Annotated in this window: 48 protein-coding genes and 1 pseudogene (1 of these 49 running past the window's edge); 28 read left to right on the top strand and 21 right to left on the bottom strand. The window is 60.2% G+C overall.

Translation table 11 applies throughout. The annotated features are described in order from the left end of the window. A protein-coding gene (mprF, locus tag BSU04_RS07565; RefSeq protein ID WP_089160019.1) for a bifunctional lysylphosphatidylglycerol flippase/synthetase MprF crosses the window boundary here: on the top strand, window positions 1-1,594 show its 3' portion. 1,001 nt of this gene lie to the left of the window's left edge; 1,594 of the gene's 2,595 nt are visible here — the last part of the coding sequence; the start codon falls outside the window, past its left edge; it ends in the stop codon at window positions 1,592-1,594. Beyond that, window positions 1,582-2,853, top strand: coding sequence for a virulence factor family protein (locus BSU04_RS07560; protein ID WP_373452809.1), 1,272 nt, complete (start codon window positions 1,582-1,584; stop codon window positions 2,851-2,853). Before mprF ends, BSU04_RS07560 begins: the two co-directional genes overlap by 13 nt. Before the next feature lie 51 nt (window positions 2,854-2,904). Here BSU04_RS07560 and BSU04_RS07555 read toward each other — a convergent pair whose 3' ends face one another. Beyond that, window positions 2,905-3,420, bottom strand: coding sequence for a DUF1993 domain-containing protein (locus BSU04_RS07555; protein ID WP_089160018.1), 516 nt, complete (start codon window positions 3,418-3,420; stop codon window positions 2,905-2,907). Window positions 3,421-3,665: 245 nt separating this feature from the next. On the opposite strand from BSU04_RS07555, the gene BSU04_RS07550 reads away from it, so the two are divergent. Both BSU04_RS07550 and BSU04_RS07545 read left to right on the top strand, forming a co-directional pair. Continuing rightward, on the top strand, window positions 3,666-5,138 hold the full coding sequence (locus BSU04_RS07550; RefSeq protein ID WP_089160017.1) for a M20 family metallopeptidase: 1,473 nt from the start codon (window positions 3,666-3,668) through the stop codon (window positions 5,136-5,138). A gap of 133 nt (window positions 5,139-5,271) precedes the next feature. Continuing rightward, entirely contained in the window at window positions 5,272-6,366 is a 1,095-nt protein-coding gene (locus BSU04_RS07545) for a malate/lactate/ureidoglycolate dehydrogenase (RefSeq protein WP_089160016.1), read from the top strand. Window positions 6,367-6,511: 145 nt separating this feature from the next. On the opposite strand, the gene BSU04_RS07540 is transcribed toward BSU04_RS07545, so the two are convergent. Then, entirely contained in the window at window positions 6,512-7,414 is a 903-nt protein-coding gene (locus tag BSU04_RS07540) for an NAD-dependent epimerase/dehydratase family protein (RefSeq protein WP_089160015.1), read from the bottom strand. 109 nt (window positions 7,415-7,523) lie between these two features. On the opposite strand from BSU04_RS07540, the gene BSU04_RS07535 reads away from it, so the two are divergent. From BSU04_RS07535 to BSU04_RS07525, 3 genes are all read left to right on the top strand, one after another. After that, window positions 7,524-8,429: a LysR family transcriptional regulator gene (locus tag BSU04_RS07535; protein ID WP_089160014.1), complete on the top strand. Its 906-nt coding sequence runs from the start codon at window positions 7,524-7,526 to the stop codon at window positions 8,427-8,429. A 62-nt stretch (window positions 8,430-8,491) separates the two neighbouring features. Further along, on the top strand, window positions 8,492-8,881 hold the full coding sequence (locus tag BSU04_RS07530; RefSeq protein WP_089160157.1) for a RidA family protein: 390 nt from the start codon (window positions 8,492-8,494) through the stop codon (window positions 8,879-8,881). Window positions 8,882-9,000: 119 nt separating this feature from the next. Continuing rightward, window positions 9,001-10,455, top strand: a complete 1,455-nt coding sequence (locus BSU04_RS07525; protein WP_089160013.1) for an HdeD family acid-resistance protein — start codon at window positions 9,001-9,003, stop codon at window positions 10,453-10,455. Window positions 10,456-10,638: 183 nt separating this feature from the next. Here BSU04_RS07525 and BSU04_RS07520 read toward each other — a convergent pair whose 3' ends face one another. Continuing rightward, window positions 10,639-12,327 carry an acid phosphatase gene (locus BSU04_RS07520; protein ID WP_089160012.1) on the bottom strand — a complete coding sequence of 563 codons (1,689 nt, stop codon included), beginning with the start codon at window positions 12,325-12,327 and terminating at the stop codon, window positions 10,639-10,641. Window positions 12,328-12,697: 370 nt separating this feature from the next. Beyond that, on the bottom strand, window positions 12,698-13,519 hold the full coding sequence (locus BSU04_RS07515; protein ID WP_089160011.1) for a sulfite exporter TauE/SafE family protein: 822 nt from the start codon (window positions 13,517-13,519) through the stop codon (window positions 12,698-12,700). A gap of 252 nt (window positions 13,520-13,771) precedes the next feature. On the opposite strand from BSU04_RS07515, the gene BSU04_RS07510 reads away from it, so the two are divergent. Then, window positions 13,772-16,021, top strand: coding sequence for an amylo-alpha-1,6-glucosidase (locus BSU04_RS07510; RefSeq protein ID WP_089160156.1), 2,250 nt, complete (start codon window positions 13,772-13,774; stop codon window positions 16,019-16,021). 69 nt (window positions 16,022-16,090) lie between these two features. Here BSU04_RS07510 and BSU04_RS07505 read toward each other — a convergent pair whose 3' ends face one another. Beyond that, on the bottom strand, window positions 16,091-17,275 hold the full coding sequence (locus tag BSU04_RS07505) for a 4-hydroxybenzoate 3-monooxygenase (RefSeq protein ID WP_089160010.1): 1,185 nt from the start codon (window positions 17,273-17,275) through the stop codon (window positions 16,091-16,093). Between the two features lie 323 nt (window positions 17,276-17,598). On the opposite strand from BSU04_RS07505, the gene BSU04_RS07500 reads away from it, so the two are divergent. Both BSU04_RS07500 and BSU04_RS07495 read left to right on the top strand, forming a co-directional pair. Continuing rightward, the gene (locus BSU04_RS07500; protein WP_089160009.1) at window positions 17,599-18,465 is read left to right on the top strand and encodes a glucose 1-dehydrogenase; all 867 of its coding nucleotides are present in this window, start codon (window positions 17,599-17,601) and stop codon (window positions 18,463-18,465) included. 16 nt (window positions 18,466-18,481) lie between these two features. Continuing rightward, a complete protein-coding gene (locus BSU04_RS07495) occupies window positions 18,482-19,084 on the top strand; it encodes a GNAT family N-acetyltransferase (RefSeq protein ID WP_256982278.1) in 603 nt (200 codons plus the stop codon). A gap of 50 nt (window positions 19,085-19,134) precedes the next feature. On the opposite strand, the gene BSU04_RS07490 is transcribed toward BSU04_RS07495, so the two are convergent. Then, window positions 19,135-20,181, bottom strand: coding sequence for an aldo/keto reductase (locus tag BSU04_RS07490; RefSeq protein ID WP_089160008.1), 1,047 nt, complete (start codon window positions 20,179-20,181; stop codon window positions 19,135-19,137). A gap of 363 nt (window positions 20,182-20,544) precedes the next feature. Here BSU04_RS07490 and BSU04_RS07485 point away from each other — a divergent pair, with 363 nt between their 5' ends. Further along, window positions 20,545-21,546: an AraC family transcriptional regulator gene (locus BSU04_RS07485; protein WP_089160007.1), complete on the top strand. Its 1,002-nt coding sequence runs from the start codon at window positions 20,545-20,547 to the stop codon at window positions 21,544-21,546. A 90-nt stretch (window positions 21,547-21,636) separates the two neighbouring features. On the opposite strand, the gene BSU04_RS07480 is transcribed toward BSU04_RS07485, so the two are convergent. Both BSU04_RS07480 and BSU04_RS07470 read right to left on the bottom strand, forming a co-directional pair. Beyond that, window positions 21,637-21,873: a hypothetical protein gene (locus tag BSU04_RS07480; RefSeq protein ID WP_089160006.1), complete on the bottom strand. Its 237-nt coding sequence runs from the start codon at window positions 21,871-21,873 to the stop codon at window positions 21,637-21,639. A 307-nt stretch (window positions 21,874-22,180) separates the two neighbouring features. Continuing rightward, the gene (locus BSU04_RS07470; protein WP_089160004.1) at window positions 22,181-22,609 is read right to left on the bottom strand and encodes a BspC domain-containing protein; all 429 of its coding nucleotides are present in this window, start codon (window positions 22,607-22,609) and stop codon (window positions 22,181-22,183) included. Window positions 22,610-22,834: 225 nt separating this feature from the next. Here BSU04_RS07470 and selD point away from each other — a divergent pair, with 225 nt between their 5' ends. Both selD and BSU04_RS07460 read left to right on the top strand, forming a co-directional pair. Then, window positions 22,835-23,899, top strand: a complete 1,065-nt coding sequence (gene selD, locus BSU04_RS07465; protein WP_089160003.1) for a selenide, water dikinase SelD — start codon at window positions 22,835-22,837, stop codon at window positions 23,897-23,899. Between the two features lie 67 nt (window positions 23,900-23,966). Continuing rightward, a complete protein-coding gene (locus BSU04_RS07460) occupies window positions 23,967-24,887 on the top strand; it encodes a cation diffusion facilitator family transporter (protein ID WP_089160002.1) in 921 nt (306 codons plus the stop codon). Window positions 24,888-24,952: 65 nt separating this feature from the next. On the opposite strand, the gene BSU04_RS07455 is transcribed toward BSU04_RS07460, so the two are convergent. Then, entirely contained in the window at window positions 24,953-25,258 is a 306-nt protein-coding gene (locus BSU04_RS07455) for a hypothetical protein (protein ID WP_089160001.1), read from the bottom strand. 147 nt (window positions 25,259-25,405) lie between these two features. Here BSU04_RS07455 and BSU04_RS07450 point away from each other — a divergent pair, with 147 nt between their 5' ends. Beyond that, on the top strand, window positions 25,406-28,003 hold the full coding sequence (locus BSU04_RS07450; protein WP_089160000.1) for a mechanosensitive ion channel family protein: 2,598 nt from the start codon (window positions 25,406-25,408) through the stop codon (window positions 28,001-28,003). On the opposite strand, the gene BSU04_RS07445 is transcribed toward BSU04_RS07450, so the two are convergent. Continuing rightward, the gene (locus BSU04_RS07445; RefSeq protein ID WP_144021156.1) at window positions 27,928-28,308 is read right to left on the bottom strand and encodes a hypothetical protein; all 381 of its coding nucleotides are present in this window, start codon (window positions 28,306-28,308) and stop codon (window positions 27,928-27,930) included. The genes BSU04_RS07450 and BSU04_RS07445 overlap by 76 nt on opposite strands. Before the next feature lie 375 nt (window positions 28,309-28,683). Here BSU04_RS07445 and BSU04_RS07440 point away from each other — a divergent pair, with 375 nt between their 5' ends. From BSU04_RS07440 to flhC, 3 genes are all read left to right on the top strand, one after another. Then, a complete protein-coding gene (locus BSU04_RS07440; RefSeq protein WP_089160154.1) occupies window positions 28,684-29,718 on the top strand; it encodes a purine-nucleoside phosphorylase in 1,035 nt (344 codons plus the stop codon). Between the two features lie 677 nt (window positions 29,719-30,395). Further along, window positions 30,396-30,713 carry a flagellar transcriptional regulator FlhD gene (gene flhD, locus BSU04_RS07435; protein ID WP_031357172.1) on the top strand — a complete coding sequence of 106 codons (318 nt, stop codon included), beginning with the start codon at window positions 30,396-30,398 and terminating at the stop codon, window positions 30,711-30,713. A gap of 15 nt (window positions 30,714-30,728) precedes the next feature. Continuing rightward, window positions 30,729-31,388, top strand: a complete 660-nt coding sequence (gene flhC, locus BSU04_RS07430; RefSeq protein WP_089159998.1) for a flagellar transcriptional regulator FlhC — start codon at window positions 30,729-30,731, stop codon at window positions 31,386-31,388. A gap of 189 nt (window positions 31,389-31,577) precedes the next feature. Here the strand turns inward: flhC and BSU04_RS07425 are convergent, their stop codons facing one another. From BSU04_RS07425 to BSU04_RS07410, 4 genes are all read right to left on the bottom strand, one after another. Next, the gene (locus tag BSU04_RS07425; protein ID WP_089159997.1) at window positions 31,578-32,693 is read right to left on the bottom strand and encodes a succinylglutamate desuccinylase/aspartoacylase family protein; all 1,116 of its coding nucleotides are present in this window, start codon (window positions 32,691-32,693) and stop codon (window positions 31,578-31,580) included. A 311-nt stretch (window positions 32,694-33,004) separates the two neighbouring features. Beyond that, a complete protein-coding gene (locus BSU04_RS07420) occupies window positions 33,005-33,796 on the bottom strand; it encodes an ABC transporter substrate-binding protein (RefSeq protein WP_089159996.1) in 792 nt (263 codons plus the stop codon). 385 nt (window positions 33,797-34,181) lie between these two features. Then, on the bottom strand, window positions 34,182-35,279 hold the full coding sequence (locus BSU04_RS07415; RefSeq protein ID WP_089159995.1) for a TIGR03118 family protein: 1,098 nt from the start codon (window positions 35,277-35,279) through the stop codon (window positions 34,182-34,184). A 577-nt stretch (window positions 35,280-35,856) separates the two neighbouring features. Next, window positions 35,857-36,786, bottom strand: coding sequence for a LysR family transcriptional regulator (locus tag BSU04_RS07410; protein ID WP_089160153.1), 930 nt, complete (start codon window positions 36,784-36,786; stop codon window positions 35,857-35,859). 214 nt (window positions 36,787-37,000) lie between these two features. Between BSU04_RS07410 and BSU04_RS07405 the strand changes: the two genes are divergently transcribed. Further along, on the top strand, window positions 37,001-37,624 hold the full coding sequence (locus tag BSU04_RS07405; protein ID WP_089159994.1) for a LysE family translocator: 624 nt from the start codon (window positions 37,001-37,003) through the stop codon (window positions 37,622-37,624). A gap of 49 nt (window positions 37,625-37,673) precedes the next feature. Here the strand turns inward: BSU04_RS07405 and BSU04_RS07400 are convergent, their stop codons facing one another. After that, window positions 37,674-37,880: a hypothetical protein gene (locus BSU04_RS07400; RefSeq protein WP_089159993.1), complete on the bottom strand. Its 207-nt coding sequence runs from the start codon at window positions 37,878-37,880 to the stop codon at window positions 37,674-37,676. A 71-nt stretch (window positions 37,881-37,951) separates the two neighbouring features. Next, window positions 37,952-39,457 (bottom strand): MDR family MFS transporter, encoded by a 1,506-nt coding sequence (locus BSU04_RS07395; RefSeq protein ID WP_089159992.1) that lies wholly within the window; start codon window positions 39,455-39,457, stop codon window positions 37,952-37,954. A gap of 73 nt (window positions 39,458-39,530) precedes the next feature. Here BSU04_RS07395 and BSU04_RS07390 point away from each other — a divergent pair, with 73 nt between their 5' ends. After that, the gene (locus BSU04_RS07390) at window positions 39,531-40,226 is read left to right on the top strand and encodes a TetR/AcrR family transcriptional regulator (RefSeq protein WP_089159991.1); all 696 of its coding nucleotides are present in this window, start codon (window positions 39,531-39,533) and stop codon (window positions 40,224-40,226) included. Between the two features lie 139 nt (window positions 40,227-40,365). Beyond that, a complete protein-coding gene (locus tag BSU04_RS07385) occupies window positions 40,366-41,823 on the top strand; it encodes an MFS transporter (protein WP_089159990.1) in 1,458 nt (485 codons plus the stop codon). Between the two features lie 177 nt (window positions 41,824-42,000). Here BSU04_RS07385 and BSU04_RS07380 read toward each other — a convergent pair whose 3' ends face one another. Beyond that, window positions 42,001-42,726, bottom strand: a complete 726-nt coding sequence (locus tag BSU04_RS07380) for a TetR/AcrR family transcriptional regulator (RefSeq protein ID WP_089159989.1) — start codon at window positions 42,724-42,726, stop codon at window positions 42,001-42,003. 194 nt (window positions 42,727-42,920) lie between these two features. Here BSU04_RS07380 and BSU04_RS07375 point away from each other — a divergent pair, with 194 nt between their 5' ends. The 3 genes from BSU04_RS07375 to BSU04_RS07365 are packed head-to-tail and all read left to right on the top strand — an operon-like array spanning window position 42,921 to window position 47,769. Then, on the top strand, window positions 42,921-44,102 hold the full coding sequence (locus BSU04_RS07375) for an isovaleryl-CoA dehydrogenase (RefSeq protein ID WP_089159988.1): 1,182 nt from the start codon (window positions 42,921-42,923) through the stop codon (window positions 44,100-44,102). A gap of 16 nt (window positions 44,103-44,118) precedes the next feature. Further along, entirely contained in the window at window positions 44,119-45,726 is a 1,608-nt protein-coding gene (locus BSU04_RS07370) for a carboxyl transferase domain-containing protein (protein ID WP_089159987.1), read from the top strand. A gap of 21 nt (window positions 45,727-45,747) precedes the next feature. Beyond that, window positions 45,748-47,769 carry an acetyl/propionyl/methylcrotonyl-CoA carboxylase subunit alpha gene (locus tag BSU04_RS07365; protein ID WP_089159986.1) on the top strand — a complete coding sequence of 674 codons (2,022 nt, stop codon included), beginning with the start codon at window positions 45,748-45,750 and terminating at the stop codon, window positions 47,767-47,769. Window positions 47,770-47,778: 9 nt separating this feature from the next. Here BSU04_RS07365 and BSU04_RS07360 read toward each other — a convergent pair whose 3' ends face one another. Continuing rightward, a complete protein-coding gene (locus BSU04_RS07360; RefSeq protein WP_373452805.1) occupies window positions 47,779-48,294 on the bottom strand; it encodes an OmpA family protein in 516 nt (171 codons plus the stop codon). 239 nt (window positions 48,295-48,533) lie between these two features. On the opposite strand from BSU04_RS07360, the gene BSU04_RS07355 reads away from it, so the two are divergent. Further along, window positions 48,534-49,607 carry an AI-2E family transporter gene (locus BSU04_RS07355; RefSeq protein ID WP_089159985.1) on the top strand — a complete coding sequence of 358 codons (1,074 nt, stop codon included), beginning with the start codon at window positions 48,534-48,536 and terminating at the stop codon, window positions 49,605-49,607. Window positions 49,608-49,672: 65 nt separating this feature from the next. Here BSU04_RS07355 and tssE read toward each other — a convergent pair whose 3' ends face one another. The 3 genes from tssE to tssK are packed head-to-tail and all read right to left on the bottom strand — an operon-like array spanning window position 49,673 to window position 52,124. After that, a complete protein-coding gene (tssE, locus tag BSU04_RS07350; protein ID WP_089159984.1) occupies window positions 49,673-50,104 on the bottom strand; it encodes a type VI secretion system baseplate subunit TssE in 432 nt (143 codons plus the stop codon). Further along, entirely contained in the window at window positions 50,101-50,778 is a 678-nt protein-coding gene (locus BSU04_RS07345; RefSeq protein WP_256982274.1) for a DotU family type IV/VI secretion system protein, read from the bottom strand. The genes tssE and BSU04_RS07345 overlap by 4 nt, the downstream gene beginning before the upstream one ends. Then, window positions 50,775-52,124: a type VI secretion system baseplate subunit TssK gene (gene tssK / locus BSU04_RS07340; protein ID WP_089159983.1), complete on the bottom strand. Its 1,350-nt coding sequence runs from the start codon at window positions 52,122-52,124 to the stop codon at window positions 50,775-50,777. Before tssK ends, BSU04_RS07345 begins: the two co-directional genes overlap by 4 nt. Window positions 52,125-52,578: 454 nt before the next feature. Between tssK and tssB the strand changes: the two genes are divergently transcribed. The 4 genes and pseudogenes from tssB to BSU04_RS46290 all read left to right on the top strand — a co-directional run. Next, window positions 52,579-53,079, top strand: coding sequence for a type VI secretion system contractile sheath small subunit (gene tssB, locus BSU04_RS07335; RefSeq protein WP_089159982.1), 501 nt, complete (start codon window positions 52,579-52,581; stop codon window positions 53,077-53,079). A gap of 65 nt (window positions 53,080-53,144) precedes the next feature. Then, on the top strand, window positions 53,145-54,626 hold the full coding sequence (tssC, locus tag BSU04_RS07330; RefSeq protein WP_256982313.1) for a type VI secretion system contractile sheath large subunit: 1,482 nt from the start codon (window positions 53,145-53,147) through the stop codon (window positions 54,624-54,626). 72 nt (window positions 54,627-54,698) lie between these two features. Further along, the gene (locus BSU04_RS07325; RefSeq protein ID WP_179258237.1) at window positions 54,699-57,017 is read left to right on the top strand and encodes a type VI secretion system Vgr family protein; all 2,319 of its coding nucleotides are present in this window, start codon (window positions 54,699-54,701) and stop codon (window positions 57,015-57,017) included. Between the two features lie 16 nt (window positions 57,018-57,033). After that, a pseudogene (locus tag BSU04_RS46290) lies at window positions 57,034-57,503 on the top strand (M23 family metallopeptidase); the annotation flags it as partial.

Below are 57,503 nucleotides of genomic sequence, written 5' to 3'. Positions count from 1 at the left end.
TCTGAATCCATCGAATGTGTCGCAGCTTGCTCCGGTGTTCCTCAGCGTGGTGACCTTCGTGGTCGGCGGCATGCTTGTGATTTCCGGTGCAACGCCCGCGTTCGGCAAACGCATCGCGGTGCTGCAAGCCGTACTGCCGCTGTGGGTGCTCGAAAGCTCGCAACTGCTGGGTAGCGTGCTGGGCGTGGTTCTGCTGTTCGTTGCGCGCGGTTTGCTGCGCCGGCTTGACGCCGCCTGGTGGCTCGCCATCGCGCTCGCGGTGGCCAACCTGGCGCTGTCGATGGCCAAAGGCCTGGCGTTTGTCGAAACGGGCGTGCTCGCGCTGCTGATCGCGTTGCTGCTGGCGACCCGCGACCGCTTTAACCGGCGCTCGTCGCTGCTCGCCGAGCAGTTCACGGTGAGTTGGCTGGTGTCGGTTGCGATCGTGATCGGGCTGGCGGTCTGGATCATGTTGTTCGCTTTTCGCGATGTCAATTACAGCCGCGACCTCTGGTGGCAATTCGCCTTCGACGAACGCGCGCCGCGCGCATTGCGCGCGACGCTTGCGGCGGGCTTGTCCGCCGCGCTGTTCGCCGTGTGGCAGTTGCTGCGCCCGGCGGCCGGCCGGTTCGAAAAGCCCGCGCCGCAAGATCTGCTCGATGCCGCGCGCATTTTCCGCGCGCAGGAGCGCAGCGACGCCGGCCTCGCGATGATGGGCGACAAGAGTTTCCTGTTCTCGACCTCGCGCGAGGCGTTCCTGATGTACGCGAAACACGGCCGCACCTGGGCGGCGCTGCACGATCCGGTCGGGCCGCGCCGCGAATGGGCGGAACTGATCCGCCGGTTCGTGGAAATGGCGCATGCGCACAATGGCCGCGCCGCGTTCTACCAGGTTCGCGCCGACGCGTTGCCGCTGTACCTCGATGCTGGTCTTACGCTGATGAAACTCGGCGAGGAAGCCCACGTCGTTCTGGAGGATTTCGACCTGAAGGGCTCGCATCGCGCCCATTTGCGCTACGCGCTGAAGCGTGGCGAACGCGACGGTTTCGACGTGGAAGTCATCGATTCCCCACGCGTTCCTGAATGCATGCCGATCCTGCGCGAGATTTCCGATGCCTGGCTTGGAAGCCGCGAGGCGCGCGAAAAGAGCTTCTCGGTCGCGGCGTTCACCGACGATTACCTCGCCGCGCAGTCCGTGTTGCTGGTGCGCCAGGAAGGCAAGCCGGTGGCGTTCGTCACTTTCATGACGACCGATCTGAACACCGAGGCCACGGTCGGCGTGATGCGGCATCAGCCTGACGCGTCGCCGTACGCAATGGAGTATTTGTTCACGAAGCTCGCGCTCCATTTGAAGCAGGCCGGGTTCCAGACCTTGAGCCTGGGCATTGCGCCCTTGTCCGGCATGCAGCCGACACCGCTTGCTTCTCCGTGGCATCGGCTGGCTGGGTTGGTCTGGCGGTTCGGCGGGCGTTTCTATAATTTCCGGGGCTTGCGCGGTTTCAAGAGCAAGTTCCAGCCGCGTTGGGAGCCGCGCTATCTGGCGGCATCCGGCTCGGTCGGCGTGTTTTTCACGCTCGCAGATCTCTCGTTGCTGGCGGGAGGCTGGCGGTCATGACATTTTTCAGGAAGTTCGCGGTTGTTTCTTTGTTGTCTTTGCTATCGGTTTCAATGGCCCAAGCCGGCACCTTGCCGGGCGGCCGGTATGGCGACGTGACGTTCACGAAACCCGCCGGACCGATGCGCGGTTTCGTCGTGCTTTTCTCCGATAAAAACTGGACTGCTGCCGATACCCAGACCGCCGATGCATTGGCCAAAAACGGCGCAATGGTGGTGGGCGTGGACACGGCGCACTACGCGGCGAAGTTGCCGTTGCTGAAGGAGACTTGCCATAACCTGGTCGGCGATGCCGAATCGGTGAGCCATCAACTCGAACGCGAAGTGCAATCCAGCCGTTATTTCGCGCCCATCCTGATGGGCACGGGGCAGGGCGGCGTGCTGGCCACGGCGATCCTCGCCCAGGCGCCGGACAACACGGTGGCGGGCGCGCTCGCGTTGAATCCCGATTCTCAATTGGACGCGCGTTTCAACCTGTGCCCGCCCGATCCGACCATCACACATGCGAAGGGCCTCCCCGGTTTCTTCGATAAAACCACGCAGCCCGCCAGTGGCTCGCAGGCTGATGCGCTGCTCGCGCTCGCCATGCCGCATCTGAAGGCTGAGCAAATGCGCGACGAAGACGTATCGGATTTGCCGCTCATAGAATTGCCCGCCGCGCGCCCGACAAACCTGCTCGCCATCGTGATTTCCGGCGACGGTGGCTGGCGCGATCTCGACAAAACCGTCGCGGAGTCGTTGCAGAAGGATGGGGTGTCGGTGATCGGTATCGACAGCCTGCGTTATTTCTGGAGTGCGAAGACGCCCGAGCAGACAAGCCACGACCTTGCTCGTGTGATCCAGGCTTATAGCGCTCGCTGGCACTCGGAGCACGTCGCGCTGATCGGCTATTCGTTTGGCGCGGACGTGATGCCGTTCGCCTATAACCGGCTGCCGGATTCGGTGCGCGCGAAGGTGTCGTTTGTATCGTTGATGGGTTTTGCACCCGACGCCGATTTCCAGATTCGCGTCACGGGCTGGCTCGGCATGCCGGCGAGCAAGAATGCGTTGAAGGTACAGCCGGAACTGGCGAAACTGCCGCCGTCGATCGTTCAATGCATCTACGGCGCGGCCGAGCAAGATACGCTGTGTCCCGCGCTGACGCAGACCGGAATAGAAGTGGTGAAGACCACGGGGGATCACCACTTCGGCGGCGATTACAACGTGCTCGCACGTCGCATCCTGACTAGCTGGCAGAAACAGATCGCCGCGCGGACCTGAACCGGACGGCGGTCGCCTTTAATCGCTCGGCGCAAGCCAGGCGTCGACCGGTTACGCCGGTTGAAGTGGCCCGAGAAAATCGAGCTTTCCTACCGGTACGCCGAGGTGCCGGAGGATGTCGTAAGCCGTGACAATATGGAAGTAGAAGTTCGGCAGCCCGAACTGGAACAGATACTCTGCGCCGCTGAATTTCAGCTCGAAATCCTTTTGCTTGATGGTGACGACACGCGTGTCAGCCCCGCCAAACGTCGCGGCATCAATCCCTTTCAGATACGCCGTGGTCTTCACTATGCGCTCCCGCAGTTCCGCGAAGGTCGTTTCGGTATCGTCGAAACTGGGCGCGGCGACGCCTGACAGACGTAACGCCGATGCCTTCGATGTATCGCTTGCGCGCTGGATCTGAGCCGAGAACGGCAGCATGTCGTCGGCTAGCCTGGCGCTCGTTACGTCGATGTCGCTCAAGCCTTTTTCTTTCGCATGAGCGGCGGCTTTATCGAGCAGGGAAGCAAGCACGTCGAGGCTACGGATAAAAACGGGAACGGTCGCGCGATACATTGAAACGGACATGGTGAGGCTCCTGATTGATCGGGCCACAAGCATACCGGGGCGTCGCTCATAGCGCTTTTTCCGCCGCCCGGGCGCCGCGTTCGTCTCGCACGCACGTGCCTTTTTTCAAGCTCGCGAAATGGCTGCCGCGCTCGCTGCTAAAGGCGAAAAGGCGTGCGGCCGATATTCGGCTCATGAGAAACTGCGCATTCGAGTTAGCGCTAAACACGGCTATCATTGACATTTAAACGGCCGGGACGCCCGTCATGATCTCAGACGATCTTACTCAAGAAAAACAGCGCATCGACCAAATCGACCGTCAAGCACTGCGCGAATTCGTCGACCGGAAGTGGGACGACGAAATTCTCCCCGCACTCACGGACTACATCGCGGTGCCCGCCAAAAGCCCGATGTTCGATCTCGACTGGGTGCGCAACGGATTCATCGAACGCGTCATTACGGATGCCGCGCAATGGGCCGAGCGCCAACCCGTTCGCGGCCTCAAAGTGGAAATCATCCGCTTGCCCAATCGCACGCCCGTGATCTTTTTCGAAGCACCGGCTACGCGTTCGAACAGCAGCGACACCATCGTGCTTTATGGCCATCTCGACAAACAGCCCGAGTTCGACGGCTGGCGTCGTGACCTCGGGCCGTGGTCGCCGAAATACGAAGACGGCAAGCTCTACGGACGCGGCGGCGCGGACGACGGATATGCCACGTACGCGTCGATCAGCGCGATCGCCGCGCTGGACGCGCAAGGCGTTGAACGGCCGCGCTGTGTCGGCATTATCGAAACATGTGAAGAATCGGGCAGCTTTGACTTGCTGCCCTATATAGATGCGTTGCGTGAACGGCTCGGCAACGTAAGCCTGGTGATCTGCCTCGATTCCGGGGCGGGCAACTACGATCAGCTCTGGCTGACAACGTCGCTGCGTGGCCTGGTGGCGGGCGACCTGGAAGTCCAGGTGCTCGACGAAGGCATTCACTCGGGTACGAATGGCGGCATTGCGCCATCCACGTTTCGGATCATGCGCAGGCTGCTGGAACGGCTGGAAGATTCGAGCACGGGCAACCTGCTGCCGAAGGGTTTTCACTGCGATATCCCACCGCGCCGTTTGAGCGAAGCGGAAGCAACGGCACGCATTCTCGGCGAGGACGTATGGAAAAAGCTGCCGTGGACCTGCGGCCAGAATGGCGGCACGGTGTTGCCCGTCACGACGGACCCGCGTCAAGCGCTGCTCGATTCCACCTGGCGGCCGTCGTTGGCCGTGACTGGGGCGGAAGGGTTGCCGTCCCTGATCAATGCGGGCAACGTGCTGCGCCCGCGTACCGCGTTCAAGTTGTCGCTGCGCCTGCCGCCGCTCGTCGAAGCCACGAAGGCGCTTGCGGAACTCAAGGCCATGCTCGAAGCCGATCCGCCCTACAACGCGAAGGTCACGTTCAAGCCCGAGCGGGGCGAAGCGACGGGCTGGAGCGCGCCCGAACTATCGCCGTGGCTGGGTGATGCGCTGAACGACGCGTCGCGCCGGCATTTCGGCGCGGATGTCGCGTTCCTCGGCCAGGGCGGTACCATTCCATTGATGAGTACGTTGCAAGAAGGCTTTCCGCGTTCGCAGTTCATGGTATGCGGCGTGCTGGGACCGAGGTCGAACGCGCACGGGCCGAATGAGTTCCTGCATGTGCCCTTCGCGAAGAAACTCACCGCGACAGTAGCCGAGGTGATCGCGGCGACGCCTTGATGGCGGGGGACCCGACCCTGACTTTCAGACGGCGCGCAACTTTTGCGCGCCGTTTTATTTGGACGGTACGGTGATGAACCGGCCTGCCGTGAACATCAAGTGCAGTCCTTTTCTTATCAGGAGACGCAGTCGCATGAGCACTGAAACCACGCGTGAATCGCGCATCGCCCCGGATACCTTGCACGCCTTCGTCAGCGCGATATGGACCCACGCCGGCAGCACGCCGCGTGAAGCTGAACTCGTCGCCGATCATCTGGTGATGGCGAATCTGTCGGGGCACGATTCGCACGGCGTCGGTATGATTCCGCGATATATGGCGTCGCTCGCGGACAACGAATTGCAGCTCAATACGCATGCTGAAATTGTCCGCGATGTCGGCGCGGTGCTGACTATCGACGGTCGTAAGGGTTTCGGCCAGGTCGTGGCGTACGAGGCGATGGAGCACGGCATCGCGCGGGCGAAAAAGCTCGGCGTGTGTGCGGTTGGCTTGCGCAATGCGCATCACATTGGACGCATCGGGCATTGGGCCGAACAGTGCGCGGCGGCGGGTCTCGTGTCGTTTCACTTCGTCAATGTGGCGGGTGATCCACTGGTTGCGCCGTTTGGCGGGATCGACCGGCGCTTCGGCACGAACCCCTTTTGCGCCGCGTTTCCGCGCGAAGGCAATACGCCGCTGGTGCTCGACTTCGCGACGGCGGGGATTGCCTACGGCAAGACGCGCGTGGCTTATAACAAGGGTGTGAAGGTCGCGCCGGGTTACCTGATCGACCACGCGGGCGTGCCGACTATCGAACCGAAGGTGATGCACGAAGCACCGTTCGGTTCGCTGACGGCGATGGGCGCGCACAAAGGATACGGCCTCGCCGCCATGTGCGAGATTTTCGGCGGTGCGCTGTCGGGCGGTTTCACCACCCATGCAGACACGCTGGGCACGACCAACGCGATCATCAATTGCATGACATCGGTGATCGTGGACCCGAATGCCTTCGATGCCCCCAACGCGCAGGCCGAAGCCGATGCGTTCGTCGAGTGGGTGAAGGCGTCGCCACTCGCGGCCGGTACGGACAGGATCATGGTGCCGGGCGAGCCGGAACAGGCGCGGCGGGCCGATCTCAACGCGAACGGTATTCCCGTCGATCCCACCACGTGGCAGCAAATCCGCGCTGCCGCCGTGCAATCAGGCATGCCGACGGGCAAGGTCGACGAGTTCGTGCAAGCGTTGAAGTGAGACTGGAGCGTTGTTTCGCGCAAGCTGCATGGCTTCAGAATGGCCGCGCGAGCGAGGGTTGCATGGCCACTGCCGCCAGCACGATGTAACGCGCGCGGGCTGGACGTTGGCGTCCAGCCTCGCACATGCAGCGTAGAAACGCGGGTCAGTTCGTTTGCATCATCTCGTTGCTGATCCAGTCGGTCACCGACGTCCGCTTCGGCGTCCATCCCAGCAATTCCCGCGCATGCTTGCCACGTACCCGGCTATTCGATCCCAGCCCGTACGATGCCATTTCGTAGCCCCATTCCTTCTTGGCTTCTTCGAGCGGCCAGTCTTGCGGCGCGCCGAGGCCGAGCACCTTGGCCATTGCCGTCGTCATATCGCGGAAGGCCGCTTCGCCGCTTTCGACGAAATAGAACGTACCAGCAGGCGACTTTTCAAGCGCACGAGCGTATAGGTCAGCCACATCGTCGATATGCACGTTCGACCAGATATTGCGCCCCGGTCCCACATGCCGCACGATGCCGCTCTTTTTCGCCTGCGCCAGCAAACGCGGCAACTGCACGCTTTTCGCGTTGGCCATCGCGCCGTGGCCGTAAATCAGCGTATTGCACAGCACGGAGGCGCGCACGCCGCGTTTGGCTGCGTCGAGCACGAGGTTGTCGATGGCGACTCGCGCGGCTTTATCGGCGGTGGGTTCGGGCAGCTTGTCCTCGTAGTAGATCGCGTCCGATCCTTCACCGCCGGATGCATCGCCGACAATGCTGGAGCCGCTCGTGTGAAGCAGCGGTTTGTTCGAGCCCGCAAGCCCTTCGATCAGCGCCTCGGCCGCGCCGCGATGGTCGCTGCTGGCGGCATTGATGACGCCATCGGCTGCTTTCGCCTGCGCGATCAGTAACGCCCGATCGTCCAGGCTGCCGATCACGGGTTCAATTCCCAGCGCCTTGAGTTCGTCCGCCTGTTCCGGGCGACGGATGAGGCCGTTGACCTGATGGCCGTCGCGAACCAGACGCGCCGCAATTGAACCACCGATAAATCCGCCTGCGCCAGTTACAAAAATCTTCATTTTCGTTCTCCTTCCCATTGAGTCGATGCATGCAGTATCCCCGTCTTCGACTTTCGCAAAAACAGTGTTAGTCTCAAATAAATATTGACTAAAAATCAACAATGGTTAGATGAAAACGACGACTGAGGAACTGCTGGCGTTCGTGACAGTGATCGATAGCGGCTCGATCACGGCGGCCGCCGAGGCATTGCAGCAAACCGTCTCCGGCGTGAGCCGGGCGTTGACGCGGCTGGAGCGCAAGCTCGACGCTACGCTGGTGCGGCGTACTACGCGCCGTTTGCAACTCACCGACGAAGGCGAGCTTTTCCTCGCGCGAGCCCGCGTCATCCTCGCCGCAATGGAAGATGCGGAGGAGTCGATTGCTCGCCAACGTGAGCGGCCGGCGGGGCGTCTGCGGGTGGATGCGGCGTCGCCGTTCGTGCTGCATTGCATCGTGCCGCACGTGCAGGCGTTCGCCGCTGCGTATCCGGAGATCGTGCTGGAACTGAGCAGCAATGAGCGGATTGTCGACTTGATGGAACAACGCGTGGATATCGCGATCCGGATTGGCGCGCTGCAGGATTCCACGTTGCACGCGCGCTCGCTCGGCAGCAGCCGGCTGCGAATTCTGGCGAGTCCCGCGTATCTCGCGGAACGCGGGGAGCCGCGCACGGTGGCGCAATTGCGGCGGCATCGGCTGATCGGTTTTACGGCGCCCGAGAGTTTGAATGACTGGCCGTTGATCGATGACGATTCCGAAAACCGGGACGCGGGCGCGCGCTTTAGGATCGTGCCGGAAATCGCCGCATCGAGTGGCGAGACCATGCGGCAACTTGCGCTGGCGGGCGGCGGAGTCGTGTGCCTCGCCGCGTACATGACCAGCGCTGACGTGGCCAGCGGACGCCTGCAAACCGTGATGGACCCGGTTTTGCTCGATGTTCGGCAACCGATCAGCGCGGTGTTCTACCAGAGCGCGTCAATGGCGGGACGGGCGAAAGCCTTCCTCGATTTCATCGCCGCACGGTTGGTGCTTTGAAGCGCGCGACGTATGCTGCCGGTTGCGCTTTTCCGATTCTTGAACCATTCGTGAACACTTATATGCCCATCGAACTCATCAACGCTCCGGGTCTTCCGGTTCCCGCAGGGCATTACAGCCACGCAACCCGCGCGGGTAATCTCGTTTGCGTGTCGGGCCAGCTGCCGATGCGTCCAGACGGCACGCATACCGGCGACTTGCCGTTCGAAAAACAGGCCCAGCAGGCGCTGGACAATGTCGGCACGGTGCTGGCGGGGGCTGGCGCGGGGTTGAAGGACGTGATCGAAGTGACGGTCTACCTGGTTGGCGTGGATCACTGGAAAACTTTCAACGAGATCTACGCGCGCCATTTCGGCGACTGGAAACCCGCGCGGGCGGTTGTTCCCGTAGGCGCGCTGCATTATGGTTATCTGCTGGAAATCGCGGCGCGGGCCTGGGTGGAATCGGCTTGAGTGGTTTTTTGCGTGAGTGGTCAGTGTCGACAGGGGCGAGCGCACAGGCGTTCTAATCCCGTTGGCGTAAAGCGGCAGCGCTTTTATCATGGCGAGGTCGCGTCCTCACAGGTGACGTCATGATCCAACTCGTGCTGTTTCTGCTGGGCGTGGACTACTTGCGCCGCCGTTGGCTTACGCTGGCCGTGGCGGGCGGCATTTGGCTCGTGATCGGGGTGTCGGTGTTTATCGATGCCCTCGATGGCGTTTTGTATTTTCCTATCCACGTCTTCGCCTGGCTGCTGCTCATCGAGGGTCTCGCGACCCTCGCTGTTGCCCGGATGGGTGTGGGCGGCCAGCGCACGCTTCGTTACGTGAAAGGTGGCGCGTTCACGCTCGCCGCGCTGCTGATCATGGCGGGCAATCATCACGGCAACTTCGTGCTTTCGATGATTTTCGGCACGCTTTTTCTCGCCGATGGCTTGCTGCAGAGCGTGTCGGCTGTTGTGGTGCGTTATAGCCGATGGAGGATCGTGCTGGCGCTCGCGATTGTCGAAATCCTGCTCGCGATCTTTTTCTTCGAACCGTACCCGACCCACTATGTAGGCACGGCGCCTTACGCAATCGGGCTTGGACTCGCGTTCGGCGGTTGGAACATGCTGTGGATCGCCTTTCGCGTACGCCGCATGGAAAGCCTGCCGCCTGAAAACGAGAAGGCGCTGGCGCTGTCCGACGACGTAATCGCCGATCCTACCCTGGCTGATAAGTCCGCAACGGCAAAGGCCGCTGCGGGCGCGGTGGCAACCGAGGCCGACAGCCCGTTCGAGTGGGACGGACCTCCGGCCGCGGATGAAAAAGCGCTCACCGTGCATGTGTGGACGCCTGTCGGGTCCGCGCGGGCGCAGGCCAACCGGCGGCTGATCGTGGACCGCTACATTGCCGCCGTCGATGCGAACGGTGTCATCTCGACGGGCCACGCGGCGCTTGAGTCACCCGAGGGTATTTACATCAGCCTGTATCCGGGCGTGGAACTCGACCGTTCGCCGGACGAATTCGGGCGCATCTTGCGTGCGACTCGCGAGAACAATGTGCCGGGCACATTCCAGCCAGACTACGCGACGGAATCGAAGGCATGGTGCGAATCCACGACCCGCGTGCGTATTCGCAATTACCGTCCGGATCGGTTGAAGGCGTTTTGGGAGAAATATCGGCAGGATCCGACCTATAACCTCACTTACCGGAATTGTTCGAGCACTGTTTCCAAGGCGCTGGAAGCGGCACTCGAAGGGTCGGTGGGCACCTTTCACGGCCGTGATACGGGTTGGCGCGCGTTCCTGCGCCTGATCGTTACGCCGGAGCTGTGGGTCGCCGCGCAGATCCGCAAGCGAGCGGCCACCATGGCCTGGACCCCGGGCCTGACGCTCGACTACGCGCGGGCGCTGAGCATGCTGGCCGATCCCCGGCCGTTTGGCTATCTCAAGATGGCGCGGCTCGCGGTGCGCAAGATGCTGCGCTCGCGGCGCGAATGGCGGCAGGAAGCGTCCGATGCCGCCGACGCCCGCGCGGGCCGGATGGACAGCTCGAGTGCTTCGTAGGTCCTGTTCGCCGTCGCTGTGCAACTTCCCGGTGCACCGCCGGCATTAATTGGCGGGAGCGCCCGTTCGCTAGTTGTTGTTGCGGCGGCCCAACTTATTGCTGCGGGGGGAGTGTGGTGCTGCTCAGGCGTTTGCAGCTCAGGCAATTTCTGCTCAGGCGTTTGCAACTCCAGCGTTTGCGGCTTAGGCGAGATCGAGCGTGGCCGTCATGTCCCCTAACGGCGCTTCTCCGTTTGCCGCGAATGCCCGGTCGCGCGAGACAACGCCGTCAAGTGGCACCAGGTCGTGGACGCGCGTGATGAAGCGCAGGATGGAGTTCGTGTCGTAGACCGTATGGTCGACGAGCCCCTTCTTCGCGAACGGCGCAATCATCAAGGCGGGAATGCGCGACCCCGGTCCCCATCGATCCCCTTTCGGCGGCGGCACGTGATCCCACCAGCCGCCGTTCTCGTCGTGGGTGATGATGACGACCGTGCTCTCCCATTGCGGTCCACGCTGGATTCGCTCGACGACGTTGGCGAGATGCCGGTCACCGGATTCGACATCGGCGTAACCCGCATGCATGTTCAGATTGCCTTGTGGCTTGTAGAAAGTCACAGCCGGCAGCCGCCCTGCGTCAATATCCGCAATGAGTTTGTTGGTCGACGGATCGTCGCCCAGACCGGCGTCGCGCAGGTGTTGCGTGCGAGCTTGCGTGCCAGGAGCAAAGCTGCGGAAGTAATTGAACGGTTGGTGGTGATACTGGAAATCGGGAACCATGCCGGTGTCGCGATGCGTGAGCGCATAGTCCCAGCCGCCGCTATACCACGCCCAGTCCACACCTTTGTCCGATAACCGGTCGCCGATGGTCGCGTAACTCTGCGGCGGCAGCACGCGATAATTCGACGGGTCCGCCAGCGCCGGATCGCCGCCTTCCGCCGCGCGGACGTTGCTCGGCTGATAGGGAGGCGCCATTGTGTTGACCGCGTAGCCATCGGCTGTGAGTGCGCCGTCGTTAACGTAGGACGGAGGGCCATCCAGCGCCGATGCCGGTGAATCGGCCGCGAGTTTCAGGCGCGTGCCCAGCGGATCGTCGGCGTCCAGCACGGACAGGAGTTTTTTCGCGGGGCCGTTGTGCGCGTCCGGATAAAAGGGGGCCTGTGCCGAAATCAGATAAATATGATTGAGCCAGGAACCGCCGAATGCGGCCATGAAGAAGTTGTCGCACAGTACGTTTTGCCGGGCGATGTTCCAGAGCTTCAGCGAATCAGCCGAATTGCGGTAATGCCCCATGACCAGACCGCCGGAATCGCCCCATGCGGCGAACTGGTTGTTGCGGCCGGCGTTGATCTGCATCTGGTTTTGATAGAAACGGTGTACGAGGTCGCGCGTGATGACGCCGTTCGGCAGTGGCTGCCCCTGTGCGTCGACAAGATGGAACGGGCCGTTCGGCACGCCGTCGATCTGTTTTTCCGAAATCATGTAGCGCTTGCCGTCCACTTCCTGTGCTTGCGGTACGAGGCCACCCCAGATTTTCGGCAGCACAGGCATGGGCGTGCGCCCGTCGCGGTCCAGCTGGACGTAGCGGGACGCAGGGACGGCTTCCAACGGATATTGCACGCCTGGATAGTTACCCCAGAGGTTGCTGAAGCTGCGATTTTCCGCGTAGATCACAACAATATGACGGACCTGTGCCTGCAGCGTTTTGTCTAGCGCGATGTCGGCGGCCGTCTTGGGGGTAGCAGGGCGCGAGTCAAAGAGATTGCAGCCGCTCAGCGACAATCCAGTGAGGCCTGCCAGGCTGACCCCAGCCGCAAGCAGGCGACGGCGTACTGGGTCGTGGGGCAGGTCGGACGCGGGTTGTTCGTCGCGGGGATCATCAGTGTGGCTCATCGCAGCTCCTGGATGTCTGGCGGTTCATCAATGTGCTTATTGATGTAACTAAATAATTTGACTCAACAATGTGTCTTAAATCTTGCGGCTGACTATTTTGAACCAAACCGGTGACTTAAAGCATTGAACGAAACCCGCGAATCAGAGCAATACCCGAACACGAGTGCTACCCGATCTCCTATGGCGACGCGCGCCAGTGCGTTGCTTCAGGCCCTTCGTCTACCTGGATCTTGGCCGGAAACGCGTAGTTCCCGATAGCTGACCGAACGGCCTATGGGCTCAAATACAGGTGTGCCCTGACGTCGTATGCCGTTCGATCGACTGGAAAGCGTCACGCTGGGCGACTACTATCGTTCGAACTGTCCGAGAATCAACTGAGTACCAGTTTCACGCCGACTATCACCAGCGTGGCGGCCAGCACGTTGCGCAGCAGCACCTCCGGCGCCCGGGTGGAAAGCATGCTGCCCAGCACGATCCCTGGCAACGAACCCACGAGCAGGGACACCAGAAGGTCCCAGTTGACGGAACCGAGCAGCCAGTGGCCGGTCCCCGCAAGCAGCGTAAGCGGAACCGCGTGCGCTATATCCGACCCGACTATTCGCGCAGTCGGCAAACGCGGGTACAGGAGCAACAGCACGGTCACGCCAATGGCGCCCGCGCCAACTGAGGTGATTGAGACGAGCACGCCCAGGATTGCGCCGGTGAGCACGGTCCAGGCCACTGTGCGGCTGTCACGGCTCGCTGCCGCGCCTGGTTTTCCGCTTGCCTCACGGGCCATCCCGGTCTTGTAGGCCAGTCGCGCGAGCTGTGGGCGGAACACGAGCGAGACAGCGGTAACAAGCAGCGCGGAGCCCAGCACGAGCTGGATCACCCGGGCGGCGGCGGGTGTGTTCAAACCGTACCGGTTGAGCAGGACCAGGGTGATTGCCGCCGCAGGGATGCTGCCCGCCGCAAGCCGTCCGGTGATACGCCAGTCCACGGACCCCTTGATGCCGTGGACCAGCGTGCCGGTTGCCTTGGTCGCGGCCGCGTAGAGCAGATCCGTGCCGACCGCGGTGGCCGGGTGGATGCCGAACAGGAGCACCAGCAGCGGGGTCATCAGGGAGCCGCCGCCTACGCCGGTCAGGCCCACGAGGAAGCCGACGGCCAGGCCGGATGCTGAATACAGTAAGTCGATGTGCGGAAAAGACATGCGGCGAGGAGAACCGGTTAGATGAGCGTCGGTCGAAAAACGGTCGATGATAGCGGGTCCGCGGTGCGCTTGCCTCCGGACCGCAAAAATTGATTCGCAGGCTCTGGCCGTACAATCGGCCGGGTGTCCAGGCAACTCTTTCAGGAAGGTGTAATGGAAACGAAGGAACAACAGCAAGCAAAGCAGGCGCTAAGCGACCGACAGGCCCGTGATATCGCTCGCGACCCTGCCCATGGCCTCGCTCATGACGACATGCCCGACCCGATCCGCAGTACGGCCGGCGTTCGCGAGGTTCCTCCGTCGACGCCCGCCGCGAACACGGACGGCGCGTTTATCGCAACCGAGCATACGAGCTACGCGAACGAGCGCCAGTTCGTGCTCAAGGCCGGCAATACCTTCGTGGTCAACGACGCGAATGGCGACATACGCGGCAATGACGACGGTCTTTTCGTGAACGACACCCGAGTGTTGTCGCAGCTGCGCCTGACTTTCGGCGGACGCTCGCCGTCGCTCCTGTCTGGCAGCGTGTCGAGCGACAACGCCGTCTTTACCGCGCATCTGACCAACCGGCCGCTGCCGCTCATCGGCGGGGCGACCACGCCCGAGGGCGTGATCCACGTCGAGCGCCGCCGGGTGTTGTCGCGGCACGTGCTGCACGAAGCCATTGTGTTGACCAACTACGGCACGGAACCGGCCACCGTGCCGCTTTCGATCAACTTCGCCGCCGACTTCCACGACATGTTCGAGGTGCGCGGGTCCACACGCAAGAAACGCGGGTCAATGCGCGAGCCGTGCATCGAAGATGGCGAAGTCGTATTGCGCTATACGGGTCTGGATGAAGTCGAGCGGACCGCTCGCATCCAGTTTTCGCCCGCGCCGCACTCGCTCTCGGTGAATCGTGCGGATTACGTACTGCGGATCCAGTCGGAAACGGCCATGTCGATCTACTTGTCGATCACGGCCGTCACGCATGCATTGAGCGACGCCAGTGCGGAGAGCAAGAAGATCGCCGAGGAAGGCGCCGAATGTGCGCCGGAATCGGGGCGGCCGGCGATTCGCGAGGCACTTGTCGATGCCCATCGGCGCATGCGCGAGCGGCGTCGTTCGGTAGCGCGCGTGCGCTCGAGCAACCCGTTGTTTAGCGAATGGATCGATCGTTCGCTCGCCGATCTCGGTTTGCTGACGACTGATCTCGAAACGGGACCGTATCCGTACGCGGGCATTCCGTGGTTTTCCACGGCTTTCGGCCGCGACGCCATCATTACTTCGCTGCAGATGTTGTGGATTGATCCGTCGCTTGCGCGTGGCGTACTGCGTTTTCTCGCGGCGCATCAAGCGCGCGAGGACTCCGCATTTCGCGACGCTGAAGTGGGCAAGATCATGCACGAGACCCGCAATAGCGAAATGGCCGCTACGGGGGAAGTGCCGTTTGCGATGTACTACGGCGGGGTCGACAGCACGCCGCTGTTCGTCGCGCTGGCCGGCGCATATGCCGAGCGAACGGGCGACACGGCACTGATCGACGAATTGTGGCCTTCCCTGCAACTGGCCGCGCAATGGATCGCACGTCATTGCGACAAGAACGAATTCGGCTTGTTGAGCTATCAGCGCGCCACGGAAGCGGGGCTCGCCAACCAGGGCTGGAAAGACAGCGGCGACTCCGTGTTTCACGCCGACGGCAGTTTCCCGGTCGGACCGATCTCGCTGGTTGAAGTCCAGGCTTATGCATCCACCGCGTTTGCCACCATGGCCCGCTTCGCGAGGCAACGCAACGCGCCGGAGCAAGCATCGGACTTCGAGCAGCGCGCGCAAAAGATTCGCGAATGCGTGGAGACAATGTTCTGGATGCCCGAGTCGGAGTTCTACGGTATCGCGCTCGACGGTAAGGGCGAACTGTGCAAGGTGTTGGCGTCGAATGCGGGACACTTGCTGGCCTTTGACCTGGTCGAGCGCGGCCGCGGTGAAGCAGTCGCGCGTCAGCTCGAGTCGACCTTGTTCAACACCGGCTGGGGCGTTCGCACGCTGGCAGCGGGCCAGCCACGCTTCAATCCCATGTCGTACCACAACGGCTCCGTGTGGCCGCACGATAGCGCCATGTGCGCCCGCGGACTTGCACGCTACGGAGACCGCGGCGGTGCAGTGCGCCTGTTGCAGGCACTGTTCGAAGCGGCCGTTACTTTCGATATGCGTCTGCCCGAGTTGTTCTGCGGCTTCACCCGGCAACGTGGCGAGCGGCCGATCGGCTATCCGGTTGCGTGCTTACCGCAAGCCTGGGCGGCCGGATCACCGTTCATGATCCTCGAGGCATGTCTAGGGGTCACGATCGACGCCGAGCGCCAGGAAGTGCGGATCGACCGGCCGCAGTTGCCGGATGGTATCGACTGGCTCGAGATTGGTGAACTGCGGGTTGGCGACAAGACCGTGTCTATAACCTTTCGGCGCGTGGGCGGGCAGGTCGTGCCGTCTATCGAAGGTGATATCCGAGTGGTGGCGGTCCTTTAATCGCACCGCGAACCTGGCCACCATCGCTCAGCTGCTTGGGCATTTAAACCGCGTAGTTAAACCGCGTAGTTAAACCGCGACGCTGCCGACGTAGTTTTCGGCCAGCGCCGTGGCAGCGGCGCGCGATGTGGTCACGTGTTCGAGCTCGGCCACTTGCAGGCGTTGTTCGAACGGCGAGGTGTCGTCGAGCTTGTGCAGCATCCGGGTCATCCACCACGAAAAATGCTCGGCGCGCCAGACGCGCTTCAGTGCGGTTTCGGTATAGCGATCCAGTTTGTCGCTCGCGCCTTCTTCGTAGAACGCCTGTAAGGCGGCGGTCAGGATGCGAACGTCGGAGACCGCCAGGTTCATGCCTTTTGCGCCGGTGGGCGGGACAATGTGCGCGGCGTCGCCGGCGAGGAAAAGCTTGCCGGATTGCATCGGCGTGGAGACGAAACTGCGCATGCCGACAATGTTTTTCTGGAAGATCCGCCCTTCGGTGATCTGCCAGCCGTCCAGCGTGTCCACGCGTGCATGGAGTTCGGACCAGATGCGGTCGTCGGACCAGGCATCGACTGAGTCCTTCGGGTCGCATTGGAAGTACATACGCTGCACGTTCGGTGAACGGGTGCTGATAAGCGCAAAACCGCGATCGTGGCGAGCGTAAATCAGCTCGTGCGCCGAAGGCGGCGCTTCGACCAGGATCCCGAACCAGCCGAACGGATAGATGCGCTGATAGTCATGCCTCAGTGCCTGGGGCATCGACCCACGTGCGACGCCTTGCGAGCCGTCGCAACCCATGATGAAGTCGCACTCCAGCTCGTGCTCGAACCCTTCGTGCTTGTAACGGATGCGTGGCCGGGTAGTCCCAGGGGTATCGTCGAAGTCGTGTAGCGACACATCGCTCACGCCGAACTTCAACGCACCATCCGCCGCTATGCGCGCGGCCACCAGATCCTTGATGACTTCGTGCTGTGCGTAGACGGTGATCGAGTGGCCGGTGAGTTCGGTCAGTGCAATGCGCTTGCGTTGCCCTTCAAACGCGAGTTCGAAACCGTGATGCACCGCACCTTCGGCCAGCATCCGCGCGCCGAGGCCCGCCTCGTTCAGCAGGTCCATCGTGCCCTGTTCAAGAACGCCTGCACGAATGGTGGATTCGATATCGTCTCGGCTGCGTGCCTCGAGCACAACCGATTCAATACCGCGAAGATGGAGAAGATGGGAGAGCAGAAGGCCCGCAGGGCCCGCACCAATGATGCCGACTTGTGTACGCATGAATGTCTCCGTAATGCGTGTTGATTTTGTGGACACAGTCTTGCGCATTGGCGGGCTATCGCGCAACGCGATAACGCAGATAGGCTATATCTGGAATGGGGATAAAGGTCTCGCCCACCTTTCGGTCTTTAAGCGAGATCGTCCGACCAACGAACGCAGTCATGCCTGTTGGATGCCATTGGTAGAACCGCCTTAAGGCCACCATCAACCAACGGCCACCATCAACCAACAAGCGTCAACAGCCGAACTCGGCCACTCCATAGATCTGGGTCCGCTGCTTGCTGAAACCCGGTCTTCCATCACAGTTTTCAGGGAGACCGCACATGGCCCAGATTTCCTACCCCAAACCACCGTTCTCTGACCAGCAGCAAGACCGGCAACCCGGCCAAAGCGCGCCAATGAATCCACCGCCCGATCACGGCGAGAAAACCTATAAGGGCTCGGGCAAGCTTGCCGGCAAAATCGCATTGATCACCGGCGCGGACAGCGGCATTGGCCGCGCGGTGGCGATTGCGTTCGCCCGGGAAGGCGCGGACGTCGCGATTGCCTACCTGAACGAGCACGAGGACGCGAAGGAAACTGCCCGCTGGGTCGAGGAAGCGGGCCGGAAAACGCTGCTGCTGCCAGGTGATATCACCGACCGCGCGTTTTGCCGCGAACTGGTCGCCAAGACGGTCGAGTTATTCGGGCGCGTCGATGTGCTCGTCAACAATGCCGCCTACCAGATGGTCTACGACAGCCTCGAGGACATCAGCGACGAAGAGTGGGACAAGACCTTTTCGACGAACATCGGCGCGATTTTCCGGATCACGAAGGCCGCCGTGCCGTACATGAAACCGGGCAGCGCGATCGTCAACACGACGTCGGTGAACGCGGACAGCCCGAATCCCGGACTGATCGCGTACGCGAGCACGAAAGGCGCCATCCAGAACTTCACGGGCGGCCTCGCGCAGTTGCTGGCGGAGAAGGGCATTCGCGCAAACGGGGTGGCGCCGGGGCCGATCTGGACCCCGCTGATTCCATCGACGATGAAACCCGAACAGGTCAGGACCTTCGGCTCGCAAGTGCCGATGAAACGCCCCGGGCAGCCGGCCGAACTGGCGGCGGCGTATGTGATGCTCGCGTCGGATGAAGCGAGTTATATCTCCGGCGCGACCATTGCGGTGACGGGCGGCAAGCCGATCATCTAGTCGTGAAACCTGGGCATTGCGGTTTGGAGCCGGCACGTCGGGCGTGCGAAACTGGCGCTTTCACGCCAGCAATCACTGCACGTCGCTCAAGGTACCCACGCTCATGCCCATGCCATTCACCATCCGCCGTCTTACTGCCGCCGACGCCGGTGCCTATCGCGATATCAGGCTTGAAGGTCTTGCCCGACATCCCGATGGATTTGGGTCGGCGTGGGAAGACGAAGCTGAACAGCCGCTCGCGTTGTTCGAACAACGGATCGTTACTGCTGCGGTATTCGGTGGGTTTTTGAGCGACGAAAGCGAGCTGGCTGGCGTCGCCGGCCTGTTGGTGCCGCAAGGCGCGAAACTGCGGCACAAGGGCGTGCTGATGGGCATGTACGTGCGCCCGGCCGCTCGCGGGACGGGAATGGCGCTGGCTCTCGTGCAAGCCGTTCTGAGCCACGCACGTACCGTGGTGGAAGAGGTCCAACTGACGGTTGCGCCGCATAACGAAGCGGCGCAGAGGCTGTATCGCTCGGTCGGATTCGTTGAGTACGCGCGTGAACCGCGTTCGTTGAAAATAGACGGCAAGTATCAGGAGGCCGTACTCATGACCTTGCCGTTCGACCCCATTGCTTAGCTAACCGGGTCACCGAGCAACCGACTAGCCGAGCTGACTAGCCGGACTGACTAGCCGCCGCTCGATTCCCGCAGCTGATTCAAGCGATACTCACCTTGGCGTGCGAACATCCAGCCCGGATATTCCTGGGCGAGCTGGCTGACTTCATCGAGTGCGGCGAGTTCGTCGTCGTTCAGCTTCACTTGGGTTGCCGCGATGTTGTCGTCGAGTTGCCCGACCCGCTTCGCCCCGATAATCACGCTCGTCACCGCCTTCTGATGCAGCAGCCACGCCAGCGCGATTTGCGCCACGGTCACGCCCTTGGATTCGGCCATCTGGGTCATGGCGTCGATGCAGTCAAACGCGCGATCCATGTTCACCGGCGGAAACGAGAAATTGGTGCGCCGGCCCGGCTCCGTTGAAGTGCCGTCGCGCTTGTATTTGCCGCTCAGCAAACCGCCCGCGAGCGGACTCCAGACCATCAGGCCGAGGTTTTCGCTCTGCAGCATCGGCACGATTTCACGTTCGAGGTCGCGCCCGGCAATCGTGTAATACGCCTGTAGCGACTCGAAACGCGCGAGGCCGAGGCGCTCCGAAATCCCAAGCGCCTTGGCGATCTGCCACGCCGCCCAGTTCGATACACCGATATACCTGACATGGCCGTGCTGCACGAGGTTGTCGAGTGCGCGCAGCGCTTCTTCGATTGGCGTGGCGGTATCGAAGCCATGTAGCTGATACAAATCGATGTGATCGAGTTGCAGGCGTTTCAAGCTCGCTTTCACGCCGTCAATGATGTGGTAGCGCGACGCGCCACGGGAATTGACGCCTTTAGTGCCGGTTTCGCCGTGGATCTTGCTGGCCACCACCACGTTTTCGCGAGGCACTTTCAGGTTCTTGAGCGCCTGGCCGGTCATGATCTCCGACGCGCCGTCGGCGTAGATGTCGGCGGTATCGATGAAGTTGATGCCCGCATCCAGTGCGCGGCCGACGAGTTTGTCCGCATCCGCCTGTTGCAGGCCGCCAATATTGGTCCAGATGCCGCCCTCGCCGAAGGTCATGGTGCCGAGGCATAATTCCGAAACGAACAAGCCGGTATTGCCGAATTTTCTGTTACGCATGCTGGGTTCCTTAGATTTCGTCCTTGAACTAGCGGGCTGAAGAGTTCACCGTTGACCGCTTCACGGCGCAACGACCGAACGCCCGTTCGGTGTTTCAGCAACGCCGCGATGAAGCAGTATCTGCCTGTGCCGCCGTGCCCGGCTAGCCTGATCCTGTCAGATCCTTGCCCGATCCTGCAAAGGCCGCGCGTAGCGCTGGGCGAAAACGCGCAGGCGCGAGTAAGCTGAGTGCCATTCGCCGGCAGTGCGTGATTCATCGTGATTGATCGCGATCGGCATCTGACTGACGGCAATCCTCCTCCATCCTTGCAAGACTGTGGCCGTTTCCGGGCAGCAGCCGCGCAAACTCACTATCTGCGAATCATGGCCCTGAATGAGACGGCGGATTCCGCCATCGACCCATCGAATCACGCTGACCACGCTGTCAACGGCGGCGCCGGCAGTGCATCAACGCCATTTGATCCGGGCCTCGATCACGCCCGGCTGGATCTTGTCGCGTTATTGGACCGGTTCACGGCAGATACCACCGGCACGTGCCAGACGGCGGTGCACGGTTTGTTCCTGCACCGTGTCGTGCATTGCTGCGGCCCAAGCCATGGCATCCAGACGCCGGCGCTTGGCGTGATCGCACAAGGCTCGAAGCGGATCATGGTAGGCGACGAACTGTATGTGTACGACCCCATGCACTATCTGGTTTCATCGGTGGATTTGCCGGTAATGGGGCAGGTGACCGGCGCGACCGAGGACACACCGTATCTCGGCATGCGACTTGACCTCGACGTGGAGGAAATCACCAAATTGATCGGCGATGAAAGCCTGCCGCCGTCGACGCCCGCGGACGCCTCGCGCGGCCTCTATGTCAACCGGCTCGGCACGTCCATGCTCGACGCGGTATTGCGCTTGCTGCGCCTGCTCGATACACCCGAGGACATTCCGATTCTCGCGCCGCTGGTCAAGCGCGAGATCCTGTATCGGTTGTTGATGAACGGGCCCGGGGCGCGCTTGCGTCAGATCGCGCTGCAGGACAGCCAGACACAGCGCATTGCGAAGGCGATCATGATGTTGCGCCAGCACTTCGACCAGCCGTTACGCGTGGAGTCGATCGCCCGCGACGTGCATATGAGCGTCTCCTCGTTGCACCATCATTTCAAGGCCGTCACGGCGATGAGCCCACTGCAATACCAGAAGCAGTTGCGGCTTCAGGAAGCGCGCCGCCTGATGCTGATCGACATGACCGACGCAGCGACAGCGGCGCACCGCGTGGGTTATGAGAGCGCATCGCAATTCAGCCGCGAGTACAGCCGCCTGTTTGGTGCGCCGCCGTTACGCGACACCCGCAAATGGCGCGAAACTGCTGGCGCGTGATCCAGGTTCGATGTGCCGCATTGAAGCAGCCGAAAACGAAAAAGCCAGGGGCGTCCCTGGCTTTTTCGTTTTCAACACATGCGCAACCGATCAATAGTAGCGATGCGGAGGGCCGTAATAACGAGGTGCGTGATGGCGTTCCCACTCGCGCCGTTCCCAGTAGCGATGGCCGTCGTAATACCGGTCGCCGTGCCAGCCGCGGCTGTCCACATGAACGTAGCCGGGGTGGAAGTGGTCGTCCGCGGATGCGGTGGTGGTGAAGCCGAGACTCGTTGCTGCCGCCACCGCGAGCGATGCGGCTGCCAAGCCTTTTTTGACTGTCAACATGTTGGTTTCCTTCGCGCTTGTTGTTCGGTTTTGTCGCTTTATCCCGCTAAGCCAAGCTTAGTATCGGCCGTAGTAGTCGTGATGGTGGTATCCACCGCCATCCGGCACGACGATGCAGCCACCCAGGGTGCTGCCGAGGAGTACTGCGAGCGTGACTAGAATCGTTAATCGTTTCATCGGTTTCTCCAAGTGAAATCCGTGAAATCAATTTAGCGATTAGCTAAATGACAAGCCGTTTGCGTTTGTAAGGAAAAGTGTGGCTGGAAATATTCGCGAGAGGCAGCGAAGGCTTGGCGCCCTGGCACTGTTACCGAACGATCGCGGGCCTTACATTTGGGGTGAGCGAAACACCGACCACATGGCCGTCGCGCACGCCGCAGCGGCTGTCAACGCGGGTCCAGTGCGGCTTTCCGCGAACTTTGGCGAACGCGCGCATGGCGATGACTTCGTCAACAGGAATGGGATTTCCCGCGCTGAAGATCGTGGTGTCGCTATCGATCTTTGCACGCAGGACACGCCGGTCGGGGACGATGAACGTGTCGTACTTGGGCGTCAACGCCACCCATCGATCGAATGCGGCCACGCAGCGGATCACCGGTTCAGGGACGTGCATGCGACTCAGGTAAGCGTAGTCTTCCTGCGAGGGGGCAGGCGATTCCTGAGCGTGACCGAGTTGACTGAATTGACAGAGCGAAGCGCAGAGGATCAAGCCGAAAACAAGAGGTAAAGATTTCATGCGGGCAGAGGTTCGGGGCACAGGGCGGTTGATGGGTAATGTTGAAAGACGGCATCGGAGCGTGACTCGAAGTGTAGCGCGTGAGCGCTCGCATGACGCCTTTCAATGTCGACGCGGACTCCGCGCCGCAGTCACCAGGATGGCGGGTCAGACTCGCAATTGCAGCGTCTGGACGTCACAACCACCATAATATCGGTCACACGCAACTTTGCCGGATAACCGCGAATGACTGACATCAAGCTGAACGCATCCCCGTCGCCCCGACTGACCAGCCTGTCCCACGGTGGCGGCTGTGGCTGCAAGATCGCGCCGGGCGTCCTCGCTGAGCTGTTGAAACGCAGCGTGCCGTTGCCGTTCTTTCCCGACTTGCTGGTGGGCAACGACACCGCCGACGACGCGGCGGTTTATCGTTTGAACGACGAGCAGGCGATTGTTGCAACCACCGACTTCTTCATGCCGATCGTCGATGACCCGTTCGACTTCGGTCGGATCGCCGCAACCAACGCACTCTCCGATGTCTACGCCATGGGCGGCAAACCGATCCTCGCGCTTGCGCTCGTCGGCATGCCGATCAACGTGTTGCCGCACGAGGTGATCGCAGCCGTGCTGAAGGGCGGCGAGTCGATCTGCGCCGAAGCAGGCATCCCTCTCGCGGGTGGTCATTCCATTGATTCCGTCGAGCCTATCTATGGCCTGGCGGCAATCGGCATCGTGCATCCGAAGCGCGTGAAGCGTAACGCCTCGGCTCGCGCGGGCGACGTGCTGATCCTCGGCAAGCCGCTTGGCGTGGGCGTGTTGTCGGCGGCGCTGAAGAAGGATCAACTCGATGCCGCCGGCTACGCCGCGATGATCGCCGCCACGACCAAGCTGAACCGCCCGGGTGCGGATCTGGCCGCGCTCGACGCCGTGCACGCGCTCACCGACGTAACCGGCTTCGGCCTGTTGGGCCACACGCTGGAGCTCAGCCGCGGTGCTGGACTGACGGCGCGCCTGCGATACGCCGACTTGCCATGGCTGCCCGGCGTAGAGGCATTCGCGAAAGCGGGCGTGGTCACGGGGGCATCCGGGCGTAACTGGACTGCGTACGGACAGCAGGTCACGCTGGCATCGTCATTGCACGATGTGGCACAAAGCCTGCTCACCGACCCGCAGACTTCAGGCGGCTTGCTGGTGTCGTGCGCGCCCGAGGCGGTTGGCGAAGTGCTCGCCATCTTCCGCGCGGACGGCTTCAATCAGGCGGCCGTGATCGGAGAGATGATCGACGGCCAAAGCCGGGTGGAAGTCGTTTAGCGCATGTGTTGTTGATTCGTTGTTGATGTCCCGAGAGCGTCCCTGACCCACTCCCGCCAGGAGCACGATGAAAGAAGAATCGCCGAAAGCCATTTTCTACGCGCTCGCCGCCAACTTTGGCATCGCCGTCTGCAAGTTCGGGGCGGCTGCGTTCACCGGCTCCGGCTCCATGTTTGCCGAAGCCATCCACTCCACCGCCGATTGCGGCAATCAACTGTTGTTGCTGTTCGGACTCAAGCGTTCACAGGCCCCCGCCGACGTGTTGCATCCGCTCGGCTCGGGCCGCGAGATCTACTTCTATTCCATGCTCGTCGCGCTGCTGCTGTTTTTTGTCGGCGGCGCGTTTTCCGTGTACGAAGGCGTGCATCGGATCGCCCGGCATGAAGTGATCAGCAATCCGATTGTCGCGCTTGTCGTGCTGGGGATATCGGTCGTGCTCGAGGCGTTTTCCCTGGCCGGCGCGTTGCGCGAGATCCGCAAGACGTCGGGGAACAAGTCGCTCTGGAGATGGTTTCGCGAGACGCGCGAGTCCGAATTGATCGTGGTGACGGGAGAAGATGTTGCCGCGCTCGCCGGCCTTGCCATTGCGTTTTGCGCCGTGCTCTTGACCATGATCACCGGCAATCCCGTCTACGACGCAGCGGGTTCAATTGGTGTCGGTGTCCTGCTCATGGTGATTGCGTACCTGGTCGCCCGTGAAGTGAAGTCGATGATCGTCGGGGAATCGGCGAGTCCGGAAGTGCGCCGGGCTATCGATGCCCACTTGCGTGCGCGCCCGGAAATTGTCCGCGTGATCAACCTGATTACGCTGCAGTGGGGCAAGCAGATCGTGGTGGCCGTGCAAGCGGAGATGGTGGACTACGACAGCGGCCGTGCGATGGTCGATGCAATCAATGTGATCGAAGCGGACCTGCAGCGCGCGTTTCCTGAAGCCCGCTGGGTCTTCTTCGAGCCGGATATTCCTCGCGTGGCCGAGACGCGTGCTTGAGCACGCGAGATAAGCCGTTGAAGAAAAGTTCTACTAAACTGCACGACGTCGCGGAGAATCCAGCATCACGGCAAATGAGCCGGTGGCCGATCATAGTGAGGTCGCGGGGTATCAGGCGTTGCGGGAAGCTGGGTGTCTCCGCTGGCGGGTAGTAGCGTGGTGCCCTCGTCCGGGGGTGCAACGTTGTCTACGTGCTTGGCAACACTCGCAGCCAAGGACGGGGTGGGCTTCGCGGCCCGCTCAAGGTTGACGTGCTCGGCGGCGGACACTCGCCCGGGCGCAAGAAGTGCTGCCGCCAGTCCGGTCGCCAACAGCAACACCACGGCGCCGGAGAGGGACATTTGCATGGATCGCGTAATTTGGACGTGCATGCCCGAATCCCGTAGTTTTGATCAGATGTTTGATGCACGAACCATTCCAGCTTGTCCAGCTTGAGAGTGATCACCGCAGGTTCAATCGCGCTGCAGGCCGGGCGCATCCGTGGCGGTTTTCCCTAACCGAGTTCCTCATCCTCGCCCATGCGCAAAATTGTTCTCGTCGTCTTTCTGTTTGTCCTGAGCGTTCTGAGCAGCACGCTTGCATCGGCCGCGAATGCGGCCTCCAGCGCAGCCAGGCCAGCGTCTGGCTCGTCAACCGTCACGCTGACCCCCGAACAGGCGCGCGCCGCGCTGGCGGTCCTCAATGACCCTGCGCGCAGAAGCCAGATAGAGGACACACTGCGGGCCGTCGCGGCCGCCGGAGCGCTTTCCACACCCGTCCAGGCAGCCTCAGGCAGCGCTGCAACTGCGCCCACCGCGGCGTCCGCCAGCGGCGCATCGGGCGTGCTGGCCAAGTCGCTCACAACCAACGGGCTGGCATCGCAGATTTCGCATGAGGCGGGTTACTGGCTCGTGGAACTCAGCAGCGGCTTGCGCCGTTCCGTTACGGCGCTGCTCGACTACGGCTCGGTGACGCAGTGGTGGCGCCAGCGCACTGCAACTGCCAGCGGCCGCGATCTGATCGGCCAGGTGATCTGGTCGATCGCGATCTCGTTGTTGCCCGCCCTGTTGCTGGAATACCTGAGCTCGCGATGGCTGCGCCGGCCGCGCGCGCGGCTCGCGGCTCGCGGGATCGTGGATGCCGATGCGACCCAGCCGGAACTTGCGAAGGAGGAGCAGGCGGCGGTGCACGCTGAAGCCGTGGCCGAGCGTTCGGGCAACGAAGCGGCCATCGAGGTCGCCGAACGCAAGACCGATACCGCCCGCGGCGTGCGCCATGCAGCGCGGCACTGGACGCTGTTGCAGCGGCTGCCAAGCGCCATTCTTCACAGCTTGCTCGCGTTGCTGCCGTTGATCGTGTTCATGATCGCGGCGGCCGCGCTGATGTCCATTTTCATCGACGAAAGCACGCCGCAGGGCCGTTCTGTCGGCGCGTTGACCGACGTCTACCTGGTGTGCCGGGGCATTGTGATTGCCAGCGGCTTTTTCATTGCGTCGCGTGCGCCAGGCCTGCGCCTGATCCAGATTAGCGACGATGCCGCCCGCTTTGCGCACGACTGGCTGGTGCGCATTGTCTGCGTGGCTGGAGCAGGCTCGGCGTTCGCTGAGGCTGCAGAGCCGCTGGGCATGACCGACACTGCTCACGACGCGATCCTCAAGGCGGTCGCGCTGGTCGTGCATGTGCTGGTCGCTATCGTAATCCTCAAATGCCGCGTCTCGGTTGCCGCCTGGATCCGCGAGAGTGTCAAGGGACGCCGGTCATTCGTACTGCTAGGCAATTGGGTCGCTGATGTCTGGGCCGGTCTCGCGGTGTTTTTCGTGTTGGCGCTGTGGTTCGTCTGGGCGCTCGATGTACGCAACGGGTATCGCACGCTGTTTCATCTGTTCGGTATCTCGGTGCTCGTGCTGGTGGCGGCGCGCGTGGTCGCTATCGTCGCGTTCGGCGCGCTCGGCCGGCTCTTCCATACGGCGGGCGGGGATGACGACTTGTCGAGCAAGTCGATCGCGCATCGGCACGCGTACCGCTATTACCCGCTGCTGCGGCGCGCCGTGCAGACGGTGATCATCGTGATTACATTGCTCACGCTGCTGCAGGTCTGGGGGCTTCACGTCCTGACACTGTTCTCGTCGGGTGGCGTGGGTCATCGGCTTGCGTCCGCGCTGATCACCATCGGGGTTGCCGCCGCGTTCGCCGTGATCGTGTGGGAAGGCGCGAATGTAATGGTCGAGCAGCGGTTGGAAACGTGGACCACGAGCGGCGACCGTTTGCGGGCCGCGCGCCTCACGACCCTGCTGCCGATGATGCGCAGCGCGCTTTTTATCGTGATCGCGATGGTTGTCGTGTTGACGGGGTTAAGCGAGATCGGTGTGAACACCGCGCCGTTGCTGGCGAGCGCGAGCATCTTCGGCGTGGCGCTGGGTTTCGGCTCGCAAAAGCTCGTGCAGGATTTGATCACCGGCATCTTCCTGTTGATGGAAAACGCGATGCAAGTGGGCGACTCGGTCACGCTCGCAGGGGTGTCGGGGACGGTTGAATATCTGTCGATTCGCACGGTGCGTTTGCGAGGCAGCGACGGCTCGCTGTTCACGATACCGTTCAGTTCGGTATCGACGGTGAACAACACGAATCGGGGCATTGGCAATGCCGCGGTACGCGTGAGTATTGCGCTTGGGCAGGACGTGAACCTGGCGGCGGATACGCTCAAGGAAATTGGGGCGTCGCTGCGTGAAGACGACGCGTTCAAGGACGGCATCCTCTCCGACTTCAGCCTGTGGGGCGTGGACGCGGTCGACGGTTCGAGCGTCACGCTCGCCGGCCAGATCCAATGCCGCGATAGCGCGCGCTGGGGCGTGCAGCGTGAATTCAACCGGCGCATTCTGGACCGCTTCACGGAATGCGGCATCGAGATAGCCAATCCGCAGCGCAGTTTCGTGATCGTGAAGGGCGGCGATGCGGGTGAGTTGGCTGCAGCGTTGAAGGGGGATCAGCGTGACGATTCTTCAAGCGATGCGAATGCGAACGTGAATGCCAACGCCGATGCCAACGCCGATGCCGATGCCGATCAACGCGGCGAGCGCACCATCACCGGCGAGCCTTCGAACTTACCGCCCGAGCGTTCGAAGCCCAGCCGGCCATAAAATGCTTCGAGCGCGGCGCTGTCGGGTGCGGCGCGATCGATGGAAGGCGCGGCGGGGCCTTCTCCTTTCTGCGCGAGCGGCCGTGGCACGAGTGAAAGCATGACCCCGTGCCTGTCCGCCAGCGCGACCAGCCGGTCCATGGCAGCGCGCGCATGCCCCCGATGATGTTCTCCCTCGGACCACAAGGCCTCTAGCGCGACGGCGCAGTCACCGGTAGCCTCGAGCCACATCTCGACGTGCTGGCGGTCCTCGACATGGCTGGCGTGAAAAGCATCGATCATTCGTGAAGCGGCGGTGTCTGGCATGGGTGCCTTGCAGAGGAGTGGACTTGACAACGAGCGAGCAGGCGAAACAGCAAGACTAGTGCTTCATGGCCGTTACCGGAACATTTTATGTTCCTTACAACGGCGTTTTTCGCCCTTCTATAATGCGCTCAACGCATGAATGTCCGGTGGGTGGTACTTAAGAGACGGAGGTAGGGTCCAGCCGTGCATCTTGTCGTGTGTTTCACCTCGCGTTCTCCTTTTACTTACGGTGCCGTCCAGATGAAATCGATTGTCCGTTCCTCGCTCGACTCGCTCCTTCGTTCTGCACGCAGCCGCACCCGCGTCGTCACCCAGCCTACTCGCCTCTCTACAAGAATCCCCGCACGAATCCCTGCATTGGGCCTGGCGGCCGTGATGGCCACGCTCCTGTTCAGCGCCTGTGAGCCAACGTTTGCGCAGGGCCCGGATAGCTCGCGTGGCGGCAATGGCAATGGCCGCGGCCAGCCCGTCAAAATCATGATCATTTCCATGTTCGGCCCTGAGGCCCAAGTCTGGCTCGCCAAGCTCGGGCCCTGGAAGGCCATTCATGTGGCTGGACTTTCTGCGGACTATCCCGTTGTGAACTGCAACCGGCAGGAGGTCTGCGTGATGACCACCGGCATGGGTCACGCGAACGCGGCCGCTTCGCTGATGGCGCTCACGTTCTCCGATAAATTCGATCTGCGCCGTACCTATTTCATGATCGCGGGAATCGCGGGCATCGACCCGATGCAAGGCACGGTCGGGTCTGCCGCGTGGGCCAAATATCTCGTCGACTTCGGTATCCAATGGGAACTCGATGCGCGCGAAAAGCCGGAGAGCTGGCCGAGCGGTTATCTCGGCATCAATACGAAAAGCCCGGCCGACAAACCACCGCTTGATTACAAGACCGAAGTGTTCAAGCTGAACCCGGATCTGGCCGATGCGGCTTATGCGTTGTCGAAGAACGTGGTGCTCGCAGACAGCCCTGAAGCGCAGGCCGCGCGCGCCAAGTTCAGCTATGCGCCGGCGAACCAGCCGCCCAAGGTGATCCAATGCGACACGCTGGGGAGCGATACCTGGTGGTCGGGGAAATATATCGGCGAGCGCGCGCGTGACTGGACGAAGCTCGTGACTGATGGCAAGGGGGTGTATTGCACGACGCAGCAGGAGGACAACGCGACTTACGAGGCATTGTCGCGTGCGGCGAGTGTGCATCGCGTGGATTTGAACCGGGTGGCGGCCGTGCGTTCGGGGTCGGATTTTGATCGGCCATACGACGGCCAATCAGCCTCCGATAATCTTCTCACTTACGCCGCTCAGGGCGGTTTTGCGCCGGCTATCGCCAATCTGTATCGGGCAGGTAATCCGCTGGTGCAGGAGATTGCAACGCACTGGACTGAATGGCGCGACGGCGTACCGCAACACTAACGGCGCGAACCTCGCGGTCTACCGTCCGTCTTCGCATGAGCGCTTTTTGCGGGGACGAGCGGTGGCACGGACGAAAGGTCTTCTATCGGTCCGCGTGTTTTCATAGTTTCCGCGTGCGCTGTTACAACTCGGTGCAACATATTCCGTCCAGTCATCATGCGGGCGTCCTGTTAGTCAAATTTCCACATTAAATTTGAAAGCAAGTCGACAGTTTTTATCCGAGGGTTTTCCTTCGCCGTTATTCGGAGCGTTGGCAGATCGGCTGTTACAACTTCGCCATTCATCGCAATCCATCTAATTCGTTGGGCATGTCAACCGACTATTCGCCCCATCCGTTTTTTCCCTACGAAATCAACCGACAAGCAAATCTTCTGTCAATTGACCCGGTCCTTTTCGCTCCAAAATAGCCGCCAAAAATCGGTCACACTTTCCTGTTACAACTTCAAGAAAAAATTACCGTTTCTCTCTGTTGTTTTATGGAAATTTATTATTGAGATGTTCTTGATTTCCCGCTGCGTGGTACTTACAATCCGTTTCACAGTGTTGTTACAAGATGTAACTCACTGAAACAAAGTTTAAACGTAGCCGAACAGAACAAACGTTTGGCTAGGCAAAAAAGATAGCTGGCAAAAAATGCCGGCAGGGTACTCGGGGTTTATATCGAACGCGGGAAAATCATGAACGGTCGCGAAACGCTGGACTCGATTCGAGAAATCAACTTGTCGTACATCATGCTCGCGCAACGTATGTTGCGAGATGACCGTGCTATCGGGATGTTTCGACTGGGTTTGTCTAAGGAACTCGCCGACCTTCTGTCTGGGCTGACGCTCGCGCAGGTTGTCAAACTGGCGGCTTCAGATCAGTTGCTGTGTTTTTTCCGTTTCAACGATCACACCATGCTGGCCGCTCTCACGTCGCCCGCGAAGCATGCGGATATTGCGCCGACGCACGCAGCCATCTTGCTGGCCGGTCAGCCAGCAGAACAGTTCCTCTAAGCACGAGAGCGCGCCATGCTTAAGAAGAGCCTCACCGAAGATGCACAAGAAGTTTTCCGCGCGATCGCATTGATCGAACTCGGGGCGCGGATGCAGGTGCTCGAAAGTGAACTGACACTGTCGCGTGACCGGATGATCCGGTTGTATCGCGAGGTGAAGGGCGTATCGCCGCCGAAGGGCATGCTGCCTTTCTCGGCTGACTGGTATATGACGTGGCTCGCGAACATCCATGCTTCGCTCTTCTACAACACATATGTGTTCCTGAAGAAAGAAGCGGATTGCTCGCACCTCGATGCCCTGACGAAGGGGTATCGGTTGTATCTCGAACATTGCAGGAATAGCGATGTCGAGGCGGTACTTGATCTAACGCGGGCCTGGACCCTTGTGCGCTTTTTCGATGCGGGCATGCTGCAGCTCACGAAATGCTGCCGCTGCACTGGAAAGTTCATCGCGCACAAACATGATTTGCAGGAAAACGTGGTGTGCGGGGCTTGTCAGCCGCCGTCACGCGCGGGGAAGACCAAGAAAGCGGCGGCCGCCCGTCAGGCGAGCCTTGAGACCGCGCTGTTGGAGTTGAGTTTGGTATCGACTAACGAAGTGCCGGAACCGACGGTGCTCGAACACGCGGCGATGTTACAGCCGCGCACAGAAAGCCTGATTGCACAGGCTGCTTAGGCGGTAAGCGGACCGGCGGCCCCGAGGACCATCGTTCGATGGGGTGGCTGCAGGACCCGTTGCTGTTATTTTAAGTTTTTAAGGGGTGTTGGAATTTTTGGGGCTACCGAGGTTGGTAGCCCTTTTGCTTTTGGGCTTTTGGGCTTCGGGGCTTCGGTTTTTGCCGGGCCGCGGTGCTCTCCAATGCCCCTACGCCGATAACAATGACCCTGTCCTATAAGCAGTCGCACTGGCGACCCGGGCCACTTCCATCCCCGCGGTAGCAAACCGTGCAATCTGCCGCGCATACAGCACACCGGTGGTCACGCAATTCAAGGGCGTAACGGTATCCGTCAGCGGATCGACCACATCGGCAATTGCATCGCCGGCTTTGACCAGCGCCCCGACCTTCGCGCGAAACACCAGTACGCCGCTCACAGGAGCAACAATGGGTTCGGCGCCGGCAAGCGGCGTCGCCGGATAAGAAAGCGCCGGCATGGCGGGCGCAGTCGCGTCGATCACGCCGCGATGCATCAGGTAATTGATGATGCCTTGTGCGTCAGCATCGGCAAATTCATACGATACGTCGTGCTGGCTGCGCAGTTCCACCGTCACCGAAATGCCGCCATTAGGTACCGGGAAACGATCGCCAAACTTGGCTCGCAGGTCCGACCAGCAGAAACTGTGAATCTCGTCGAACGGGTTACCCACTGAATTCAACGCCAGCAAGGAAGCCTTCGAATCCAGGTATCGGGCAAGCGGCTCGACTTCGTCCCAGATATCCGGGTTGGTGTAGATGTGCAGCGCGGCGTCGAGGTCACAATGAAGGTCGAGCACGACATCGGCATCGTAAGAGAGCTTTTGCAACGCCAGACGTTGCGACTCAAGCTCGGTTTGCGGTTTTTGCTCGTCCAGTGCCTCACGCATCGCGCGGCGCACAGCAAGCTTGTTGGCATTGCTGTCCCCGGACAGCCGGCCTTCTATACGCGGCGCGATCAGCGCTGCCAGGTCGTGGAAATTGCGGTTGAAGTTGTGGCCGCTGTTCAGCTCGAAACGCCCGAGCAGGGTGCCGTGCATGTTCTGGTTCAACCCGATCGGGTTCGATACCGGCACGATCACCACTTCGCCATGCAGCTTGCCCGCCGCTTCGAATTCGGCCAGTTGGCGCCGCAGACGCCAGGCGACCAGCATGCCGGGAAGTTCATCGGCATGCAGCGAGGACTGGATATAGATCTTTTCGCCGCCGCCCGGGCCGTAGTGAAAACTCAGGACATGGCGGGTGGTGCCGATCGACGGCGAAATCAGGGTGTGCGTTTTGGTTTGCATGATTGTCGGTGCACGGCGCTCGGATACGCGTCGCGCTTGGGAAAAGTGTCGGCGTGTTCAGGAGAGTTGGGCGGAGCGTTCGCGACGGGCGCCGGGTTTGCTGCACACCGGCTGCACCAGTTATCACCTGACGAGTTGCCCGCGGCGCCTCCTGCCCCAGACATTCGATCTTAGCTGAAAACGGCGGTATTGCCGCGCCAAGCGAAAAAGACGCTGAAAACAAAACGGGCTCCGCGTCTGTCGCGAAGCCCGTTGTCTCAAGCGCTCAAGCTGTGCCCGGAACGCGTTCCGGACTCAGGCCAAGGGACTGCTTAGCTGCCGTACACGTCGAAGTCGAAGTACTTCTTCTCAAGCTTCTTGTACGTGCCGTCCTTGATGATCGAGGCGATTGCCTTGTCGATCTGTGCCTTCAGGTCGGTGTCTTCCTTGCGCAGGCCAATGCCAGCGCCATTGCCGAGGATCGTCGGATCGACCAGATCCTTGCCCACGAACTCGTAACCCGTACCGCGCGGCGTCTTCAGGAAACCCACCTCAGCTTGCACGGCATCTTGCAGCGCTGCATCCAGGCGTCCAGCTTGCAAGTCGGCGTAGACGCCGTCCTGGTTCTGGTACGGCGTAACCGTTACACCCTTGGGCGCCCAATAGGTCTTGGCGTAGGTTTCCTGGATCGTGCCTTGTTCCACGCCTACCGTCTTGCCCTTCAGGCCATCAGGTGTCGGCAGGATGCCGCTGCCCTTCTTGGCGATCAGGCGGGTCGGCGTGTTGAACAGCTTGCTCGAGAATGCAATTTGTTCGGCGCGTTGCGGCGTCATGGACATCGACGACAGCACGCCGTCGAACTTCTTCGCCTTCAAGGCCGGGATCATGCCGTCGAAATCGTTTTCCACCCATACGCACTTCGCATGCAGGCGCGCGCAGATTTCATTGCCGAGGTCGATATCGAAGCCGACCAGCTTGCCATCCGGACCTTTCGATTCGAACGGGGCATAAGAGGCGTCGACGCCGAAACGGATGGTCGAGTAATCCTTCGCATTGGCGGTGACGGAGGTGATCGATGTGACGGCGAGCAAGGAAATCGTCAAAGCCGCGAGCAGTTTTTTCACTGTTTTTACTCCATAGGTGGTCAGTACGTCCCGGATAGGTCGGTACCCGGGTTCGTCCGGCGTGAGGCCCCTCGGCGCCGGACAGCTTACATTCCGCGGATTGTGTCCGCCATAGAACCGCAGCAGGTTACCAAGCCAAAAAAATAAGGGAGTTGGTGAAAATCCCGATGGCTATTCTCGAGAGCCTTGTGCGGCTGGGCATCTCGGCCTGTGCAGCCTATTGAATCAATTTTGTGCAACGCGATTGTAAGTCCGATTGGTGAGTCAGACCATGAGTCTCGTCATGAAGAGCGGCATGTAGCGCGCGGCGGGAGCAGCCCGGGCATTGATCAGGCAGCGCTCGCCGCCGTTGCGATCGGGACGGCGAGCGGGACGGGTATTCGGGCTATTGTGCGATGTCGATACGGCCGTAAATGCCGGTCGTCGGGCTCGGGCCTGCCGCGAAGAAGAGTGTATTGAGCGGCTGGTTGTCAACGTTGTTGCCGAACGAGATGCCCCAGATGCCCTTTTGCTGGATCGCCGTGCCATTGGCCTGGGTCAGCGCGCCAATGAACGCACCGGTAGCCGGGTTGAACGCATCGATGGTGCCGTCACCGAAATTGCCGATCAGCAGGTCGTTGCTTGCGCCGCCGAAATTCGCCGGCGCCATGGCGATGCCCCACGGCGAATTCAGGGAGCCGTTCGTGGCGATGCGCTTGACGAAGCGACCGTCGGTATCGAAGGTATCAATCAGGCCATTGCCTGGACCATTCACTTGCGTGCGTCCGTCCTGCCCCACCTTGGCATAGGTGACGAAGACCGTGCTGCCCGTCACGCTGATGCCGAAAGGCGCAAAACCCGGGGGCAGCGTGGGGTCCTGGAACAGGCCATCGAGTTGCACCTTGTTGAAGGATTTGTCGAAGACATCGACCTTGCCGTTGTGGAAGTCGGTCGCATACAAGAGATTGGCAGTCGCGTTCTTGCCAATGGCGAGGCCTTTGTACACCGCGCCGCCGGCGCCGTCGTCATAGGCCTTCACGGCCATGGTCGGCAGCACCTTGGGCGACCAGCCTGCAATCGTCCCGGCTTCCGTTGCCCAGATAAACAGTGCGTTGCTGGTGTTGCCGTTTGCCGTGACCTGGAAGTCGGTGCTGGTGTTGAACACGATGCCCGTCGGCCCGCCGGTCTGGCCGCCCGCCGCCGGCGGAATCGTTACCACCAGCGACTGTACGACACCGTTGCCGTCGTACAGCGTCGACTTGCTCGTCGTGTTATCGGAGACCCACACTACGCCGGTTGGATTGAAGGCGATGCCCCACCCGTTTTGCAGGTTGGCGTCGGTGTGAGGTGCCGCGCTGCTGCCGTCGGAGACCAGTACGGTGGATTTGAACGGACCGACGGGCGGCGCGTTGTTTGAGTTGGAATCACTGCCGCCGCATGCCGCCAGCGTTGCAACGGCTACGCCCAGTAGCACTGACACAGTAAGCTTCTGCCGAAATTTCATTGCTTTTCTCCTCTTTTGGTCCGAATGGTGTTCGCCGATGTCGACTCTGCTTTGGTGACGCCCGGCCAACAGACGAGTTGGAATCGCTGGAATGAGCGCGCTTGCCGGCCTTAGCGGCGGGTTGCCCGTCTCCTTGAAGCCTTCGATCGTCCCAGTCTGAACGTGCACACCAAAACATTTATTCCATGGTGAACAGCATTGGATTTTGTTTTCTATTCCTAATTAAAATCTACTGCCAATCGGAAACGTTCACCGGCTCCCAGGCCGGCGCGAGGAGAACAGCTGGCGCCTTGCAGATATTCCATTCACACAAACTATTTTTTGCGGTTCGTATCGTGGAGAGTTGGCGGCCGAATGGAATAAAGCAGATGTTGCAAACGTTTAGGTCGATGGGTGCGCGGTGCGCATTCGCCGGTTGTCCGCAGCCTCGAAAATCGCTCTCGGGTTTTCACGGCCCAGTCCGTGCACCGGTCGACAAGCTGGTTCTTTACAGGAACGGTGGCGAGCCTTGGCGAGTTGACGGCCACGGTTCCGGGGGACGCGGATATTCGCGTGAATCGTTAGTCCGATAGTTATCCTATGCAGTCAGCTCCTCTATCGGCGTGCCCGTCAATGAAACGATGAAGTCGAAGAATGCCCTCACTTTGGCCGGCAGGTGATGGCGCGACGGATAGGCTGCATAGAGCGGAAAGGTCTCGTCGGGCCAATCGGGAAACAGGTCCACCAACCGGCCGCTCGCCAGCAGTTGCTCGGTGCCGAGCGCGAGGACCTGCGCAACCCCGTGTCCTGCGAGACATACGCCGTGCATGGTCCCCACGTCGTTCGCGCTCAGACGTCCCCGGGCGGCAATGAGGACCTTCTTCTTGCCGCGATGAAATTCCCACTGGAAGGGGCGCCCGGTTTCGGGATCGCGGAAATGAATGCACGTATGCGGCTCGCGTTCGAGATCGGCTGGGGCGAGCGGGCGGCCGTGTTTCTTGATGTACCCCGGCGATGCCACGGTAATGACGCGTGTATCCAGCAGCTTGCGCGCGATCAGCGTGGATTCGCGCGGCTCACCAAAGCGAACGGCGAGGTCGAAACCGTCCGCGACCATATCGCCAAGCTGATCGCGCGTGATCAGGTCGAGTTGCAGTTCTGGATATTTCTCCACGAACGCGCCGAGCCGCGGTCCAAGGAACAGGCGCGAAAAGAACGGATCGATATTCACGCGCAAGCGCCCGCGAACCGCAGTTGCCCCTTGCGACGCAGACGCCGCCGCTTCTTCAAGTCCGCTTAGCAACGGCACGATCTGCTCGTAGAAACGCCGCCCTTCGTCGGTGAGCTTGACTGAGCGTGTCGTACGGTCGAACAGCCGGATACCCAGTCGGGCTTCGAGCCGTGCCACGGAGCGGCTCACTCCGGATTGCGACATATCGAGCGCTTCGCTGGCGGCGGCAAAACTCCCGCTGTCGACGATCGCGCTCAATACGCCCATGCCGTTCAGCATTCTTTCATCGAAACTCATGAACATGCGCTCCTGTCATCAATCGATTGGAGCTCATGCTATCGTGAAATGAATGGCGGTTCAGCGCCGGCAATACCGGTACGGTCGAGGGACGGCTTTCTGCAAGCAAAACGGTTATGTACGCAGGGTTTTCATCAACGCTTGAACAGACGTCAGCGATAATGCATTCGCCGACGCCGCCTTCCCGCGCGTCGATCAACGAGGGAGCGACGACGTGGTCGATTCATCCGCAGTCTTGGCTGTTTTGTCTGTCTATATTGCAGGCGTGGTTATTCCCGGACCGAATTTTGTCGCGGTTGCGCACAAGGCGGCGTCGTCGACGCGCTCTGAGGCCCTGGCGGTCGTCGCGGGCATCGTCCTGGTCAGCCTGTTCTGGGCAACCTGCGCCATTCTTGGCGTGGGCATTGTGTTCGCCGCATTCCCCTGGATGGCGCTGGTCGTCAAAGTTGGCGGCGCAGCGTATCTCATGTGGTTCGGCTGCCGGCTGATCGTCAAGGCGCGAGCCGGCGAGTCGTCGGGCATGGCCGCGGTGAGCGTGTCTGGCGGATTGCGCAAGGCATTTGTGCAAGGCTTCGCGACAAACATCACGAACCCGAAGTCGGTCGCGTTTTTCGCCGCAATCTTCGCTTCCGCCACGCCCGCGCATATGTCGCCGGTCACCTTCGTGGCAATGCTGGCCATGGTCGCTCTGGTCGCAACCACGTGGTACGGCTTCGTCGCGCTCGTCCTGTCACACGCGGGGATTGCGTCAGGCTACCGCGGGTACCGGGCATGGATCGACCGAGTATGCGGCGGGTTGATCGTCGCGCTGGGGGTTCGCCAGCTGCTGACGCGCTGAACCTGTTCGAGGACGATGGGCGGCGACGGGCGCTACTGAGACTCTCCGCTTACGGATGCGAATGCGTACCGTTGTTGGCCGCACGTCGCGTCTTGTGCTTCTTATGTTTGGGCGGCGGCGCGTGCCGCGAAGCGCCGCCGGTTCCGGACATCGACGACTGGCCCTCGCCGAAATGATAGGTATCCGCCAACGCGGCGGTCGAGATAAACGCAAAAGCGCTGAGGGTCGAGGCGATCACTATGTGCGTAAGCTTCATTTCGGACGTTCCAAAGTTAAAGTGCGTCAGCTTAAACCAAAGGGCCGCTGACGCCCTTCCTCTCATCGCCCTCACTTGCTCCGAAGCGGCTTGTCCTGCATCAACCAGGACAACGCGAACGCGAGCAGCACGACCGCGCCGGCCACAAGAAACACGGTGTGCATCGATCCCGAGAATGCGTTGAGATAAGTATCACGAGCGGCGGCGGGAAGGTGCTGGACCATTGTTGGCCTCATCGATCGCGGTAACTCCACCCCCGGCGGCATAGCGTCTGCCAGACGTGCATGCAGGCCGTTCGTAAAGATTGCGCCGAACGTTGCGACCCCCACTGAACCGCCGATCGACCGGAACAGGGTCGCTCCGGACGTAGCAACGCCGATATTCTTGAACGGCACCGCATTCTGCACGGCGAGCACCAGCACTTGCATGACCATGCCAAGTCCAAGCCCCAGCAGCAGCATGAACAGGTACATGGTGTGAAGCGGCGTATCCAGTTGCAGCGTGGATAGCAGGAACATGCTGCAGGCCACGAGCGCGGTCCCGCAGATCGGGAACCAGCGATATTTTCCAATTCGGCTGATCAGGCGGCCGCTGATGATGGAAGTGGACAATAGGCCGGCCATCATCGGCAACACTTGCAGGCCGGCTTGCGAAGGTGTCGAACCCTTTGCCACTTGCAGATACAGCGGCAGGAACGTGATCGCCCCGAACAGCGAAAATCCGATGATGAATCCGATCAGCCCGCTCAGCACGAAAGTGCGCTCCCTGAAGAGTTCGAGCGGCATAATTGGTTCGTCGGCGAGCCGTTCTTCGTAGATAAAACCGCCCAGCGTAATGATTCCGAGTGCGAGCGTGAACCAAAGCTGCGGCGAACTCCACGGCAGCAGCGTGCCTCCCTGACTGGTAAAAAGGATGATACAAGTGAGCGATGCGGCTAAAAACGCGGCGCCCATGTAATCGATTTTATGCTTCACATGCGCCACGTGCGGTTTGAACACGAGTCCGATCACAATCAGCGCAAGCACGCCCAGCGGCACGTTGATGTAGAAGATCCAGCGCCATGACAGATGCTCGACGATAAAGCCACCCAGCAGCGGCCCGACGACCGTCGCGAGTCCGAATACACCGCCGAACAAGCCCTGGTAGCGGCCGCGTTCGGCGGGCGGAATGACGTCGGCAATGGCAGCCATGGTCACGACCATCAAACCGCCGCCGCCGAGCCCCTGCAACGCGCGCAACACGATCAACTGGGTCATGTCCTGCGCGACACCGCACAGGATCGAGCCGGCAAGAAAAATGAGGATTGCCGCCTGAATGACGACTTTACGACCGAACAGATCGCCGAATTTCCCGTACAGCGGCACCACGATAGTCGACGTCAGCAAGTATGACGTCACGACCCACGACAGGCTTTCGAGCCCGCCCAGCTCGCCCACGATGGTGGGCAACGCCGTCGAAACGATGGTCTGGTCGAGCGCGCCAAGCAGCATGACGAGCATCAGCGCCGTGAATAGCAGCCGGATTGGAGGTCGCTCTTCAATGGCGGGAAGTGTGACAGAGGGTTGGAGGGATTCCATTCAGCCGCCCGATGAGTTAAATTAATGTCGGAGTTAATATTAGGCGACGCCGTTCACGGGGTCAATTGCCACCATGACTAAAGATGTAACCGATCCTTCCGAACAATCCGTTCCTGCCGTACCCGCCGAGCCGCCGAAGCCTGGCCGCCGGCCGGGGCGGCCAACCGGCGCGCAGCACGGCGAACCGCGGGCGCTCCTGCTGGACATCGCGCTGGTTTTATTTGCGCGTCAGGGAATCATGGAGACCACGCTCGGCGCGATCGCACGCGAGGCGGGCGTGACGCCGGCCATGGTCCATTACTATTTCAAGACGCGCGATCAACTGCTCGACGTGTTGATCGATGAGCGATTCGTGCCGTTGCGCGCCGAGCTCGGCCGCGCATTCGCCGACTCGGACGCGGAACCGGCGGAGGCATTGCGCTCGTTTGCCGAAGGTCTTGTCGCCGTGGCGGAGCGGCATCCGTGGTTTGCGACGCTGTGGGTTCGCGAAGTCATCAGCGAAGGCGGTTTGCTGCGCCAACGCATTGCCGAGCGTTTTGGCGATGCTAATAAGAAGGCATCGATCGCACGTATTGCGCAATGGCAGAAGGAGGGCAAGCTCAACCCGCATTTGGAGCCTTCGTTGCTGTTTGTGTCGCTGTTCGGACTGACGGTGTTGCCGCTGGCGGTGACTTATACGTGGGCTGAGGAGAGCGGCGGCTGTGCGCCCAGGCGCGACCAGATCGCACGGCACGCGGTGGCGCTGCTGATGCACGGCGTCGGGCCATAGATCGGGAAGAATGTTGCTATTCCTGTAACAAATCTGCAGATACGCCGTTAAAATGCGCGCCGGGCAAGCTGCCCGGCCGCTCGGCAAAAAGGGCGCGTCGCCGGCAGGAAAACAGGCCACGACGAGGAGACATAAATCGATGACAACTGCTCAGGACCTCGCTCTTTCCCGATCTGATCATGACCACGGCCACGACGCTCGTGCATCGGATTCGGGATCGGACTCATTAAGCGCGGGTACGATCTCCGCACGGCTCGATCGCCTGCCGGCGACGCGCTCAATGTGGATACTCGTCGTCTTGCTGAGTCTCGGGTTTTTCTTCGAACTCTACGACCTGTTGTACTCAGGCTACGTCGCGCCGGGGCTGGTCAAGAGCGGCATTCTCACGTCTACCACCGTCGGCCTGTTCGGCCTGACGGGTGTCGCAAGTTTTATCGCGTCGCTCTTCCTCGGCTTGTTCATCGGCACGATTGCATGCGGTTTTCTCGCCGATCGTTTCGGGCGGCGCGCCATCTTCACCTACTCGCTGCTCTGGTACACGGCCGCGAACGTGATCATGGCTTTCCAGGACACGGCCGGCGGCCTCAACTTCTGGCGCTTCATGGCGGGGTTGGGCATTGGCGTGGAGTTGGTGACGATCGGCACGTACATCTCCGAGCTGGTGCCTAAACACATTCGCGGCCGAGCCTTCGCGTGCGAGCAAGCAGTTGGCTTCGCGGCCGTGCCGGTCGTCGCATTCCTCTCCTACGCGCTGGTGCCGAACAAGCCCTTTGGTTTCGATGGCTGGCGCTGGGTCGTATTGATCGGTGCGCATGGCGCACTGTTCGTGTGGTTCATCCGGCGCGCGTTGCCTGAGAGCCCGCGCTGGCTGGCGCAAAAAGGGCGGCTCGCGGAAGCGGACGCAGTGATGACGGCGCTGGAAGCGAAGGCAGAGAAAGAATACGGACGCCCGTTGCCGCCGCCCGCAGCGCCTGAGCCAGTCAGCACACGCGGATCGTTCCGCGACATGTGGGTGGCGCCCTACGGGAAACGCGCAACCATGATGATCATCTTCAACATCTTCCAGACGGTAGGTTTCTACGGTTTTGCCAACTGGGTGCCGACGCTCCTGATTCATCAGGGCATCACGATCACGACCAGCCTGATGTACTCGACGATCATCGCGCTTGCCGCGCCGGTCGGCCCGATCATCGGCTTGTTCATGGCCGATAAATTCGAGCGCAAGAGCGTGATTGTCGTGATGGCGGGTGCGATCGTGGTCTGCGGACTGGTGTTCAGCCAGGTCTCGGGCGCAGCACTCCTGGTCTGCATGGGCGTGGGCCTGACGCTCGCCAGCAACATCATGTCGTATAGCTTCCATGCGTATCAGACCGAGCTTTTCCCCACCAGCATCCGCGCGCGCGCAGTCGGTTTCGTGTATTCGTGGAGCCGCTTTTCGGCCATTTTCACGTCGTTCTTCATCGCGGGCGTGTTGAAGGCGTTCGGTACGACCGGGGTGTTCATGTTTATCGCCGGCGCGATGGCGGTGGTGATGCTGGCTATCGGACTGATGGGACCGAAGACGCGGGACCTGGCGCTGGAACAAATCTCGCATTGATCTTTTCGATCACGCCTCTCGGCGTGATCTCGTCGCTATAGGACGTAGGACGCTATATGGCCTGGCAGGGGCGCCAGGCCAAACGCGGCAGAAGCGCGCGCGTTATGAGATGTGCTTTAGAAGGGCAGATTTGCAACTAACTGTCCGACCGGCTCGCGTCCGCGAGTGTCCGCAATGTCACTTCTCCCGGCTCGCCGCTGCTTCGAACCGCCGCGATGCTTCCTCCACGTCCTGTCTGAACTGCGCAAGCGCAGTCAGGCTCGCAGCAGGGGGTTGTAGCGCGGTCCACAGAACGTCGATGAGTTCATCGGCGGTTGTATCGATCTGAGCCTGACTCAGATGCCGCTTCGCAAGCGTTGCGTCCCACAGCACGTGCTCCATTGGCCCGAAGACCAGCGAGCGCATCAGCCGCAACGGCAAGTCGGCCCGCACCTGACCGACTGACTGGCCATGAGCCAGCACGTTCATCAGCGGCGCGGTATAGCGGCGTTGCAGGTCGGTGAGCGTGTCGCTGAGGTCATGATGTTTCGTCCGTCCCTCCGACAAGACCAGCGCGCACAAGCCCGTCCCGTTCACCAGCATCAGCCGCAAATGCGTCCTGACGATAAACGCGAACTGCTGGCGCACGCTTCCGTCGCGAGGCAATCCGGATTCGAATGCGTCGATGATCTCGTCATACCAATCCGCGATCACTCGCGCACACAGCTCCCTTTTACCGCTGAAATAGCTGAACACGGTTGCTTCTGAAATCCCGGCGCGCTGGGCGATTTCTGCGCTCGTCGCGGCGTCGTAGCCTTTTTCGGCGAAGACTTCCCGGCCGGCCTGAAGAATGTCCTTCACGCGCTGCTGCGATTTCACGCCGGCGGGTGTGCGGCGATTTCCGGTGACTGGGGTGGAGGACATGAGAAGGTGCGCGCGAAAATAGCCAAATGTGAGCGTAGCTCAAATCCCTATTGACGGGAAGTGGTCTTCGGCGTGAAACTGCCGTCCATCATGGAAATTACTGAGTGTGAGTGCGACTCATAGGTGAGCCGATCATTTGGTCCCGCCAACACCACGCTTGACCTCGAGCTGATACACCGAACAAGGAGACCCGCATGAACGACGTACCCGGTCTGAATTTCGCCCTGGGCGAAGACATCGACATGTTGCGCGACTCGCTCGCCAATTTCGCCGCGAAGGAGATTGCGCCGCGCGCCGCTGAAATCGATAAAACGGATCAGTTCCCGATGGATCTCTGGAAGAAATTCGGCGATCTGGGCGTGCTCGGCATGACGGTGTCCGAAGAGTACGGCGGCGCGAACATGGGCTACACGGCGCACATGGTCGCGATGGAGGAGATTTCGCGGGCGTCGGCGTCGGTGGGGTTGTCGTATGGTGCGCATTCCAACCTGTGCGTGAACCAGATTCATCGCAACGGTACCGAAGCGCAGAAACGCAAATATCTGCCGGGGCTGGTCTCGGGCGAACACATTGGCGCGCTGGCAATGAGTGAGCCGAACGCCGGATCGGATGTGGTCAGCATGAAGCTGCGCGCCGATGAAAAGGGTGACCACTACGTGCTCAACGGCACGAAGATGTGGATCACCAACGGGCCGGATTGCGACACGCTCGTGGTGTATGCGAAGACGGATATTGAAGCGGGCGCGAAGGGTATCACGGCGTTTATTGTCGAGAAGGGCATGAAGGGGTTTTCCGTTGCGCAGAAGCTCGACAAGCTCGGCATGCGCGGCTCGCATACCGGCGAACTCGTGTTCGAGAACGTGGAAGTGCCGAAGGAAAATATCCTTGGAGCATTGAACGGCGGCGTGAAGGTGCTGATGAGCGGCCTCGACTATGAACGCGCGGTCCTGGCGGGCGGACCGACGGGCATCATGGTCGCGTGCATGGACGCGGTCGTGCCGTACATCCACGAGCGCAAGCAGTTCGGTCAGGCGATCGGCGAATTCCAGTTGATTCAAGGCAAGGTCGCCGATCTTTATACGACCTTGCAGGCGTGCCGCGCGTATCTCTACGCGGTGGGACGTCAACTCGATACGCTAGGCGCCGGTCATGGCCGCCAGGTCCGCAAGGATTGCGCGGGCGTGATTCTCTACACAGCCGAAAAAGCGACATGGATGGCTGGCGAAGCGATCCAGATCCTGGGCGGCAATGGCTATATCAACGAGTACCCGGTCGGGCGTCTGTGGCGCGACGCGAAGCTCTATGAAATCGGTGCGGGCACCAGTGAAATTCGCCGCATGTTGATCGGCCGCGAACTGTTCGCTGAAACAGCTTGAGCGAGCGGACAAACCTATGCCGATCATCGAATCGAAACTGAATCCACGCAGCGACGAATTCCGCGCCAACGCTGCGGCGCTAGAGGCGCTTGTCGCGGATCTGAAGGAAAAAGTCGCGAAGATTACGTTGGGCGGCGGACAAGCTGCGCGAGATAAACACCTGTCGCGCGGCAAGTTGTTGCCACGGGAGCGCATCGCGCAATTGCTCGATCCGGGCACGCCGTTTCTCGAGTTCTCGCAATTGGCTGCCTACGGCATGTACAACGACGACGCCCCGGGTGCCGGCGTGATTACAGGTATTGGCAGGATTGCCGGGCAGGAGTGCGTGATCGTCTGCAACGACGCAACCGTGAAAGGCGGCACGTACTATCCGGTGACGGTAAAGAAGCATCTTCGGGCGCAAGAGATTGCGGAAGAGAACCGCTTGCCGTGCGTATATCTCGTCGATTCCGGCGGCGCGAATCTTCCGAATCAGGACGATGTATTTCCCGATCGCGATCACTTTGGCCGCATCTTTTATAACCAGGCGAACATGTCGGCGAAGGGCATATCGCAGATCGCCGTGGTGATGGGATCGTGCACCGCGGGCGGCGCCTACGTGCCTGCAATGAGCGACGAATCGATCATCGTGAAGAACCAGGGCACCATTTTCCTGGGCGGTCCGCCGCTCGTGAAAGCGGCAACGGGTGAAGAGGTCAGCGCTGAGGATCTGGGCGGTGGTGACGTCCATACGCGGCTGTCGGGGGTGGTCGACCACCTGGCTCAAAACGATGCGCATGCGCTGGGGATTGCGCGCAGCATCGTGGGCAATCTGAATCGCGTGAAGGTTTCCCCTGTGGCGCTTAAAGAACCGCTGCCGCCGCGGCATGATCCGCATAGTTTGTACGGTGTGATTCCCGCCGATACTCGCAAGCCGTTCGACATTCGCGAAGTGATCGCGCGCATTGTCGACGACTCCGCTTTCGATGAATTCAAGGCTCGTTACGGCACGACGCTCGTATGCGGTTTTGCGCATATCTGGGGCCATCCGGTCGGCATCATTGCGAACAACGGTATCCTTTTTTCCGAGTCGGCTTTGAAGGGCGCGCACTTTATTGAGCTGTGCTGCCAGCGGAAGATTCCGCTCGTGTTCTTGCAGAACATCACGGGATTCATGGTCGGTCGAAAATACGAAAACGAAGGCATTGCGCGCAATGGCGCAAAGATGGTGACGGCCGTTGCGACGGCGAAGGTGCCGAAGTTCACGGTGATTATCGGCGGTTCGTTTGGTGCGGGAAATTACGGCATGTGCGGCCGCGCTTATTCACCGCGTTTTCTCTGGATGTGGCCGAACGCGCGCATCTCCGTGATGGGCGGCGAGCAGGCCGCGTCCGTACTTGCGACCGTGCGCCGCGACGGCATAGAGGGCAAGGGCGGTACCTGGTCGAAGGAAGAGGAAGAAGCCTTCAAGTCGCCGATTCGCGACCAGTACGAAGTACAGGGGCATCCGTATTATGCGAGCGCACGCTTGTGGGACGACGGTGTGATCGACCCGGCGCAGACCCGTGATGTATTGGGCCTTGGGCTGGCGGCTTCCATGAATGCGCCTATCGAGGACACGCGTTTCGGCGTGTTCCGGATGTAATTTCTCTTCCCAGGCTTCGTCATGTTCAACAAAATACTGATTGCGAATCGCGGCGAGATTGCGTGCCGTGTGGCCGCAACCTGCAAACGATTAGGCGTGGGCAGCGTGGCGGTCTATTCGGACGCCGACGCCCAGGCGAAGCACGTTGCCGTCTGCGATGAAGCCGTGCACGTAGGCGGCGCGGCTGCGTCCGAGAGTTATCTGCGGATCGAAAAGATCATCAACGCCGCGTTGGAAACCGGTGCGCAAGCCGTGCATCCGGGGTATGGGTTCTTGTCGGAGAACGAGGACTTTGCGCGGGCTTGCGAGAAGGTCGGATTGGTGTTCATAGGCCCGCCCGTCGAAGCGATCTCCGCGATGGGATCGAAGGCCGCAGCCAAGGCGTTGATGCAATCGGCGTCTGTGCCGTTGGTGCCGGGATATCACGGCGACAGCCAGGACCCTGCGTTGCTGCAAAAGGAAGCGGATGGTATTGGCTACCCTGTGCTGCTGAAAGCAAGTGCGGGTGGCGGCGGCAAGGGTATGCGTGTGGTCGAGAAAAGCGCGGATTTCGCATCGGCGCTGTTGTCGTGCAAACGTGAGGCCGCGAGCAGTTTCGGCAACGATCGCGTGTTGATTGAAAAATATCTGCAGCGTCCGCGGCATGTCGAAGTCCAGGTGTTTGCAGATCAACATGGCAACGCCGTGTATCTTTTCGATCGCGATTGCTCGGTGCAGCGACGCCATCAAAAGGTGCTGGAAGAAGCGCCCGCGCCGGGTCTTTCGGACGAGGTGCGTAAAGCCATGGGCGAAGCCGCAGTCGCGGCCGCACGCGCGGTGAATTACGTAGGGGCGGGCACTGTCGAGTTCATCATGACCAGCGACGGCCAGTTCTATTTTATGGAGATGAACACGCGGCTGCAGGTTGAGCATCCGGTGACCGAAATGGTGACGGGCCTCGATCTGGTCGAGTGGCAACTACGCGTGGCGAGTGGTGAACCGTTGCCGTTGTTGCAAGAACAACTGAAGGTGAACGGCCACGCAATCGAAGCGCGTATCTACGCGGAGAATCCATCGCGTGGGTTCTTGCCGTCGACGGGAACGCTGAAGCATCTGCGTTTGCCCGAGGCGGTTGAATTTCAGTTGAACGGCCATGTGCGCATTGATAGCGGCGTGCGCGAAGGCGATACCATCACCCCGTTTTACGATCCGATGATCGCGAAGCTGATTGTGCACGGCCGCGATCGTGACGATGCGCTGCTGCGCATGGCGCTTGCGTTGAAACAATGCGAGGTCGTCGGTCCGTCGACGAATATCGAGTTCCTGCATCGGATTGTTGTTAGCGTTCCCTTCTCAGCGGCCGATCTCGATACGGGCCTGATCGAACGTCATCACGACACGTTGTTCGCGCCGTCGACAGTGCCAAAAACACAGGCGCTCGCGTTGGCTTGCGCCGCGCTGCTCGCGCGTGAGGGTGGCGAGGCGCATGGTGTGTCGCCGTGGGATGCTTTGTCCCACTGGCGGATGAGTGGCGGCTACACGCAGGCGTTGAACTGGCGCCTGGTAGGTTCGGACGATGAAATCCTGGCCATCTTTACACGCGATTCAACCTCTGGCCGCGCCGATAACAAACAACTCGAATTGCTTGGCGAAACGCTGACGTTCGACTGGTCGCATGGGGATGAGCCACATGCATTCGTCGTGCTGATCGGTGACAAGCGGATCAAGGGCCGTGTGTTTATCGACGGCGATGTGTTCCATGTGTTCTACGCCGGAGCGTCGCTGGCATTCGAATGGCAGAACCTGCTGGCGCATGCCGCCGATGCCGAGCATGGCGAAGGCCGCTTGACGGCGCCGATGCCGGGCAAGGTGATTGCGGTGTTGGTAGAAGCGGGCGCGGTGGTCGAGAAGGGGGCACCGCTGCTGGTGATGGAAGCCATGAAGATGGAGCACACGATCGTTGCGCCGGCGAGCGGCACGGTGGGCGAGATTCTGTTCAGCGTTGGCGATCAGGTGACCGATGGCGCCCAGCTATTAGTGATGGAAGTGCAGTCCGCGAAATGACCCTTCGCGTCATTTCGTCTTGAGGCGTCCCAGCAGTGTTTCTTCCGTTTCTGTCTTCACGATAATCTCCACGCGCCGGTTCAACGCACGCCCTTCGGGCGTGTCGTTGGTCGCGATCGGTTGCGAGAATGCAATCCCTTTTGTCTTGATACGCGCAGCAGGAACGCCGCGTGCGACTAGCGCATCGCCCACGGCATTGGCACGCGCCGTGGACAATGCCTGGTTGTAGTCGAACGGGCCGACATTGTCCGTGTGTCCTTCGACCATGATCGGGCGCGTGCTGCGCTTGAGCAGCACGGCTGCACGATTGAGCACGGCGATGCTTTCGGGGCGCATGGAGGCCTCGTCGAAGTCGAATAGCGCTGATTCCTGGAGACGCAGCTCCACGCCCTCTCGCACCGGATGGACGACAATGCCGACCTTCTGGTTGAGCGCTTCTTCCTTCGACCGATTCAGGCCGGAAGCGCAACCGGCGAGCAAGGCCGTGGTTGCACACGCGTTGACAATCGTTTGGATAGCTTTCACTGCATGTCTCTTGACGGATGCCGGGGCGGAGGTTCCGATTATAGGGAAACGGAAACGGCCAAGTGTGAAATTAGTACAACACCCGGAAAGCCGGTTGAAAGCGCTCACGCCTTGATTCTGGCCGATACCGGCCCGACTTACAATGCAGGGTTGGCACTCAGTTGGAAGTCTCGATAAGTCTGTGTGTGAAGCGGGTTTGCGGACTTTCACTTAAAGAAGAAATAACAAGGGCGTTTTATATGACTCCACGCGATCAAACCTCTGCGGACGAAAAGGACCGCACACGGCGTCTGCAACGAACGGCGTCGGGGTTGCTGTATGCGGTGCTCGTCGCCGTCGCGATCTGGATGATCCGCGACTTCATTCCTGCGGTGGTGTGGGCGACGGTCATCGCCATTGCGTTATGGCCGTTGTTGACCTGGCTCGAACAGCGGCCGATGTTCAGGGAGCACCGGACCTGGCTTGCGGTGGGAATGACAGTCGTGATCGGGCTGGTGTTCGTGGTGCCATTTATCCTGGTCGCGGCGCAGGCGGGAAACGAAGCCCGTGACCTGCTACGCTGGTTCCACGAGTCACTGCGCACGGGCATTCCCATGCCTGATCTCGTCAACCATTTGCCTGCCGGGTCGAAGCAGATATCGGCATGGTGGCAGGAAAATCTTGCTACGCCGCTAGGATCTTCGCCGGCGGTGAAAAACTTTCATGGTGCGACGGTCGTCGCCATGACCCGGCATTTTGGTGGGCGGGTGGCGCACGGGCTGGTCGTGTTCGGCTTCATGCTTGTTACGCTGTTTTTCCTGTTCAAGGCGGGGTCGAAACTCGGTGAACAGTTGCTTGAAGCGTCGAGGCGCGGGTTCGGTTCGGAGGGTGCATCGCTCGTGCGGCGTATGGCCGAGTCGGTTCGCAGCACGGTGACTGGGCTGGTGGTTGTGGGTCTGGGCGAAGGTGCACTGCTTGGCGTGGCTTATGTCGTGACCGGTGTGCCGCACGCCACGTTGCTCGGCATGCTGACTGCGATCGCCGCGATGTTGCCGTTCTGCGCGCCGATTGTCTTCATTGGCGCGGCATTGTGGCTGCTTGCTCAGGGCTCGATGGTAGCGGCGGTCTGTGTCGCGGTGTTCGGGTTTATTGTTGTGTTCGTGGCTGAGCACGCTGTGCGGCCGGTGCTGATTGGTGGCGCGGCGAGGTTGCCGTTTTTGCTGGTGCTGTTCGGGATTTTGGGTGGAGCGGAAACGTTCGGGTTGGTTGGGTTGTTTATCGGGCCGGCGTTGATGACGATTTTGGTGGTGCTCTGGAATGACTGGGTGCATTGACCGGGTGGGTTGAGACAACATAAACACTGCCGCTGGCAGGATGACAATTCCCCCAGCGGCAGGACTTAAGCGTCGCTGGCGGTCGGCCGGAGCCATGCCAAAACGGTTCGCCCCTCTGGCTGGTAATGCGTTCCAAAGCGGACGAGACCGCGCTTTTTGAGGTGACAGGTCATTTCGTAGCTGACGACCATGCCCGGTTGCGCGGGCATCAGTTCCAACTCTATTGAACGGATGCGCGGCTCGTAGACCAGCAACGTGGCTTCCATCTGGGCCTTCAGTTGATGTGCCGACACAGGCAGGTTCCTGTAGACGGTGGTCAGATCGGGGAGCCCATAGTTGGGTAGGTGTTTGAGTGTTCCCGCGCGCGTATTCAGGATGCGCCTGAGGTTCTCCAACACGCTCAGGATCTCAAGCGTGTTGTCGTCGTGGTCATCAAGTGCGTCCCCGTTGATGTGGCCGAGCAGCATGTCGTAAAGAGAAGGTCCGGATCTCGTCATGGCTTCAGGTGGGGCAGGTTAGCCAGTTGCATGTCAAGCGATTGCCCTAGCCCGAGCCAGATCAGGACTGCCGTAACGGATACGATGCCAGCGATGGTCCACGGTGAGAGCCGGCGTAGCCAATCAAGTCCGGTGCCGCTAACGGTGTTGATTACAAAGCCGGCCCGTCGTGGTCCCGCACTCAGGATGCGTTCATTCAGCAAGGTCACCAATTCAGCTCGCTCGAGTTCACCCTTGTGTGCGTAACGACCGAGGAAACCGAGGCCAAGGACGGCTGCGTAGCATTCCAGGAGTGCTACGTCAGGTGGTATTTCCCGCAAGCGAACGGCAATTCGTTCGTAGATCCGATCGCCGGCGTCATGATTCCCAAAACGTTCGACCTGCAATGGTTGAACGTCCCATTCCGATCGTTCGTCCTCCGGTAGACATCTCAACGCCGCCTCGTCCAGCAGTCCGCATTGGGCATAGACAGCGTCTTCCCGGACGTCATGAGGAAATTGCTTCGCTTGCAGCGCCCGATCGAAGTCATCGACCACTCGCAGGCAACGTTCCCGCAAGTCAAAGGCGGAACGCTCTGCCGTGTCTTGTGAAAGCAGAGAGACTTCGAGGGCGGTATCACGCAGCAGTGCGCGCATCGAAGCCGCGTCGGGTTCGCGCTCGATTGTCCCGTTCACGACGTTAGCACCGCGTAAAGTTCAAACGATGCATCGGGCAAGGTGGTTGGAAGATAAACGTGACATGCACGTGCGGCGAGCATTCGTGCATGCGCGGGATCACGGGCGTCGAGTGCGAAGTACTGGTTTTCGAGGCGCACTGGAATGGCGGCCGGGACCCGCAACACCGCTTTCAGCGGTATGCCGGCGAGCGCCGAATTGACAATCCGTTCGATGTCGTCTGGCGCGCCGACCTTGCACAATTTCGGAATTTGCTCGGCGATCTGGAATGCTGGTGCGGAAGAATTCACCGATAAATAATAGTCCGCGCCTTCCAGCAGGCGGTCGTCTTTGAACTGGCCCGACCAAGTAGTCGCGCTCTTACGGGCCAGGCCGATTGGAATCACGCGAGACGGGATGATTGCATCGAGAAGATCGCGGATCAAGGATTCAAGAGTTGAAAATACTTCGTCTTGCTTAGCGTGTTCGTACATAGGAATGGACGTCAACGCGGTGCCAGTCGAAAATGTCATCAATGCGCCGGTCAGTCCTGCCAGAATTTCGTAAAGCCGCTCGGGCGGCTGATTGGGATGGGTGCCGAGGAACGCCAGCTTGGGCCAGTGCGTATGAATGCAGTGCAGAAGCCAGAAGAGCGATACATCGGAGACACCGAATTCTGCAATTTGATCAACGCGCTCGCTTCGTCGCACAGCGAGCGTCGTACTTTTTGCCAACAGGATGTCGGACAGGCGCGCGATGCGCTCCTGATGCCGCGTATTGGCTGAAAGCGTGAGACAAGGAGGAACGTAAGTGCGATCGATCTCGAACCGGCCCTTTGCCCCGCGTGTGAGCCGCGCTATCGGGCAGACGACATCGTCCGCGTGCCGTTCGAAGTCGAACAAGAGATGAACCGCGTGTCGTTCGACTGACAGCTCTTCCACGCCCGTCCCGTTCAGATCGGGTACTTCGATGAATTCACGGAAATAGCGGCGTGGGCGCGACAGGGTCTCGTTGTCGAACCTGCAATTGCTGCCGTCCGCGTTGAGCAACGGGAGCGCCGCGACTACGATCAGGCTTTGCATATCAGCTGCTACGTCGCGGCCGAGATCGCGTGGCCGTGGCAGCACGTCAGTGACTGACGTATCGATCAGTGTTCCATCGGGTAGCCGCAACTTTAGCCGTGTGAGAGACAGTCGGCCTGCGTCGAGCATCTCCTCATCGATCTGCACGTCGATAACACCCCACGGCTCAGCCACGGCGAGCGAGGCGAACTGCCGGTGAGAGAAATTAAGCCACTGTTCTTGCTGTTGAAAATGCTGCGGCGTGAGTATCAGACCTTCATGCCAGAGCGGTTTGAAAGTCCGCATAGCGATTAAGTTTATTCTTGGCTTATTGGGGAACGCATTCTAAACACGAACCATGCGGTGTCGTCTATTTAAGAGATAGCCAACGCAACGCATTAAGTTGGAACCGTTTTCAGGAGTTGGGACCGTGTTTGTTAGGCGTTGCGTCGATTTGTTGGTGTTGAAATTTCACACATCTCCTCGCTGGGTTTGATTCTAAAGAGGAGTTTATCTACCTCTACAAACATAGCTTCGTCATTTATATCGAATCGGATACCTAACCGGTTGACGAACGTTCGTTCGCCCTGCTTTAATTAAAAAATATGCATGGGCCAATTTGCGTTTTATTTCGATGAACCTGGCCCGACGCTTCGTCACATTGTCAGCTGTGTTCGTTTAATCCGCTTTCTTCTTTTTCGTACTTCGTGGTTAGCGTTATACGCGGGCTGCACAGTCATAAATACAGGGCCACGAAGTCATGTCTGATAACTTTGAACGGGAAATTCCCAAGGCCCGAATTTCGATCTCCGTGGACCTGCACACTGGCGGCGCGCTGCAGCGAGTGGAACTGCCTCTCAAGCTCCTCGTCATCGGCGACTACAGCGCTGGACAGGCTAGTGATTCGCTCGCCGCGCGCAAGAGGATCGATGTCCATAAAAGTAACTTCGATGCTGTTCTAGCTGAGCTGAATCCAAAAATTGAGGTCAATCTGGCAAACGCCCTGGAAGGTGAAAACCCGGGCACGAGCATCGCGCTGGGCTTCAAGTCGATGAAGGACTTCGAGCCGGAAAATGTCGCAGCTCGGATTCCACAATTGCAGCGGCTCATAGCCATGCGCAACCTGCTGCGCGATCTCAAATCGAATCTGCTTGATAACAGCGCGTTTCAGATCGAACTGGAGCGAATCGTCAAGAGCGCGTCGCTTTCCGAAAGCCTGATCGCCGAGCTCGGGCGTCTCGGCACCGCGGAGTTAACGTGACGCGCACTGATAGTCCACCAGTCGGCGCAGAACCGCCTTCGCCATCTGCCCACGACAGCCTCAGCATCTTAGCCAATCTGTTCGAAAAGATCGACCTGACTCCGGCGTACAAAGTGCGGGCACTAGAAGGGTTTCAGGATAACGATGCGTTATCAAAAGTGCCAGTCGACGAACGCTTGTCCCAAGCGCTTGGCGTGCTCATGGCGATGGTGGTCGACTCTGGCCACCCCGTCGGAAGTCTCGATAAATCGCTGCTGGATTTTCATATTGATGCACTTGATCGGCGCGTCAATCAATGCCTCGATACCGTGATGCACTCGACGCAATTTCAGACGATAGAGTCGGCGTGGCGCGGGTTGAAGTTTCTGGTCGACGGTACAGATATTCGTAAGAACGTAAAAATCGAGGTGCTTGATTGTTCGAAGGAAGCTTTGCAGCAAGACTTTGACGATACGCCAGAAGTGATTCAGAGCGGGTTGTACCACCACGCGTACATTCAGGAATATGACACGCCGGGTGGTCAACCGATCAGCGCGATTGTCTCGGATTTCGAGGTTGTGAATTCGGCAAAGGATATTGCGCTGCTGCGCAATATTTCGAAGGTCGCAGCGGCTGCGCACATGCCGTTCATCGGTTCAGTGGGGCCGGCATTTTTCGGTAAGAAGTCGATGGAGGACGTTGTAGCGATCCAGGATATTGGTGACTACTTCGACCGTGCCGACTATCTCAAGTGGATGGCTTTCCGTCGCACTGAGGATGCGCGCTACATTGGCCTTACGATGCCGCACGTTCTCGGTCGACAACCATATGGTCCCGACAACACGCCCGTGCGTGACCTGAACTATCGGGAAACCGTCAAGGGTATGGATCCAAATCGCTTCCTTTGGGTCAGTGCCTCGTTTGCCTTCGCAGCGAACATGGTGAATAGCTTTGTCCGCAACGGCTGGTGCGTACAGGTCCGGGGACCGCAGGCAGGCGGGAAGGTTGCGGGTTTGCCCGTGCATCAGTATGAACTGGGCACTGGTTTTCAAAACAAGATTTCAGCCGAGGTGTTGATCCCTGAAACGCGGGAATTCGAGTTCGCGAATCTGGGTTTCATGCCATTGTCGTTCTTCGAGAACCACGATTTCGCTTGTTTCTTCTCCGCAAATTCTGTGCAGAAGCCCACGCTTTACACCACGCCGGAAGCCACTGCTAACGGCCGGATCAACGCACGCCTGCCTTACATATTTCTGCTCTCACGCATTGCACATCACCTGAAATTGATCCAGCGCGAAAACATTGGTACGACCAAGGACAGACGTCTGCTTGAAGTCGAACTCAATAACTGGATCAAGACGCTTGTCACCGAGATGACCGATCCCACCGATGACCTTCAGGCCGCGCATCCGCTGCGTCAAGCGGAAGTGACGGTGGAAGATATCGAGGACAACCCGGGGTTCTTTCGCGTCAGGCTTTTTGTCGTTCCGCATTTTCAGGTGGAAGGGATGGATGTCGGCCTTTCCATGGTTTCGCAGATGCCGAGGGATAAGAGCGGGTCGGCGTAACTGCGAACAACACGCCTCATTAATCAGCCGATGTCTTGCAAAGACATATCGGCCAACAGGAGACTCCCATCGATGGGAACAATAGTTCTGCCTACGCAAGCGTATAGCCTGCGCATCTCGAAGCAACCCGCTGCGTTCTCCGTGCTGTCTTTCAAGGGCGAGGAAAATATCAGCAAGCCATATTGGTTCGTGATCGAGTTCACCTGTGCCCGCGCGGGACTTCCGATTGCAGACGTTCTCGGTAAACGAGCCAAGTTTGTTGTTGAACCGGTGGATCCCAACGCGGGATTGCCGGCGGAATTGGCCGCGCGCCTGGTGAAGCCACCCGAGCGGCTGATCAGTGGAATCGTTACCGAATTCGACGAATTGAGTTCATCAGCCGATGAAACCCGGTACAGCTTGACGCTTGTGCCGCGTTTGTCCGATCTTGGTTCCGAGGTTGGGAGCAGGTTGTTTCAGAATCAGACCGTGCCGGCTGTTATCGAATCGGTGTTGCGGCATTACGGTAACACCGCCGTTGATTTCAAGTTCCAGCTTAGAGCCGAGTACGAGACCCATGAATACATTACGCAGTATGCCGAATCGGCGCTGGCGTTTATCCAGCGCATTGCTGCTGAAGAGGGCATTTGGTTTCGTTTCGAACAGACGCCTGAGCACGAAGTCATTGTGTTTGGGGACGACCTCGATGCGTACGCGCGTGATCCGAAACTCTCGGCGCCGTATCGCGAGGAAGGCGGTTTTGCCAGCCGGGGTGCGGACTCAGTGATGACACTGGTCGAGCGCCGCAAGCGCGTGGCGCAATCGATTACGGTCGATGACTATAACCATCGGACTGCGGGCGTTGCGCTGCTCACGCAAGTGAATACTGCGCGGGACGATGAAACTACTGTCGGCAATCAGTACCGCTGGGGCGAGCATTACACCACGCCCGATGCTGGCAAACGCGTCGCGACCTTGAGGCATCAGGCTGAATTGGCCCAGCAGGTGATCTTTGAAGGGACCGGCAATGTGATCGGCATGACGCCCGGCGCTGTCTTTCGCTTTACGAACCGCGAGCTGGACAACGCTGAACATGGATTGATGATCACGCGTGTCGAGCACAAGGCGTCCCGCAAGGAAGCCTATACCTGCAAGTTTACGGCGATTCCGTCGGATCGTATCTATCGGTCGATGGTGGATCCTGCTGCCAAGCCACGCATCACCGGAATTTTGCCGGCGCGGGTCATGTCGCCCGATAACTACAAGTACGCGTACATGACGCCACAGAGCGGGTACAGGATCAAGTCACCGTTCGATCTCGATGAATGGAGTCCGGGTGGTACCAGCCGGCCAGTTCGGTTGGCGAAACCGTACGCGGGGAGAGACTATGGACATCACTTTCCGTTGATCGACGGGACGGAGGTGGCCGTTATTTTTACGGATGGGGATCCGAATCGGCCCATCATTATTGGCGCAATGCACGATAGTCAGCATCAGGACCACGTCAATAACGAGAACAACACTCGCAACATCCTTCGTACTGCTGGTGGTAATGAGATGCGGATGGAGGACCGCGAGGGAACCGAACACGTTCATCTGACGACACCGTCTCAGGCGAGTCAGTTGAACCTGGGTCATATGGTGAATGACCAGAGGGAGAAGCGAGGGCTCGGTGGTGAGCTTCGCTCGGATGAGCATGTGGCTTTGAGAGGAGGAATGGGGGTTCTGATTTCTGCTGAGGCGCAGCCGAAGGCAAACGGTCAGCAACTCGACATGGCCGAGGCGAGGACACAACTCGACGCGGCGGTTGCGCAAATGAAGGCCTTGGCAGACGCTGCTCAGATAGCGCAGGCCCATGTGGCGGAGGTTGAAAAGCAACGGCAGTTTCTGGAGCAGAGGCTGGATAAGTTGCAGCAAGCGGTACTGCTCGCCAGCGCGCCGGCAGGCGTTGCGCTCACGAGTGGTCACCACCTGCAATTAGCAGCACAAGGCAATCTGATGGCGACAGCTAGTGGAAGCGCTGACATTGGTGTGCTCAAGAAATTCACCGTCGCGGCCGGCGAGGCGATATCGTTTTTTGCGCAAAAGCTGGGTATCAAGCTCTTTGCTGCCAGCGGCAAAGTCGAGATCCAGGCGCAGCGGGACGAAATGCTTTTGACTGCGCTGAAGGACCTCAAGATTGTCAGCGTGGAAGGGAAGATTGTCATTTCAGCGGAAAAGGAAGTGTGGATTGGTGCGGGCGGCTCATACAGCCGTTACACCGCCGAGGGCATTGTGAACGCGACGCAGGGGGACATTCTGGAGAAGTGCGCTTCGTGGGATAAGCCGTCGGCGACGAGCATGAAGTATCCGGCGCCGCATTTGCCGAAAAGCGAGTTTGAGTACAACGACAAGCTTCCGTTCTCCGTGTGACCACAGGCCTATAACCATGTTGATCAGTTTTCCTTTCCTGCCAGGGTCAGCCAATGGCAGTGCAGACAGCTACGAGCAAGCCGCGCTAAGCGAAATTTCCGTGCTTGACGATTACGAGTCCCCGCATGGCATTTATCCGATAAGTCGCGATCGTCGATGGCATGGAGGCGTTCACCTGACACCCAAGCTTGTCAATGAACCTGTTCGCGCAATCGCCGATGGCACGGTTGTGGCATACCGAGTTGCTTCAGATTCGTTGGAAGGTCATGACACGGGTTTTGTCTTGCTTAAGCACGAGACGGAAACCGGGCAAGGGCGATCGATCACATTCTATTCGCTGTATATGCATCTCATGAATCGGGCGGACATGAAGACCAAGCCTGCACTGCGAAGACAGTTGGTGTCGCTTATGGAGGCGCCGACAGCTGCCGCTCAGAGCGATGGCAAGACGAAGGTTTACCGCAAAGACATTCTCGGTTACCCCGG

Origin of the sequence: Caballeronia sordidicola, assembly GCF_002220365.1 — a bacterium.
In the GTDB taxonomy this organism is placed as follows: Bacteria; Pseudomonadota; Gammaproteobacteria; order Burkholderiales; family Burkholderiaceae; genus Caballeronia; species Caballeronia sordidicola_C.
This window is presented reverse-complemented; position numbering and strand designations above follow the sequence as displayed.

What these genes read in the sequence shown, in the direction of transcription:
- BSU04_RS07555 (WP_089160018.1), bottom strand. Translation starts at nt 3,420, where the DNA reads ATGTCCGTTTCAATGTATCGCGCGACCGTTCCCGTTTTTATCCGTAGC.
- BSU04_RS07550 (WP_089160017.1), top strand. Translation starts at nt 3,666, where the DNA reads ATGATCTCAGACGATCTTACTCAAGAAAAACAGCGCATCGACCAAATC.
- BSU04_RS07545 (WP_089160016.1), top strand. Translation starts at nt 5,272, where the DNA reads ATGAGCACTGAAACCACGCGTGAATCGCGCATCGCCCCGGATACCTTG.
- BSU04_RS07540 (WP_089160015.1), bottom strand. Translation starts at nt 7,414, where the DNA reads ATGAAGATTTTTGTAACTGGCGCAGGCGGATTTATCGGTGGTTCAATT.
- BSU04_RS07535 (WP_089160014.1), top strand. Translation starts at nt 7,524, where the DNA reads ATGAAAACGACGACTGAGGAACTGCTGGCGTTCGTGACAGTGATCGAT.
- BSU04_RS07530 (WP_089160157.1), top strand. Translation starts at nt 8,492, where the DNA reads ATGCCCATCGAACTCATCAACGCTCCGGGTCTTCCGGTTCCCGCAGGG.
- BSU04_RS07525 (WP_089160013.1), top strand. Translation starts at nt 9,001, where the DNA reads ATGATCCAACTCGTGCTGTTTCTGCTGGGCGTGGACTACTTGCGCCGC.
- BSU04_RS07520 (WP_089160012.1), bottom strand. Translation starts at nt 12,327, where the DNA reads ATGAGCCACACTGATGATCCCCGCGACGAACAACCCGCGTCCGACCTG.
- BSU04_RS07515 (WP_089160011.1), bottom strand. Translation starts at nt 13,519, where the DNA reads ATGTCTTTTCCGCACATCGACTTACTGTATTCAGCATCCGGCCTGGCC.
- BSU04_RS07510 (WP_089160156.1), top strand. Translation starts at nt 13,772, where the DNA reads ATGCCCGACCCGATCCGCAGTACGGCCGGCGTTCGCGAGGTTCCTCCG.
- BSU04_RS07505 (WP_089160010.1), bottom strand. Translation starts at nt 17,275, where the DNA reads ATGCGTACACAAGTCGGCATCATTGGTGCGGGCCCTGCGGGCCTTCTG.
- BSU04_RS07500 (WP_089160009.1), top strand. Translation starts at nt 17,599, where the DNA reads ATGGCCCAGATTTCCTACCCCAAACCACCGTTCTCTGACCAGCAGCAA.
- BSU04_RS07490 (WP_089160008.1), bottom strand. Translation starts at nt 20,181, where the DNA reads ATGCGTAACAGAAAATTCGGCAATACCGGCTTGTTCGTTTCGGAATTA.
- BSU04_RS07485 (WP_089160007.1), top strand. Translation starts at nt 20,545, where the DNA reads ATGGCCCTGAATGAGACGGCGGATTCCGCCATCGACCCATCGAATCAC.
- BSU04_RS07480 (WP_089160006.1), bottom strand. Translation starts at nt 21,873, where the DNA reads ATGTTGACAGTCAAAAAAGGCTTGGCAGCCGCATCGCTCGCGGTGGCG.
- BSU04_RS07470 (WP_089160004.1), bottom strand. Translation starts at nt 22,609, where the DNA reads ATGAAATCTTTACCTCTTGTTTTCGGCTTGATCCTCTGCGCTTCGCTC.
- selD (WP_089160003.1), top strand. Translation starts at nt 22,835, where the DNA reads ATGACTGACATCAAGCTGAACGCATCCCCGTCGCCCCGACTGACCAGC.
- BSU04_RS07460 (WP_089160002.1), top strand. Translation starts at nt 23,967, where the DNA reads ATGAAAGAAGAATCGCCGAAAGCCATTTTCTACGCGCTCGCCGCCAAC.
- BSU04_RS07455 (WP_089160001.1), bottom strand. Translation starts at nt 25,258, where the DNA reads ATGCACGTCCAAATTACGCGATCCATGCAAATGTCCCTCTCCGGCGCC.
- BSU04_RS07450 (WP_089160000.1), top strand. Translation starts at nt 25,406, where the DNA reads ATGCGCAAAATTGTTCTCGTCGTCTTTCTGTTTGTCCTGAGCGTTCTG.
- BSU04_RS07445 (WP_144021156.1), bottom strand. Translation starts at nt 28,308, where the DNA reads ATGCCAGACACCGCCGCTTCACGAATGATCGATGCTTTTCACGCCAGC.
- BSU04_RS07440 (WP_089160154.1), top strand. Translation starts at nt 28,684, where the DNA reads ATGGCCACGCTCCTGTTCAGCGCCTGTGAGCCAACGTTTGCGCAGGGC.
- flhD (WP_031357172.1), top strand. Translation starts at nt 30,396, where the DNA reads ATGAACGGTCGCGAAACGCTGGACTCGATTCGAGAAATCAACTTGTCG.
- flhC (WP_089159998.1), top strand. Translation starts at nt 30,729, where the DNA reads ATGCTTAAGAAGAGCCTCACCGAAGATGCACAAGAAGTTTTCCGCGCG.
- BSU04_RS07425 (WP_089159997.1), bottom strand. Translation starts at nt 32,693, where the DNA reads ATGCAAACCAAAACGCACACCCTGATTTCGCCGTCGATCGGCACCACC.
- BSU04_RS07415 (WP_089159995.1), bottom strand. Translation starts at nt 35,279, where the DNA reads ATGAAATTTCGGCAGAAGCTTACTGTGTCAGTGCTACTGGGCGTAGCC.
- BSU04_RS07410 (WP_089160153.1), bottom strand. Translation starts at nt 36,786, where the DNA reads ATGAGTTTCGATGAAAGAATGCTGAACGGCATGGGCGTATTGAGCGCG.
- BSU04_RS07400 (WP_089159993.1), bottom strand. Translation starts at nt 37,880, where the DNA reads ATGAAGCTTACGCACATAGTGATCGCCTCGACCCTCAGCGCTTTTGCG.
- BSU04_RS07395 (WP_089159992.1), bottom strand. Translation starts at nt 39,457, where the DNA reads ATGGAATCCCTCCAACCCTCTGTCACACTTCCCGCCATTGAAGAGCGA.
- BSU04_RS07390 (WP_089159991.1), top strand. Translation starts at nt 39,531, where the DNA reads ATGACTAAAGATGTAACCGATCCTTCCGAACAATCCGTTCCTGCCGTA.
- BSU04_RS07385 (WP_089159990.1), top strand. Translation starts at nt 40,366, where the DNA reads ATGACAACTGCTCAGGACCTCGCTCTTTCCCGATCTGATCATGACCAC.
- BSU04_RS07380 (WP_089159989.1), bottom strand. Translation starts at nt 42,726, where the DNA reads ATGTCCTCCACCCCAGTCACCGGAAATCGCCGCACACCCGCCGGCGTG.
- BSU04_RS07375 (WP_089159988.1), top strand. Translation starts at nt 42,921, where the DNA reads ATGAACGACGTACCCGGTCTGAATTTCGCCCTGGGCGAAGACATCGAC.
- BSU04_RS07370 (WP_089159987.1), top strand. Translation starts at nt 44,119, where the DNA reads ATGCCGATCATCGAATCGAAACTGAATCCACGCAGCGACGAATTCCGC.
- BSU04_RS07365 (WP_089159986.1), top strand. Translation starts at nt 45,748, where the DNA reads ATGTTCAACAAAATACTGATTGCGAATCGCGGCGAGATTGCGTGCCGT.
- BSU04_RS07355 (WP_089159985.1), top strand. Translation starts at nt 48,534, where the DNA reads ATGACTCCACGCGATCAAACCTCTGCGGACGAAAAGGACCGCACACGG.
- tssE (WP_089159984.1), bottom strand. Translation starts at nt 50,104, where the DNA reads ATGACGAGATCCGGACCTTCTCTTTACGACATGCTGCTCGGCCACATC.
- tssK (WP_089159983.1), bottom strand. Translation starts at nt 52,124, where the DNA reads ATGCGGACTTTCAAACCGCTCTGGCATGAAGGTCTGATACTCACGCCG.
- tssB (WP_089159982.1), top strand. Translation starts at nt 52,579, where the DNA reads ATGTCTGATAACTTTGAACGGGAAATTCCCAAGGCCCGAATTTCGATC.
- BSU04_RS07325 (WP_179258237.1), top strand. Translation starts at nt 54,699, where the DNA reads ATGGGAACAATAGTTCTGCCTACGCAAGCGTATAGCCTGCGCATCTCG.